Here is a 57,671-nt window from a genome sequence, read left to right on the forward strand (position 1 = left end):
GGACGCCCGCGCCGCACCCACATTACGGGAGGCCTGCGCCATGCGCCCCGAAGCGTCCATGCGGCCGGCCTGGTTCCTATCAGCGGTCTGCGAACGTCCCCGCTCCCGGCGACAACACCCCCCGGATCATCGACGACAGGGCAGGAAAGTCATACCGGAACCGGCGACCCGGCCCCGACCATTCGGGACCTACCAAACATGGTAATGGGGACGCAAAAACGAGACAACCAAGACCACATGACGAAACCAGCCATGAAACCAACCACAGTCGTACACCGGCCGTTCTCGACAAACCAGTCACGCGCCGACCGACTCCAGCGATGCCCGAGCACGCTTGTGGCCAGTTGTTGGCCACCTGACTTCACTGAAAACAATCTGATTGACGGGAGCCGGCCAGTCGTTGGCCTTCTGGCATCGCTATGTAGCTTGGTGGGCGGCTTGAGTGACGGGAACTGGGCAGCATGTGGCCGTCTGACTTCGCTGAGCAGCTTGATGGGCAGACTCGGTGATGGGAGCCGGGCAACATGTGGCCATACGGCTTCACTGAGCGGCTCGGGAGATGGGAGCCGGCCAGTACATGTCATGGCGACTTCACTGAGCAGGCCCTCAGTGAAGTCGCTGGACGAAAGCTGGCCGTCTGACTTCACTGAGCGTCCGACAGCGACGCCAGACGGGCACATGCTGGCCAGCTCGCGTCGCACGTGGCAGCCTCGCAGTCTGCGCAAGTAATTCGTTGACGAATTGACTACCCCTCAGTCCCGCTTCGCGGGCCAGCTCCCCTGACAAGGGGAGCCGATATTAAGCTAGCTCGTCCCGCAAGTACGGACGTGCCGCACGCGGCAGTCTGCTGGCTCCCCTTGTCAGGGGAGCTGTCGGCGTAGCCGACTGAGGGGTAGTCGTCAGAAGGCTAGCCGACCTGATTCTGTCTCTCCCCCCAGTCAGCTCCGCTGACAGCCCCCCTCGTCAGAGGGGGCCAGCAATCAGGGACGCGCTGCGCGCGACATCCTACTGGCTCGCCTGCCGGCTCGCACGTCGCCTACAAACAGCTCCGCTGGCTGCTTTACGGTGCTGTCCTGGCAGGGGAACTGAAATCAAGATCATGCAATCGAGCAATAAAAAAAACCGCACTGGCGCAGCAATATGCGCACAGTGCGGTTTGAAGAATATTCGCGATACTCGCGGTATCCGTTTGTTCGCTGTGTTCAGTCCAACGAATCCGGCGAATCGCTCAGGCGGCGATGACGTCGACGACCTTGCGGTCACGACGGATGCCGAACTTCACGGAGCCGTCAGCGAGGGCGAACAGCGTGTGGTCCTTGCCCATGCCGACGTTCTGGCCCGGGTGGAAGTTGGTGCCACGCTGGCGAACGATGATGTTGCCGGCCACGACAGCCTCGCCGCCGAACTTCTTCACGCCGAGGTACTGAGGCGACGAATCGCGACCGTTACGAGAGCTGGACGCACCCTTCTTATGTGCCATGATTCATGGTCCTTTCTATGACTCAGGCGATCGCCGTGATCTTGACGACGGTCAGCTTCTGACGGTGACCCTTGCGACGGGCGACACCGGTCTTGTTCTTGTACTTCATGATGTTGATCTTCGGGCCCTTGGCTTCGTCGTCAACGACTTCGCCCTTGACGGACACCTTGGCCAGATCAGCGGCAGCCAGCGTGACGTTGGCGCCATCAACAACGAGGGCAGCCGGGAATTCCACGGACTCGCCCTTCTTGGCGTTAAGACGATTCACGAGGATGGTATCGCCAACCTCGACCTTTTCCTGATGGCCACCGGCCTTCACAATCGCGTACATGATAGTTCCTTTTATGTTTTGGAAAGCTTCCTTGCCTAACACGCACCGAGCCTGCGGTCAGACACCGAGTTTCGAATCTACACCTACACGCGGACGAAATCAACCGATTTCTGCCCGCGTGTCAAGCGCGACACACCCTTGGGCCTGTCGCGCATATGAACCGAGGATGAAGAGCCGGAAAGGCTGCACGGTCTTTCGACTCCCCTCAGACGGCTTCGCCGCCAGCTCCCCTCAGCGAGGGGAGCCAGAAAAGGATGCCGGCGATTCCGAGCCCACCCCGACGAGAACACCCGAGGATGAAGAGCCGGAAGCTCACTCCTCGGCGCTGTTGGCGGCCACGGCTGCGGCTGCGATCTGCGCCAGCTTGGCCTTGACGTCTGCGCTGGAGCCTGCCGGCTCAGGCGCGGGTGCGGTGCCACGACCGTGCTTGTTGGTCTTGACGAACGGATCACCACCGCGAAGCGCGTACGGATCGTCATAATCAGCCGAGACGGTCGGCTGATCGTGCAGGATGAAGCCGCGGCCCTTGCAGGTCGGGCATTCCTCGGAGAAGGCCTCGACCAGACCCTGACCGATGCGCTTGCGCGTCATCTGCACCAGACCCAGCGAGGTGACCTCGGCCACCTGATGCTTGGTGCGGTCGCGGGCCAAGCATTCGATCAGTCGGCGCAGCACCAGATCGCGGTTGGCGGGCATGACCATGTCCACATAGTCAATCATCACCATGCCGCCGATGTCGCGCAGACGCAGCTGGCGAGCGATCTCCTCGGACGCCTCGAGGTTGCATCGGGTGACCGTCTCCTCCAGGGACTTGCCCCGGCCGATGAACCGGCCGGTGTTCACGTCGATCGTGGTCATGGCCTCGGTGCGGTCGATGACGATAGAACCGCCGGACGGCAGGTAGACCTGACGCTCCATGCCCTTCCTGAGCTGGGAGTCGATCTGCCACTTGTCGAACACGTCCTTGCCCTCGTGCTCGGCCGGGTCCCACTTCTCCAGCTTGTCCTTCAGGTCGGGGGCCATGGTGTCAAGGTATTCCTCGATCCGGTCATAGACCTTGTCACCTTCGACGATGAGCTTGTTGAAGTCGTCGTTGAAGATGTCACGCACCACGCGGATGGCCACATCCGGCTCGCCCTGCAGCAGCTTCGGGCGCTTGCCGTGCCAGAATTCCTCGCGCTTGGCGTTGATGCGCTCCCACTGGCGGGTCAGCGCCTCCAAATCCTTGGTGATGGCCTCTTCGGACGCGCCTTCGGCGGCGGTACGGATAATCACGCCCATATCCTTCGGCGCAATCTTGGAGACGATGTTCTTCAGCCTCGAACGCTCACGCTCCGAAAGCTTGCGGCTCACGCCGGTCATGCCGCCGGAAGGCACCAGGACCAGGAAGCGGCCGGCGAGGGTGACCTGAGAGGTCAGACGCGCACCCTTGTGACCGATCGGATCCTTGGTGACCTGCACGAGCACCGGATCGCCGGACTTGAACGCCAACTCGATGCGACGCGGCTGGCCCTCAAGACGGGCGGCATCCCAATTGACCTCACCGGCGTACAGCACGCCGTTGCGCGCCTGGCCGATGTCCACGAAGGCGGCCTCCATGCTCGGCAGCACGTTCTGCACGCGACCAAGGTAGATGTTGCCCACGGTCTGCACTTCCTGGATGTCGGACACATAATGCTCCACGAGCACGTTGTCCTCCACCACGGAAATCTGGGTGTGATGCTCGCGTTCGCGCACCACCATCAGACGATCCACGTTCTCGCGGCGTGCGAGGAAGTCCTGCTCCATGAGCTGGCTCTGGCGGCTGCGTTCGCGACGGTTGTCGCGACGGCGCTGCTTCTTGGCCTCCAAACGGGTGGAACCCTCGACATCCGTGATCTCGTCGATGTACTGCTGCTTGCGGGAGCGGCGGATGACCGGCTGCTCATCCTGCTGGTCCTCACCGGCCTCGACGTTTTTGCCGCCACGGCGGCGACGGCGACGACGCGTAAGGGTCTGTTCGCCATCATCCTCGCGCTCCGCGCGGGAGTCGCCGTGAGACACGGCATCGTCTCCGCTTTCGGAGCCCTCCACGCCCTCGGTCTCATCGGGCATCGCTTCGCTACGCGATCCACGGCGGCGACGACGACGGGAGCGGGTGCGCATGGAGTCGGACTCCTCGTCATCCTCTTCCTCGGTGATCGGCGCATAGGAGATATCATCCAGCTCGAGGTCCTCCTCGATCTGTTCGACTTCCGCGGCTGCGCGCCGTTCCTGCGCATTCAAACGACGGGAGCGACGGGAGCGTGGAGCCTCCTCATCAGTTGCCGTGTCGGCACCGGTATTGGCACCGGTGTTGGAACCGGTTTCGTCGTCGTCATCCTGCGCATCGGCCGCCGCATGACGACGGGCCCTGGCCGGACGCCGATCCTCAATCTCAACGCCATCATCGGCACGACGCGAACGGGAGCGGCGACGAGTGCGCGGCTCCTCCTCATCGTCGGCGTCGTCGGCATCAGCGTGATTGACGTAGCGGGTGACAGGCAATACCGGCTCCTGGAACAGCAGAGAGGTCATCGGCTTGCCTCGGCGCACGGTTTCGTGCCCCTCCGGCAAGGAGTCGACGGCATCCAGCAATCGCTCGTCGGGATCATCCGGCTGAGCGTGATTCACGCGGTCAGCACGATCCACTCGCCCCGCCCGCCCGGCATCATCGCGCCTGCGACCACGATCAGCGCGGCTATCGCGGTCTTCCCGGCCACGATCTTCATCGTCCCGCTCATCGGCATCATCGAAATCATAGCGGGAGGTTCGCGAGATGCGCGAACGGGCCGCCCGACGGGGAGCGTCGTCATCGTCATCGTCATACTCTGCAGAACGGCGACGGCGCGGCGAACGATCATCCTCGGCAGCATCAGCCCTGCGTGTGCGAGACCGGCGGCGCACCAGACGGCGGTCGTCATCGGACGCGGCGCTGCGGTCATCGGCGTTATCGGCATCACCAGCATCGGTCGCGTTCGCGCCGGCGGTGTTGTCGTCAGCAGAAAGCGCCGGCGCCTCGAACAGCGGCGCGGGATGCTCCTGCACCTGAAGTTCCAGTGATGCGCCGGCAGCACCGGTGCCGCGCACGACGCGGCGCCCGCCACGACGGCGGCGCGTCACAGGAGCGGGCGCAGGCGAAGACGCGGCGGCATCGGCGGATGCGCCAGCGGCTGCGCGATCCTGAGCATCTGCTCGGGAATCGGTATTGGATACGGTTGAATTATCAGTTTCGTCACCGACGAAACCCTCAGGGTTCACAGTGGGCACAATGCTCCTTGCGGCGCGCTGCATCACGACGCCATCCAGGCCTGTACGCTTCGCTCACACCACGCTCTCACCGTGGCCGCGCGAACATGCGCTTCGCGTAAAGGCAACTTCGTCTCAAGTCTGTCCTGCGAACGGCGGACACCGGCGCTTGCGTTGTCTCTTTCTCGAGAGCCGCAAGGGGATCGACGCCATTTCGCACGCTGATGGTCATGCAGAACCACCGTCTTTCAGTATGCCACATTTTCTGGCAGACGTGCATGCTTCGCGTGGCTCGCGTTGAATACGCGGTCAGACGAGTCGGTTCAGACGAGCCATCCGAGCAGCAGATCGGCGAGCGCCAGCAGATCGGACTCGGGGACCTGTTCGTCATGCTTATGCGCCAGCAGCGGGTCGCCGGCGCCGAGGTTCACCGCCGGGATGCCGAGAATCGCGAACCGTGCCACATCCGTCCAGCCGAGCTTGGCCAGCGGTTCGCGGCCGGTGCGCTCACGGACCAGACGCGCCAGGTCCTGAGCGAGCGGCGCGTTGAGGCCCGGGCGTGCGGACGGGGACTCGTCCTTCATCTCGATGCCATAACCCGCGAACACGCCGCCCGTGACCACGTGTTCGCCATTGCCGAGTTCGGCACCGGCGTCCGCGCCCATCATCAGCGCCTTGGCATCGGCCAGCGACTTATCCGGAGCGAAACGGTAGTTCACATGCACGCGGCATTCGTCCGGGATGACGTTCGTGCCCTTGCCTCCGGAGATGAGCGTGGCGTTGAGGCCCTCGCGGTAGTCGAGCCCATCCACGTTCACCGTGGCCGGCTCATAGTCGTTGAGCCGGTTCAGGATATCGGCGGCCTTGTGGATGGCGTTCTCCCCCATCCACGCGCGGGCGGAGTGCGCGGCGACGCCGTGCGTGATCACATCGAATCGGATGGTGCCGTTGCAGCCGCCCTCGATGCCGCAGCTGGTGGGTTCGCCGATGATGGCGAAATCGCCCTGAATCCAATCGGGATGCGCTTCGACCACCTTGCGCAGGCCGTTCTTCTCCGCGGCGACCTCCTCGTGGTCGTAGAAGACGTAGGTGAGATTGGTTTTCGGCGTGCTGCCCGAGCTGCTGCCGTCTAGGGTCGCGGCGAGGTAGAGCATCACGGCGTCGGATGCCTTCATATCGGTGGCCCCGCGACCCCAGAGCACACGCTCGTTCGGGTGGGCCTTGGCGATGTCCTCGCGGATCAGCGGATCGCCGGGCTCAAGCCAACGCGGCGGGAAGTTGTCGATGACCGGCACGGTGTCGATGTGGCCCGCGAGTATGACACGCTGCTGCGGTCCGGTGAAATCGGTGGAAGCGACGATGGTGTCGCCGTGACGGCGGACAGTCAGATACGGGAGCTGCCTCAGGAAGGCCTCGATCTCATCGGCGAGCGGGCCTTCATCGTCGGAAACCGAGTAGTTCCCCATGATTTGGGTCAACAGGCTGCTCAGTTGCTCGGCTTTGGATGCGGTACGGTTCAATTCAAGCGTCATGGCACCAGCCTACCGCGAGACCGGCTTGGGGATTCGGGATTGTCTCGCTTGATGCGGCGCGGCGCAGCTGAGATGCATGTTGGCACAGGCTTGCGTCCGCCATTCGGCCCGGAACGTGAGATTTGAGCGCCATATGCGCTCGACTGTGCCACACTTGGTGCGGTAGAGGAGGCTTCAGAACAATATGACCGGTTTGATCAGCGCCATGCAGGGTTTCTGCGTGATCGGCATCGTCATCTTCGTGGGCTATGTGGCGGCGCGCATGCGCATCGGAGGTCCAAGCGCGCAGATGGTGCTCAACCGGTTCTCGTTCTTCGTCTCCAGCCCATGCCTGATGTTCGCGATCCTGTCCAAGGAGCCGATCTTCGATATCTTCCATCCCTCGATCATCGTGGCGTTCCTGTCCGCCGTGCTCGTGGGCGTGGTGTTCCTTGTGCTCAATCAGCTGTTCTTCCATTTGAAGGCACCGGACGCCACCATTGGCGCGCTGAACTCCCTGTACCTGAATTCCAATAACATCGGCCTGCCGGTCGCCACGTACATTCTGGGCAACGGCGCGCTGGTGGCGCCGATCCTGGTGATGCAGCAGGCGCTGTTCACACCTATCGGCCTGACGGTGCTCGACGTGACCACCAAGGGCAAGGTCTCGGCCAAGGAGATTCTGAAGCAGCCGCTGCATCAGCCGCTGCTCATCGGTTCGCTGCTGGGCATCGTGGTCTCGGCGGTTTCGGCCAAACTGGGGTGGTTCCCGGTGCCGAACTTCATCTACGACCCCATCAACATGATCGGCGAATCCGCCGTGCCGATGATTCTCATGGCGTTCGGCATGTCGTTGCACGGCACCAAGCCGTTGCAGCAGAAGGGCGACCGGCCGGCCATCTTCACCGTGGCGGTGCTGAAGAACATCGTGATGCCGATCATCGCGTTCCTGCTCGCCTACTTCATGATGGGCTTCCGTGGTCCGGAACTGTACGCGTGCGTGGTGCTCGCCGCGCTGCCGACCGGCCAGAACGTGTACAACTACGCGGCTCGGTACAACGTGGGCCTCACATTCGCGCGCGACGGCATCCTGATGAGCACGATGACCAGCCCGGTGTTCATCGCGATCATTGCATTCCTGCTGAGCTGAGGAATCGCGATGAACCGCCGCGGCACAGCCGCTCCCCTCACCTACGGACAGTCCACCGGACTGTCCGCCTAACGGCTCGGCATCGCGATCATTGCATTCTGACACAGGCCAGTGATCCGTCTCCCCAATAATTGAGGGTTCGACTTCCGCCCCCGGTCAGCTTCGCTGACAGCCCGTCCTGCAATTAAGGACGTACTGCGTGCACGGCATGCTGCCTCGCCTGTCGGCTCGCACGCCGCCTACAAACAGCTCCGCTGTTTGCTTCACGGCAACGGTCCCACAGAGGGGGCCAATCATCACTCGAACAATTGCTGACGCGGGCGCTAGGCGGCGGTTCGTGCCAGCTCGTCGAGGCGCGCGGCGAAGCGGGGCCAGTCGGTCTTCATGGCGGTCAGGAGCTTGAGCGTCGGCACTTTGTCGATCGGCACCCAGCTGATCTCCTTGCTTTCGTCGTCATTGGGCCTCGGGTCAACGACGTGGCCCGGCTTCTCGAACGCGAACACGGTGGTGTACGCCCACGGGCCGTGGTCTTCGCGATAGGAGCCGACCACCTCGATGTCCTCCGGGGTGATGTTCGCCTCCTCGTAGCTCTCACGCAGCGCGCCCTCGATCGGCGACTCGCCGTCTGCCGTGGCACCGCCTGGGATACCCCAGGTGCCGCCTTCCGCGCTCCACGCGGCGCGATGCTGCATCACCACATGGGTCACCTCGCCGGTCGACGAATCGCGGCGGGCCAGCAGGATGCCCGAAGCGCCGTTGGTGCCCCAATGCTTGCGACCGCACGCGCAGTCCACCCAGCCGTCGCCGGGCTGGTGCACGTTCTCGATCGGGGGCAGATTGTCCTTGCCGGCCGCCGCGATGCCTGCCGCATCCGCGGATTCCGGGGCGATCTCGCCGCGCTGCACATTCCACAGATCGGTCCAGTCCACGCCCAGCTCCTTAACCAGCTTGCGCAGCAGTGGCAGGCTGATGCCGATGATGCCATGTGGGTCGCCCTCGACACCGTCGATGAACGCGCCGCCGAACCCCTCCAAAGTGAACGATCCAGCCACTTCCAGCGGCTCGCCGGTGGCGATGTACCGCTCGATGTCCTTATCGGAGTAATCGCCGAACTTTACTACGGCGTGACTGGCGCCGCGCGCCACGCGCCCGCTGGCAAAATCGATGACGCAGTGACCGGTCCACAGCTCGCCACTGGCACCACGCATCCGACGCAGACGCTCGCGCGCGACTTCGGGGCTGTGAGGCTTGCCATAGCATTCGCCGTCCATGAGGAACATCGAATCGCAACCGACGATGAGCGGTCCGATGCTCGACCGCGTCAGGCCCGGCTGCAGGGCCACGACGTTGGAGATCGGCTCGGTGACGGTCGGTATGTCCACGCCGGAGAAGTCGCGTGTGGTGGCGATGCGGTCCTTGGAGTAGTCGATGGGCGCGGCGGTTTCAGTGGCCGACTGGACGCTCTGGCCTGAACCGTCCTGCCTTTGGCCCTGCCCCTGCGTTTCTCGCTTTTCCGAACCTGCCGCCACCGCGGCGGCGGCATCCTCGGCCTGCACTTCCGGGGCGCGCAGCGGGTAGGCGATCACCCGCTCGCCGGTCGCGGCGGCGGCCGTGGCGGCCACGTCACGATATGCACGATGCACGGCCTGCGCCTTGGCTTCGGCAAGGATCATCACCCGCTGGTCCACGGTCAGCTCATCAACCGTGACGCCGGCGGCCTGTGCAGCGGTTTCGAGCGCGGCCGGCTCGTCCACATGCGAGACGCGGATGGTCGGGCAGATGCCGGCCGAATACAGCACATCGCGGCGCGGGCGGGACTTGGACGCCAAAATCAGCGGAATGGGAACAGACATACACCCTCCTGACGTAGGTTCACTACCAGCATTGTATGAATCGGCACGGGCATCCCGGAACCGGGCGGCGCCAAGACGTGCGCAACGCACAATCCGCATCGCGCACGACACGCCCGGGCCGGATTCGCCGCAACGATTCGCCGTCCGCGCACGTATATACCTGTGAACACAACGACAGGAGACCGGGGAGACGATGATGGGCTGGTTCACGGCGCGACGCGGCAGGACGAGGGGCGACGGCACATCCGCCGCAACGCCGTCCGCCAAGAACGCCGCAACCGAACGCCGACTCATCCGCGCAATCGTGCGGCACGGCTCGCGAACCGCAGCCGATCAATTGGTGCGCATGTATTTCGATGACGTGCTCGCCTTCGTCTGGCGCGTGACCGGGGACCGGGAACACGCGCTTGATCTGACCCAAGAGACGATGATTGCGGCGTTGCGCTCGCTCTCCGGATACGATCCGGACAAAGCATCGCTGCGCACATGGCTGTACGCCATCGCCTCGCACAAAGTAATAGACGCGAGGCGGGCGAATCGTGTCACCGTCACACCGCTGCCGATGGACGAGACGCTGGACGGCACCGGCAGCGCACGCAAAACCCACATCGACGGCAACCCATCGGAAGTCATCACGGTGGCGGGCGACGGGCCGAACCGCACCCGCGACCCGGCCGACATCCAGGCCGACGCCGATCTGCTTGCCCGCATCGATGCCTTTGTAGGACGGTTCGACGCCGGCACACAGGAGATCTTCCATTTGCATACGGCCGCAGGTCTACCGTTCCCGCAAATCGCAGCGGCCCGCGGCGAGCGCACCGAAGCCGTGAAGGCCCGCTATTACCGACTGATCCAAGCGATTCGAAAGGAGTTCGCCGATGAACGAACAAACCGATCGTGCCAATCGAACTGATCGTTCAATCCCGTCCGATCCAAACGGCCCTGTTGCCGGCAATGCCGAAGCGGCGATACCGGGTTCCGCCGTTTTCGTCGGCGTCCCGACAAGCATCTCCGTCAACGGACATGCCCGCGGGCGCTCCAAAGTGAGCACCGACAACAGCCTTGTCGACATGGAGTCGCGCATCATACGGGCGATGGCGGCACGTGCGGACGCACCACTCCCCGGCAATGTCGTACATAATCCGGGCGATGACGGCACCATCGCCCCCGATACCATACTCGCCAACGTCATCGTCGACTCGCCCACGCAGCGCGAGCAAGCGATTGCGGACTCGGTCGAAGCCGGCGTGCCGAAGCGTGTCACCCTGTGGTCCACGCTGGCCGAAGCGCGCGGTTCGCTACGGTTGCGCGACTTGTTCTTCGGCGCATGGGACTGCGTGGCCGTCGCCCTCGTGATGACCGCGACAGTCTGGCTGATTCCGCTGATACGACTATTCACCAACGCCGCATACGCGCTCGCCCATCCCGGCACCGTCTATGCGATGGCGTTTCTGACCGCGCCGTTCCTGTATGAGGCCACGCATCTGCTGGTGCGATTCAAGGAGCATGAAAACCATACCGACGATTTGCTGCGCACTATGCGCTGGTCGTTCACGCGGCTGTGCGCGCTGCGCATGCTGGTGATGGGGGCGGCTGCGGCCACGCTCATCGTGGGCTATGCAGCAGTCGTCAGTGTGCTGGGCGCGCAGGTGGGTCTTGCGAGCGGCGGTGCCGGAGGCGGCATCGGCAGTGGTGTCGGCGGAGCGCTCTCCTTCCCCGACGCTACCGGAATCGGACTCGGCAGCGGAGCGGCCAATGCTGGCATGGCCTGGAGTCCGGCCGGCCTGTCGGGCGTCATCCCGGACACATCGGCCGCCCGGTTCTCGCTGCTGACGCTGCTGGGCGTGGCCTTCAGCGCGCTGTTCGTGTTCGGCATCGCACAGCTCGTGGCAGACGTGCACGCCCGCTGGCCGTGGTCGATGATCGCGATACCTGCCCTCTGGGTAGCGCTGTGCGTGGCGCTGCTGGCCTGGCACGACGTACTGGCACCGCTGCTGGCCGGACTGCCGCCAATGGTCGCGCTCATCACCGCTGTGGCGACCGGTGTGGCATATTTCGCGGCAATGGGCCGATTCGTACGGCTCGCACCATCCGTCGCCGAAGCCGCATGATGCCGTAATCCGCTCCCTTCCATATCAGTTCATTCCATCCCACCCCGTTCCCACACCCCAACCCATTCCCATAGCCCATCCCGTTACCCGCCGATTCGCTAGTGTCCGTTTCGTAATTGGTTGAGTGGTGATGGCCCCCTCTGACGAGGGGGCTGGCAGCGAAGCTGACTGGGGGAGAGAAAAAGCTGAATCCCTCAATTATTTCTGACACAGACCACTAGTGTCCCGCGTCTCCTGAAAGGAATCGCAATGCTTACCGTTGACAACGTATCCAAGAAGCTCTCCGGCAAAACCATCCTGCACGACATCAATCTCGAGTTCGACCACGGCGTCTACGGCCTGCTTGCTCCGAACGGCGCGGGCAAGACCACGCTGATGAAGCTCATGACCACGTTGCTGTTCCCCGATTCCGGCTCGATTCGGCTGGACGGCGAAGACATCGTGACGCTCGGCGAGCGCTATCGCGGCCAAATCGGATATTTGCCGCAGGATTTCGGCTACTACCCCGGCTACACGCCTCGTCAGTTCCTGCGCTATATCGCCGCGTTGCAGGGCATGCCCAGGCATGGATTGGACGCGCGCATCGATGCGCTGCTGGACATGGTGGGCCTGTCCGAGGCCGCCAACAAGCGGATGCGCACGTTCTCGGGCGGCATGATCCAGCGCGTCGGCATCGCACAGGCGCTCGTACACGACCCGCGCATCCTGATTCTCGACGAGCCTACCGCCGGACTCGACCCCAAGGAGCGTGTGCGTTTCCGCAACATCATCCATTCGCTCGCCGCCGATCGTATCGTGATTCTCTCCACCCATATCGTCTCCGATTTGGAAACGATTGCAGGCCACATCGTGATGCTGCGCGACGGCACGGTGTACACGAATGCCTCGCCCGCCGACATCTGCTCGTCCATGGAGGGCAGGATCTACGAGGTGGCGGCGGGGACGCCCCTCGCCGAAGGCCAGCGGTTGCTTTCGGAGGTGCAGTACGGAGGCGAAACCAGACTGCGCATCTACTCGGAGGAACCCCTTTCCGGGGGTGCAAACGCGCCCGGCATCAACGCGACTTCGGCTGGTCTGTCTCCGACCGGGTTGGCCGCCGGTACAGCAATCGCCCCGGTCATGGTCGCCCCGAACCTCGAGGACGCCTTCCTCGTCATCTATGGAGGCTGACATGGCCACCCACCTGCAACCGCTACGATTCACCAGCGGCGAGCTTGTCAAGATTGCGCGGCTCCCGCTGGTATGGGCAGTCATCGTCCTGTGCGCGCTGGTGAATCTGCTGATGGCCACGGCGGCCACTCCCGCGAATACCGTCGCGCGATATAACTACGCGAGCGCCGTCGCCGTGGCCATCGGCGGCAAAGTCGGACCCGAGTTCGACCGGGCACTCACGCTGATCGGTCCGTCCGGCAGCGCTGCATCACCCCGCGACGCCGCACAATCCGACACGGAAACCGTCCGCGATGCCAAACCGACCAGCCCCGTCATCATCGCGCGGATTCCCAAGAATTCAACGATGACCGCAGACGAACTGCACCGGCAGCTGGCCGCGGTCACACGCGGCGCCACGAACACGCTCGCCGGCTACGACGCCACGGCCACGCGCGACGCGATGCTCGCGCAGGTCGCCGGCGACCCGGCCGCCACATGGCTGATGCAGCGCAAATACGATGCCTACGCCGCTCGCGTGGCCCATCTGGCGAACACCGGCGCGGCGTTGGACCTGGCGGCCGGCTCGGCCACCGACCCAACGTTGAACCATTGGACGAATATGACCGGCTACCTGTTCTTCGAGACGTGCACGTTGGCGGTGCTGCTCATGGCGTTGGCGCTCGGCTACGAGCGTACGGCGGGCACCGAGCAACTCATGATGGCCACGCGCGTCGGACGACGACTCGTCGCACCAAAAATCGCGGCGGGCCTGATCGCCTCGACAATCGCGTACCTGCTGCTCGTGGCGGCAATCGTCATACCGTATCTCATGGTGTTCGACGTGCGCGGCGTATGGAGCGCGAGTGTGGCGAGCCAGTTCAACACGGTGTTCGGACAGCGTCCGTTCGTCACATGGTGGGATCTGACCATCGGCCAGTACCTGTTCGTGCGACTGGCGCTGGGGCTGGCGATCACGCTGTGCTTCGCGCTGTTCACGGCGACTCTCGGGCTGCTGATGCGCAACACGTTCGCGGTGGCTGGATGCGTGGGCATCACCGTGATACTGGTCATCGGCATTATAGGCGCGGCACATGCGGCAGGACTGCCGTGGGGCGCGTGGATCGGCGGGTTCAACCCGGTGGGTGTGCTGCTGCTGCGCGAGCAATGGTTCACCGAACTTGGCTTGGACGCGCCCACCGCCTTCTGGGAGACCGGCGTGACCGCCTGCTCGCTCGTGTATCTCACGGCCGCATTGGCTGCGGCACGGCGTGCGTTCGACCACAGAGATCTGATTGCCTGAACCGCCATCATCGCCTACAGGACATCATCACCTACAAGGTCACATGCACAACACTCGCAATACTTGCAAAGGAGTCATCATGACACTGTTCGCCGCGGAAATGCGCAAAATCTGGCGCCCGATTCCAGTTTTGATGCTCATGGCCATGGGCGCGCTCTGGGCGTTCGTCGGCATCATGCCCGCCTATCAGGCCTTTACGGAAACCGAGCGCAGCGTGGGTTTCCTGCCGCTCAATCTGACCAGCGAGCGCCGGCTCGTCACACGCTACGGACCGCTCACCGACCAGTCCACCATCGACCGGATGAAGGCGGACATCCCACGTCTGGAGCAACAGGCCACACGCGACATCCAAGCGCATCCGGCCGAGGCGAAGACGCTCGGCATCACTGATTTCGCCGGCTACAAACACTGGTATAACGCAATCGCCGACCAGACGTTCTACCCTACCGATGCACCCAACACCATTCCGGAGGGGCGCACGGCGACCGGCGCGGACACTGCCGAGAGCGCCGCCATCAGAGAAGCCAGGAAGAAAACCGACCCAACCGCGACCATGACCGAGGCGGAGCAAGCGGCGATGTACGAGGCCGAGCGCACGCTGTCCAATGGTTCCGAAGCGCTGCAGGATCTGCATAACATCGCACTGCTGATGCAGCACTTCCCCATCACCCAGTCCGATGCACAACGCAATCTCGACAATTCGGTCGCGATGCTGCGCTCCACCGCACACACCGACCATCCGGTCACGCCGTTGCAGCAGCAGTTTGAGCGGGACTATCGAACGGCGGCGGCAAACGGCTGGGATGACACCGTTTCCGGTGGATGCGTGGCCACGGACGTCACCGGCAAGACCGTGACCAATGAGACCGGTGGCGAGGAGAACGCCCCGATGGACGGGGCCGACGCGACCGACACAACCGGCTCATCCGGCAGCACAGGCGACGCCCAGCTTGGCGAGGGCTGCGATTCGGCCGATGCCTCGCTGGGGTCATCGTCATATCGGGTTCCCGGCACGATGCCGTCATCGGTGACCGACCGACTGGCGCGCTACGCCGCGCATCCCGGACAATCCAGCTACATCGCGTACAACATCGTGGAGAACACATGGGCGTATGCCTTCGCGATTGCGGTCTTTATGGTGATCGCCTCCGCCGCGCTCACCATACCGGTGATGGTCCGCGATCGCGGACGGCGCATGACCCAGCTGCAGTGGGCGTCGCGTTCCGGACGGTCCGGACGGCGAGTGCGCGTGGTGGCCGTGGCGGCGAGTTCCCTGCTCGTCAGCGTGCTGACGTTGACGGCGTTCGGCCTGCCGCTAGCAGTGTTGTTACGCGATTTTCTTGGCACGCCGGTGCTGAATCTCAACACGAATGTCAGCATGGGCGGAGTCTCGTTCGAGATGCCCTTCGGTGTGCCGATCGTACCGTGGGCCTATTGGACGCTCGGACAGTATCTGGCAATCATCGGCGCAACCATCGTGGTGCTGGCCCTGGCCACGACGATGGCGGGCGCGTGGCTGTGCCGTTCGACGGGCTCCATCATCCGCATGCTGCTGATCATGGTGCCGCTGCTGGCGTTGGTACTGCTGCCGGCGCAATTCGTCTACTTCCAGAACATGTTCCTGATGGGCAACTGGCTGACGAACCGCCTGACCATGCCCGGATTGGAATTCTGGATGCCGTTGGCCGCGCTGACGCTGGCTGTGGCGGCGTGGGTGGTCTCCACGATTCGGCTTCGCCGCCGGGAGCTACTGCGTTAGATAGGTTTCCGACCGATTTCCGATCGAGCCGCGGAAGCTCGACAACTTCCGCATAACAGTTCTGGACATATACGTGTCGCCAACAGTGCAAGCGACAGGATTCTGGGCATATACCTACCAGTTATTCTGGGCATATACGTGTCATAAGCAAGGTTCTGGGCATATTCCTACCACGAAAACAGTCAAATTGGGAGCCTCGTGGTAGTCATATGCCCAGAACCCACTGAGAAGGTCGCTTCGTGGTAGGGATATGCCCAGAACCCACTGGGACGATCACTGTAGTGAGCTGAGTTTACTGATGCTGACGACGTTCAGTGCCATGCCGAGCGCACAATCAGAGGAAACACCAACAGACAATGCCGCAACTGGCTGTATGTTCGCGCCTGAACCATGGGCTCGCGAACTTACAGCCCTTTCTCGCATCCAAACAGGCTGTATGTTCGCAGCAGTGTCGTGCAGACGCGAACATACAGCCAGTTGCTCGACAACGACCATGCAAAATGTGCCTGCCGATGTGCCTACATCCGCCAAAACGGAACAGCAGGCACATCGGCAGGCACATTAGAAACGATCGAGATGCAATCTGGCCGCTATCGCCGCTCGATTTCGACGCCGGCGGTGTTGATGGGCAGGTGAAGCACACGCCAGTGGCCGGAGGCCAGCTGATTGACGGCCACCTGGTCGATGGCCTCGCGGGCGTCGCCGTAGTGCAGCACGAGCACGCACGGGCCGGCACCGGAGACGGCGGCGGCATAGCCTTTGGAGCGGAACAGCGCGATGAGTTCGGTGGACGGCGGCATGAGCGGCGCACGGTACGGCTGATGCAGACGGTCCTGCGTCGCGGTGAACAGCAGCGCGTTAGCCTGAGCGGCCGCGGCGGCGAATGCGGCGGCGCTCACCGGCGCGTTCGCGGCAGCTGCAGCAACACCGGCATCACCGCCGAGCGCATCGGCACCGCCTTGTGCCGCAGCCTGGGCGAGCACCACCGGGTTCATCGCAGCGGGCAGCAGTCCCACGCGGGAGACATTGTATACGGCGTCCTTGTGCGGCAGTTCCTTGGGCAGCGCCTGACGGGCCTTTTCGGTGGACAGCTCATAATCAGGCACGAACACGGCAGCTGTGATGGCCGGATCGACCGGATAGTTGACGGTGTGGAAGCTGCCGTGCAGCGGCTCGCCACCGGGGATGGCCACCGAGCCGACGCCTTCAGCCGTGGCGAAGTCCCACGAGACCGTCAGCCCGCCGAAGACGGCCGGCGCCACGTTGTCCGGATGGCCCTCGATCTGGGCGGCCATGTCGAAAATGGCCGGACGATTAAGGTCGCCGGGCTGCGCAAAGGCGGCCGCCGCCGCGATGCCGGCCACGATGGCCTCGGCGGAGGATCCCATGCCGCGCGCCTGCGGGATGTTGTTGGTGGCCTCAAGCGTGAAACCGAGCCGCCCCAGACCGAAGGTGGCGCAGGCTCGACGGAAGGTGGAGACCACCAAATGCGTCTCGTCGCGCGGCAGCGTGTCCTCGCCCTCGCCGTGGATGAACACATGGGCCACGCCGTCGGACGGGTCGGGGTTGAGCGTGAAGGTGAGCTCGTCGTGGTAGTCGAGCGCGAGGCCGACGGTGTCGAAGCCGGAGCCCAGATTGGCGGACGTGGCCGGCACGCGCACCTTGACCTGTGTGCAAATGGGATTCATATAGCTTCCTCTGTGATTGGCTCCCTCTGATGAGGGGGCTGTCTAGTGTGAACGCGGCTGAGGGAGAGACCACCCTACCATGCTTTTCTCTCCCTCAGTCGGCTTCGCCGCCAGCTCCCTCATCAGAGGGAGCCGTTGATGCGGATACTCCTCAAACCGATAAACCGCCAAGCCAACTCCCCCACCAGAGGAAGCCGTTGATGCGGGAGCCCCTCAAATCGATGCATCAGAGGGAGATGGCATTCATACCGATCAGTCCAGCACGCGCAGGATGGACGGCTCGCCGGTCACGAAGTCGAGGGCCTGCACGGCCTTGACGGTCGCGCGCAACGTGTCCTCGTCGGTCAGATGGGTCACCACGCGCAGCTGCTGGATTTCGCCGTCGTAGCCGGGGTCGGTCAGCGTGGGCTTCAGGTCCTGGTTCACGCCGTTGATGGAGACGCCGTTCTTGGCGAACTCGGTGGCGATGGCGGCCAGCACGCCCGGCTTGTCGTGGATGAGGAAGCGCACGGCGAAGGCTGCCTTGGAGGCGCTGACGGGGGCCTTGGGCAGGTTCTTGTACAGCGGAATGGACGGGCCGGTGCAGCCTGCGGCGATGTGACGGGCTTCGGTGACCACGTCGCCCACCACGGCGGAGGCGGTCGGCGCGCCGCCGGCGCCGCGGCCGTAGAACATGAGGTCGTCGGCGGCCTCGGCCTTGACGAAGATCGCGTTGAACGAGCCGTGCACAGAGGCGAGCGGATGAGACTCGGGCAGCAGCGCCGGGTAGACGCGGGCGGAGACGCCGGCCTCGCCGTTTTCGACGACCGCGAGCAGCTTGATGACCTTGCCTTCGGCGGTGGCAGCTGCGATGTCGTCGGCGGTGATCTTGGTGATGCCCTCGACGGACACGTCGTCGATGGTCACTGGCGTGTGGAAGCCGAGGGTGGCCATGATGGCGGCCTTGTTGGCGGCGTCGTAGCCCTCGATGTCGCCGGTCGGGTCGGCCTCGGCGTAGCCCTTGGCCTGCGCGTCCTTGAGCACATCCTCGAACTGGAGGCCCTTGGTGGTCATCTCATCGAGGATGTAGTTGGTGGTGCCGTTGACGATGCCGAGCATGCTGGTCACCTTGTCGCCCACGAGGGACTCGCGCAGCGGGCGCAGGAACGGGATCGCGCCGCCCACAGCCGCCTCAAAGTAGATGTCGACGCCCTTGGCCTCGGCGGCGGCGTAGATCTCCGGGCCGTACTTGGCCAGCAGCGCCTTGTTGGCGGTCACGACGGATGCGCCAGATTCGATGGCGGCGAGCACGAACTTGCGGGCCACGGTGGTGCCGCCGATGAGCTCGATGACGATGTCCGAGTTGGTGGCCACGCTCATGGTGTCCGTGGTGACAATGGACTGGTCGATCCACGGGAACTTCTCGGTTTCCTTGGGGTCCAGGCAGGCCACGCCGGTCAGTTCGATCGGGCGGCCGATGCGGGCGGAAAGCTCATCCTTCTGCTCGACGATCAGACGGGCGGTCTGCGAACCGACCGTGCCGGCACCCAACAGGCCTACGCGAATCGGGGTTCCATTCAGTTCTGCCACTTTACCATTCCTTCCAAATACAAGCTTGATTTCCCATTGTTATTGTACGGATTGATTCCTACAGCGACCGGGGACTGTCCATTCGTCCGCCGGCGTCATCAGCGGATGTCACTCGCTGACGTCGAGGTCCAGCAGGTCGTCGATCGTCTGACGGCGCAGCATCACATGCGCCCCGATCTCGCTGACAGCCACGACGGCCGGAATAAGCGCCTGGTTGTAGTTGCTCGCCATCGTGCGGCCGTAGGCGCCGGTGACCGGCACGGCAAGGATGTCGCCGCGCCGCAAATCGGCGGGCAGCCTCACCTCATGCACCACGATGTCGCCGGACTCGCAGTGCATGCCGCAGACGCGCGCAAGCATCGTCTCGGCAGAGCCCGCCCGGTTCGCCAGTCGCGCGGTGTAATCGGCGCCGTACAGGGCTGGGCGGATGTTGTCGGACATGCCGCCATCAACCGACACATACACGCGTTCGCTGATCGGGTTGCCTTCGGCATCCTTCGGCGCACGGTCGCCGTCGCCGCTCAGGTGCACATGCTTGATGGTGCCCACGCGGTACAGAGTCACGCCTGCGGGGGCGACGATATAACGCCCCGGCTCGAACGAAATCGCGGGAGCCGGCATGCCGAGCGCACGATTGGTCTCGCCCACAGCCTTGGCCAAGCGGCCCAGCTCCACGTCGATGTCCATCGAATCCTCGCCATCCGTGTAGGCTACGGAGTAACCGCCGCCGAGGTCGATCTCCGGCAGGGTGAACGCATCGGTGGCGTACAAGGTCTTGCGCAGCAGCATCATGCGCTTGCCGGCCTGGATGAACGCGTCCGCATCATGGATGTTGGAGCCGATGTGCGAGTGCGCGCCCACGAGCTCCAACACATCCTGATTGGCGAGGATGGTCTTCAGCACGGCGATGGCCGGACCGTCCGCGATGGCGGTCATCGCCTCGGCGAGCGCCTTGTCCTTGTCTGAAACCTGTTCGTGGCTCAAATCGTATGGGTAGCGAAGATTGTATTGCAGCTGACGTTCGCCCTTATGTCCAACTTCCACACCGCCGTCCGCAGCGCTTGCGGCACTGTCCGCAGCAGCAGCAGTCGCTTCGGCGAATCGCGCATTGGTTACTGCCGGAGTGACGTCCGCGAGATTCTTGAGCGCGGTATCCAGTACGGCGGCATTCGCATTGGCCGGCAGCAGCGGTACGCCGAACTTCTGGTCCTCGTGCGCTGTGGAGATGTATTCATGCCCGCCCGCGTGCACGCCGACGGTGACGCGCAGCATCACACGGGCGCGCTTGCCGAGACGACGCGCGATGGCCGCGATACGCTCGGGTTCCCCGGGCTCGTCAACGACGATCTTGGCGAAGCCCTGTTCGATGGCAAGCTCGATTTCGGCGTCGGACTTGTTGTTGCCGTGCAGCACCAGACGACGGCCGGGTGCACCGGCGGCGAGGGCGATGCGCATCTCCCCCATCGTGCAGGTGTCCACGTACATGCCGGCGTCGAGCACGAGCCGCACGATCTCCTTGGAGAGGAACGCCTTACCGGCGAAGCTCACGTGCGTGGTGGAGTTGTTGAATGCGGCGGCCGCGGCGCGCACAAAGTGCCGGGCGCGCTCATTGACCTCGTCGGTGTCGATGAGATAGAGCGGCGAGCCAAACTCGTCCAGCAGCGATTCGGCCGTACGGCCGTGGAATTCAATGGCTCCGGTGGCCGGGTCCACGGCCGAAGCGGCGGGCCAGATATGGGTGATAGGCATGGTGTCTCCTTGGATGTCCCTTGATGTCGTTCGACGTCTGCTGGCGCTTACAGGCGTCTGCAGAGGCGTATGGCCCTGATTGCAGCAGCGTTTTCAGACTGGTCTGGCTACCACTGTGCCACATCGGTGTGCACAGTGCCGCCGGATATTCCATTGTGCGGGTCGTGCGGCACCATCCGACCTGCAATGTGTGCGACTCGACGGCCCGAGCACGCGCGGTCCGCTGCTGCCCTCAGGTCTGCTTTTCATCAGGTCTGCCGTCCTCAGGCCCCGGCCGCTCAGCGGCCGATTATCCAGCGACTCTGAACCGTCAGCTGAAGAGTTCGTCGTGGGAGCCGGTGCGCTGGAAGATGGCGAGATCGTCGGTGGTGCACCAGATAAGCAGCCAGTCGCCGGCGTTGGCGATATGGCATTCGTTGGAGCCCTTCCACTCTCCGGACAGCGTGTGCATGTTGTGGCGGCGTTTCAGCTCCTCGATGGATTCGACGGTGTCGTCAAGGATGAGCCTGACCACCTGTCGCAAAGGAGCAGTATCAATCCGCTTTTTCCTCAGACGTTTGATATCCCTATTGAATCGAGGCGTGTATTCAGGTTCCAGCATAATCAAATTCCCAAACTGGCGAACATATCATCAGCCGTCTTGAAATCATGCGTCCGGCCGTTCTTGATGATCTCCTGCGTTTCGCGGATGGCTTCGCGGCTTTCCTCGTTCGGCTTCTCCGATTCAAAGGTCAGTGGAATGCTGCGGGTGCGGGCCATCTGCGTCCAGAATGCACGCGTAGCGGAGGCGAGGGTGAGCCCGTACTCCTCGGCCACTTCCGACGCCTGGGCGATCACCTGTTTGCTCGCCCTGATGGCCTTGGATTCCGTCGCATTCGGGGAAGTCGTCACTGCGGTCATGGCAATCCTCCTTAAATTCCAATGAACATACAGCCATATGTGCACAGTTGTGGCTAATATTACCACATCAGCACCACGGTAGTGCACAAACCGGTGAACGATGTGCAAGCAAACCGCAAACCGCAATCGGTAAACAGCAGCAGAAAAACATGAGGCAGCCCCATAATCGGGACTGCCTCATTCGTCATATACGTCGCGAGCGTCGCGAAATACAGCGATGGCCGAAGGCCATCACATCTTTTCCGGCGCAGAAACACCGAGCAGGTCGAGGCCAGCGGCGATCACGTCGCGGACGGCGTCGTTGAGCTTGAGACGGGCGGCGGCGCGCGCCGGCTCCGGGTTCTTGGCGATTTCGAGGGCCTTGCGGGCCTCCTCGTCGCCGCGGACCTCCGGGTCGGTCAACGGCATCGGCACCACGCGTTCCACGTTGTACCACTTGTGGTAGGCGGCGGCCAGATCCTCAAGGTAATGCGCCACGCGATGCGGGGCGCGCGCGTCGCCCGCCAAGGTCAGCAGCGCCGGCCACTGGGCGATCGCGGCGAGCACTTCGCCGTCCGCCTCGGTGTCCAGCAGGGACAGATCGGCACCGTCATACGAGATGCCGGCGGCCTCGGCGTTGCGGTCCACGTTGCAGGAGCGGGCGTGCGCGTACTGCACGTAGTAAACCGGGTTGTCGTTGGAATGGGAGGCCAGCAGGTTGAGGTCGATGTCCACCGGCGAGTTGTAGTCGGTGCGGGCCAGCGAGTAGCGGGATGCGTCCACGCCGATGGCCTCGACCAGGTCGTCGATGGTGACGACGTTGCCGGCGCGCTTCGACATGCGCACGGCCTTGCCGTCCTTGAGCACATTGACCAGCTGACCGATGAGGATCTGCATGTTCTCGCCCGGCTTGTCGCCGAAGGCCGCGCACATGGCCATCATGCGGCCGATGTAGCCGTGGTGGTCGGCGCCGAGCATGTAGATGGCGATGTCGGCCGGGGCGGACGGCTTGCCGTCGCGGTGGCGCTTGTTCCAGTAGTAGGCGATATCGGCGGCGAAGTATGCGAATTCGCCGTTGGACTTGATGATCACTCGGTCCTTGTCGTCACCGTGCTTGGTGGACTCGAACCAGGTGGCACCGTCCTTCTCGTAGATGTCGCCGCGTTCGCGCAGCTCTTCGATGGCACGCGTCACCTCGCCATCCTGATACAGGCTGTTCTCGTGGAACCAGACGTCGAAGTGCACGCGGAAGTCCTTCATGGACTTGCGGATCTCGTCGAACATCATCGGTACGGCGCGCTTGCGGAACTCCTCACGCAGCTCCGAATCGGATTCGCCGACCGGCTCGCCGTCGGCGTTGAGGCCTTGGTCCTCATGCTGGAGGGCGGTCAGGTCCACGCCGTCCGCCTTGGCCTCGTCCTGTACGCGGCGGGCGATCTCGTCGATATAGGCGCCCTTGTACCCATCGAACGGGGTTTCGGTCTGGTAGCCGGCCTCGCCGAGGTTGTTGGCGCGGGCCCATGCGGCCACCAGCGACTTGGCGAAGCGGTTGATCTGCTCACCGTGGTCGTTGAAGTAGTATTCGCGCACGACTTTGGCGCCGTTGGCTTCGAGCACGCGGGCCATCGAGTCGCCGGTGGCTGCCCAGCGGGTGCCGCCGATGTGGATCGGGCCGGTGGGGTTGGCGGAGACGAATTCGAGGTTCAGGGTCTTGCCGGCAAGGTGTTCGTTGCGACCGAACGTGGAGATGCCGCGTTCGTCCTTCACGGCGGCCAGCACCTGATCGACCACGGCGGCGGCCGAAGCGGAGTCAAGGGTGATGTTGATGAAGCCGGGGCCGGCCACTTCCACGGATTTGACGCCATCCGCCTCGGTGAGTTCGGCGGCGAACGGCTCAGCCAGGTCGCGCGGCTTCATACCGGCCTTCTTGGCCAGCTGCATGGCGATGTTGGAGGCCCAGTCGCCGTGCGCGCGATCCTTCGGGCGCATGACGGCGAGCTTGTCGACCGGCGGGATCAGATCGTCGGTCAGTTGGCCGGCTTTGCCCTCGGCAACCAGGTTGTGGGCAATCTTGGAAATCAGTTCACTTAAGGCTTCAGGACTCATTCTTCCAAGGATACCGGCCGCACCGACGTTTGCAGACTCCTCGCCTATGACTTCGCCTTCTCATTCGCGACCGGCCTGTGGCACTTGTGGCTGCGACTGCGGATTCGCATGGATCCCCATGGACTCCCACGCATCACATTGGAGCGGAATAGGACCGTGGACGCACATCCGTGGCGATACATACCGCCCGAACTCCGCCAACAACAACCATCGCTTTTCCGCAGGGACCCGCCGAACCCCTATACATACCGACCGTCGGTATGTATAGTGCGAGCCAGCACTCGACAATCACAAGGTTTCCCTCCCTAGACGCAAATGCCGGCAGCACCCCATCGGCGGAATTCGGGGAAATCGAAAGATTGGGGAAACGACGGAAGTCCTTCAGGAAGGAGGAGCACATGGCACGCAACGCGCATCCGGAGGTGACCGAGCGCCGCATCCTTGAAGCGGCGCGTGATCTGTTCGTCGAGAAGGGATACGAAAAGACCACTGTCCAGAACATCGTGGACCGGCTCGGCGACCTCTCCAAAGGAGCGATCTACCATCATTTCAAATCCAAGGAAGCGATTCTGGACCGGCTGAACAGCGCCGATTGGGATTACAGCCAGGGACTCCGCGACCAAATCATGGCCCGAGAAGACCTCACCGGACTCGACAAGCTGCGGGCATTGTTCACCCTCGCCGTCAGCAACACGGAGCACAACAAGCTCAATCAAGCAGCGCTGCCGATGCTCAACGACCCGGTCTGCCTGGCCAACAACATGCATTTCTGGACCGCCGATCTGCCGGAGCATTGGCTGCCCATAATCGAGCAGGGCGTTGCGGATGGTTCGATTCCCACCGAATACCCGCGCGAAGCCGCCGAACTCATCGCCCTGCTCACCAATTACTGGCTACTGCCCATGTTCTATCCTGCATCGTCCGCCTCACTGCGGCATCGCGTCCAGTGCATCGCCGCGATGATGAGCGCCATAGGCGTGCCGGTGTTCGACGACAAGCTGATCGAACAAACCACTGATTTCTACGCATCGTTCGACAGTGAATAATCATCTACCGTTGCGGCGGCGGCTTCGCTACGGCTGCAACCGTCGCAAGCGTTGCGACCAACCACCGATCCCAATCCCGCAGCCGTAACCGACCAATGCATTCGTCACACCAGCTGTATCCGCCACATATAGCCATAAGCCAACAAATCACCGACTCCACCCCATCCCACCGATGAGGAATCATCTCAGGCACCATAAGGAATCATTTATGGCATCGCAATCCTCGCAATCACCACAACCTCAGCAATCACCACAACCTCAACGATCACCGCTGCTCAGCCGCGACTTCATACTGCTCGTTGCCGGACAGGGCATCTCAGTGTTCGGCAACCTGATGCTGCGCTTCGCCATGTCGATGTGGGTGTTGGACGAAACCGGCTCGGCCACGGTGTTCGGATCGATCCTGGCGGTCTCCGTCGTGCCGATGATCGTTCTCTCTCCGTTCGGCGGCGTTCTGGCCGACCGCATGAACCGCCGTACCATCATGGTGGCGCTCGATGCGCTTTCCGGCGTATTGGTGCTGGCGAGCGCCCTGGTGTTCGCAGCCATCGGGTTCAACATCGCGGCCATCGCCGTGATGCAGGTGCTGCTCGCTGTGCTCGGCGCGTTCGAGACGCCCACCGTGCAGGCCGCGCTCCCCCAGATGTTCCGCCAACACGGTCAGGCCACCATGCGTCAGGCGATGGCCGTGGTCAATCAGGTGCAGCAAATCGGTTCGTTGCTGCCGAGCTTCCTCGGAGGCGTGTTGTATGCGATGTTCGGCATCCGTTTGATGATGATCATCACCATCGTGAGTTTCGCCGCGGCCGCCGCGCTCGAATGCCTCATCCGTCTCGCCGCGCCCGACCGCGGCGATGAGGCGCTGCCGACACCTATAGAGGATTTCAAGGCAGGCATCCGCTTCCTTGTCAAGGACCGGCCGAACGTGTTCCAGCTGCTGCTGTTCGCCGCAGCGCTGAACTTCCTCGTCATCGGATACTCTGCGGTCGGCTTCCCCTACACGATCCGCACGGTGCTCGGTTTCGACGCGACCGTCTATGGCGTGGCCGACGGACTGGTGGGCGTCGCCGGCGTGGCCGGCGCGTTTACCGCCGGGTTGTTCGCCGCCAAGCTCACGATGCGGCATTTCCCGCTGGCGTTGTTCCTGTTTTCGCTGACCGTGGTGCCTCAGGCAGTGGTATTCATGATTCCGGCGAGCGCATGGGCCAGATTGCTCGTGCTGGTGATCTTCACCTGCTGCACGATGATCGCCTGCTGCTTCACCAATCTCATCGCGATTCCGACGATCCAGATGAGCACGCCGGAATCCATGACCGGCAAGGTGATGGCCATGACCGCCGCCATTTCGATGTGCGCCCAACCACTTGGCCAGATGGCGTACGGATGGGCCTACGACCGCTTCCCGGTGGCTGCCGTGCTTGCCGCCACCGCTATCGGTTCAGCCGTACTCATCGTGCTGATGGTGCCGCTGTCCGGGAAATTCGGCGACTGACGCGGCCTGAGACTCGCTGCCTGAGACGCCCATCGACTATTTCGAATCAAAGCCGAACTGCCCGCCGGCACCGTCAGTCGAAGTCGGCGCCGAGGGCTGCGAGCTTGCCGCGGAAGTCGGCGTAGCCGCGGTCGATCAGGCTGATGCCCTGCACGTTGGAGGGGCCCTTGGCCGCGAGGGCCGCGATCAGGTGGCTGAAGCCGCCGCGCAGATCGGGCACGTCGATGTCGCGGCCGGTCAGCGGGGTGGGTCCGAAGATCACGGCGGAATGCTTGTAGTTGCGCTGCTGGAAACGGCAGGGCAGGGAACCCAAGCACTCGCGGTACAGCTGGATGGTCGCGCCCATCTGCACGAGCGGCTTGGTGAAACCGAACCGGTTCTCGTACACGGTCTCATGCACGATGCTCAGGCCGTTCGCCTGGGTCAGCGCCACGACCAGCGGCTGCTGCCAGTCGGTCATGAAGCCCGGATGCACGTCGGTCTCGATGGCCACGGGCTTCAGATCGCCGCCCGGATGCCAGAAACGGATGCCCGTGTCGGTCACGTCGAACTCGCCGCCGACCTTGCGGAACACGTTGAGGAAGGTCATCATCTCCGGCTGCGTGGCGCCCTTGACGAAGATGTCGCCATGCGTGGCGAGCGCGGCCGCGGCCCAGGAGGCCGCCTCGATGCGGTCGGTGAGCGACGTGTGCGTGAAGCCCTTGAGCTCCCTGACGCCCTCGATGCGGAACGTGCGGTCCACATCCACCGAGATCACCGCGCCCATCTTCTGCAGGACGGCCACCAGATCCATGATCTCCGGCTCGATGGCCGCGCCGGACAACTCGGTCTTGCCCTCGGCCAGCACGGCCGCCAGCAGCGTCTGCTCGGTGGCGCCCACGGACGGGTACGGCAGGTGGATCTTCGCGCCATGCAGGCCGTCCGGCGCGGTGATGTGGATGCCGTCCTCATGCTCCTTGTCCACCGTGGCGCCGAGCTTGCGCAGGGTCTCCAGATGGAAGTCGATCGGACGGCCCCCGATCGCGCAACCGCCGAGCGCCGGGATGAACGCCTCGCCCAGACGGTGCACCAACGGGCCCGAGAACAGGATCGGGATACGCGAGGAGCCGGACAGCGTGTCCACGTCCGCCACATCCGCCAACTGCACATGCGAGGCGTCGATGGTCACCACACCGTTCGCGCCGTCCACATCCACGCTCACGCCATGCAGCCGCAGCAGGTCCGAGACCACGTGCACGTCACGGATCTCGGGCACGTTCCTGAGCACCGACCTGCCCGGAGCGAGCAGCGCGGCCACCATGGCCTTGCTCACGAAGTTCTTCGCGCCACGGACCTTGATGGTACCGTTCAGCGGCTTGCCGCCCTCAACATGCAGCACATCATTCGTATTCTCAGCCACGCCATTCTCCTATATATACGGTCTGCGGTTCAAACGCTATCGTCCAGTTTGCCATAACCCATGTGCGCACTCGGTGAAATGCGCTTGGAGCCGAACGCCTCCGCGCCGCGGGTCCTTTGCACCGCTCCCACGATTCACGGAACCTTGCCGAGTGGTATCCCACCCGGCACCTACGCGGCTGCCACCCAGCAATCCTCCTGGCACCACACCCAATCATGTGCTAATAATGTGACCCAGCTCACATGTTCTGCCACACATTCTCCATCCCCCTACGATACGATTCAGTGCAGGGCAATAGACGCCTAGGCCACTAGCAAAGGAGCATTATGACCACCGTCGCCGTCATCGGCTGCACACACGCCGGCACGTTCGCCGCCACCTCGATCCTCGCCGAGCACCCGGATTGGACCGTCCACGTATTCGAGCGCAACGGCACCCTGTCCTTCCTGTCCTGCGGCATCGCACTATGGGTCGGCGATCACGTATCCGACCCGAAGAAGATGTTCTACTCCTCCCCCGAAGCGCTTGCTCAGGCGGGCGCGACCATGCACATGCGCACCGACGTGACCAGCGTGGACCCGGTGGGCAAGACACTTACCTATCGCTCGCTCGAAGGTGGGGATTCGGCGTCCGAGGAGACGCTCGCCTTCGACAAGCTGGTCGTGACCACCGGCTCGCGCCCGGTGATTCCGCCGATTCCGGGCATCGACAGCCCGCATGTGCTGCTGTGCAAGAACTGGGACCACGCCATCGCTATCAAGGAGAAGGCGAAGTCCGCCAAGTCGGCGGTGGTGATCGGCTCCGGGTACATCGGCGCGGAGATCGCCGAGCAGTTCAGCCTGACCGGCGTCACAACCACGCTGGTGGACGGCCTTGACCGCCCGCTGGCCAACAACTTCGACAAGACCATCACCGATCAGGTGGCCGCCGCGTTCGAGGAGCACGGCGTGACACTGGCGCTCGGCCAGAAGGTGGTGGAGTTCCGCGACAATGACGACGATACAGTCACCGTGGTCACCGAAAAGGGCGAATACACGGCCGAAATGGCGATTCTCGCCGTCGGCTTCCTGCCGAACACCGACCTGCTCAAGGGCAAGGTGGACATGCTGCCCAACGGCGCAATCATCGTGGACGACTACATGCAGGCCTCCGTGCCGGACGTGTACGCCGCCGGCGACTCGGCCACCGTGTTCTACAACCCGACCGGCAAGCACGACTACATTCCGCTGGCCACCAACGCTGTGCGCCAGGGCCTGCTGGTGGGCCGCAATATCGAGAAGCCGACCGTGAAATACATGGGCACGCAGGCCACCTCGGCCGTGCAGCTGTACGACCTCTCCCTGGCCGCTTCCGGCCTGACGCAGGCGGGTGCCGAGCGGCGCGGGCTCACCGTGCGTGAGACCTCGCTGGTCGACGACTACCGTCCGGACTTCATGCTCACCACCACGCCGGTCACCTCGATCCTGACCTGGGACCCCGAGACCCGCAGGGTTAAGGGCGGCCAGTTCTGTTCCAAGGCCGACATCTCCGGTGCCGCGAATGTGATCTCGATGGCGATCCAGGCCGGATTCACCATTGATCAGCTGGCCAACGTGGACTTCCTGTTCCAGCCGAACTTCGACAAGCCGGTCTACTACGTGGGTGCGGTCGCCATGAAGGCCGCCGCCGAAGCCTGAGCTGAGAGTCCGAACGCACTGGGACTGCCCTGAGACTGCGCTGGGACACCCCGTAATCCGTATCCGCAATCTCTCCGAATCGGCCCCTCGTCACTGCATAACTGCATTACGAGGGGCCGATTCCCGATATCCCGCAGCGATCACCGAGTTTCTTTAATCTTGCGCGCCAGCCCGGCATCCCACATGGCTCCGGTGGCGGACATGACGGAATCTGCACCGGCGGCCTTGTACGCCGCATAATCGGCCGGAGACACCACACCACCGACGCCGTTAATCGCAAAAGCAAGTCCCAAACGCTCGCGGATGGCGGCCAAACGCCTCACCATGGCGAGGCCGGTGCCGCGAATGGCGTTGCCGCACACGCCGGAACGGTCCCGCCCCGCGCCGGGCAGCGCCTGATTGCCATGCACGTCCACCAGACGGGCGGAAATCGTATTGATGGTGCTGAACCCCTGCACGGTGCCGCGCGCGGCCGTGGAGCGCACCATGAGTTCGAGGTCGTCGTCGCTGGGGATGTACGCCAGCTTGATCATCAGCGGCGTATCGCCGATCTCGTTCTTCACGGCTTCGGTGATACGTCCCACCAGCAGCGGGTCATGGCACAGCAGCCTGTTGTGCCCCTCGTTCGGACAGCTGGTGTTCATCACCATGAGCTTCGCGCCGGTCTCCTTGACCAAACGGGCCGTGGTGGCATGGTCGGCGATGTATTCCGCCTCGCTCATGCCCTCGACGCGCGAGCCCTGGAAGCTTGGCACCAAGACCTGCCCCGGCCCGGCTGCGGCAATGGCGGCACGCATGTCCGGCTGCCAATACTCCGGATCCTTGGACGGCACGCCAAAGCTGTTGGAGATGGACATCGGCAGCTCATAATTGGTGTCCGCCAGCACACCTTCGTCCAGCTCGGCGCTGCCGGGGGTCAGCGAGCCGTCCGCGGACTTGGGGTGCACGGCCAGCACGTTCGGGAATGGGTTGCAGCCCCATGCGCGCGAACGCACGGTCTTGTAGGTCGCCAGATCGAAGCCCATGCGGAAAGCGGCAGTGGTGTATTTGCTATTGAGCAGCGGCCCGGCGGGAATGCCGAACGCCAGGTTCACCGGCTGCCCCAGGAAGGTTTCGCCCTGCTGCTTCCCAGCAATCGGTTCGTCATCGACATCGGCCTTCAGCGCCTGCGCGAACGCGCCGAACGGGCCATACTCGTAGTTGTCTTCATACGTGCGATTCACGTCATAAAACGGCTCGAAATCACTCATATTCCAACGATAAGCCATGCCGCGAACGTCACATCACGCCGGCGAGTGACAGCGCCGCCTGCGCCACATTCGCCACGATGAACACAATGAACACGGGCGAAGTCCATCCGGCATACGTGTCAGGGATGCTGCGGTTCTGCAGCCGGTACTGTTTCAGTCCGCGCCCGTATGCCACGAGCGCCACCACCGCGCCGATCGCTCCGACCGCCGTCAACACGATCACATACACGCCGTATTGGCTGTCGTTGAGCTGCCCGGCGAACCAAGTGTCGATCAATCCGGAGAGCACCGCGTTGTTGAAGATGTGCAGCGCGATCGACCATATCAGCGAGTATTCCATCGCCACAAAGCCCAGAATCAAGCCAAACAGAAACGCGAATGTCCCCTGCACGAAGTCTCCGTGGAACAGGCCGAACGCCAGCGCAGAGGTCACGATGGCGAAGTTCCTGCCCAGCGGCTTCAGCTCCTTCATCAGCACGCCGCGGAACATCACCTCTTCGCAGATCGGCCCGAACAGGCCTATATAGAGCCACATGGTCACGGTGTTCGCGGACTGGTCGAGACTTTCCGACGTCGGCGAGGAGATCGCCGCGCCGAACGACGAGAGCACTAGCTGCACCAGACTGACTGCGCTTTGCGTGCCCATGCCGAGCAGCACGAAGATCAGGAACCATTGCGGCTGCATGCGCCCGCCACCATATTGGCTCGGCCGTCCGATCTGGTTCGGTTCGCCGTAGCTGTCCCTATGCGGACCGCCGAGCCAGAATTCCCGGGTGACGATGTCACGGTGACGCATGATGAGCAGGAACCCCATGGCGAAAACCAGCGAAGCGAGGCTGATAATGCCGTCGCCTTTGGTGGAGTCGCCTTCCACCATACTGGGTGTGATTACACCAAGCGCAATCATCGCGATGATGCTGCCTACGTACATCATGGCTTCATAGATGAATGTAAGGCCCATCGCGCGATTGACCACGCGCCTGCGCCACGTACGCCACGCCTGGCGCGGGTCGATGGCGATGACCGGCGGCTGCTGGGGCTGCGGGGGCTGGTATTGCGTGCGGTACGGCGGCTGCAGTTGGGGCTGCGGCTGCACGGGGTACGCCGGCTGAGGCTGCGCTGCGGAATACGGCTGATACTGTGCGGTTTGCGGCATGTGCCGCTGCGGCTGGGCAGGATACTGGTTCGGTTGTACGGGGTATGATTGCGGCTGCGGCTGCGCAACATATGCCGGCTGCTGCGGTTGGTACTGTGCAGAGTCATACGACTGTGACTGCGGTGCAGGTTGAGGCTGCAGCGATAGTTGCGGCTGCGGCACTGCATATGGCTGCGGCTGCATCGTCGACTGGTACGCCTGCTCCGGTGCAGATATCTGAACTTGAGGCTGCACGAGGTACGACGGAGAAGAGGGCTGCGGCTGTGGTACAGCATACGATTGCGGCTGCGCGGGGTACGGTTGCGGCGTCACCGGTTGCGATACCGGCCGGTACGCCGGCGTAGGCGTCTGGACTTGCGGCTGCACAGCACTAATCTGCGGTTGCGTATGCTGAGTCTGCGTATCCTGCTGAGGAGCCTCGTTCTGCCTGGGTTGCACCGGTTGCGTCGACGGTGACGGCTTCTGCAACGGATTCGGTTCGTTCATAGTCATACCGTTCAACCTAACCGCTGTTGCTGAATGATTTGTGACGATGTCCACAATTACCAATGAATGCGCCGGCGGGACTCCGCGGAGAACGAGCCATATCCGATACAGTGGATGACGACAGGGAGCACTAGTGCGCCCGCCGACGTAGGGGGACATGATGGACAATCATCAACAGGATCGCACCGCGCAAACCGACACGACGCCATCGGATGCAACACCAACCGATACAGTTCAAGCCGACGCGACGCAATCCGATATAGCCGAACCCGCCATGGCGCATATCGAGCCGGCACCTATGGGCGTCACCCCAGCCATCTCCTGTGCCGACGGCTGGCGGCCGCTGCCGCCGCGGGTGCGCACCGTGTGGCTCATCACCGAGGCGTTCCAGTGCGTGATCTGGCTGGCGGTATGCGGCGTGATTACGGCCATCTGCCTCGCGAACGGCTGGTGGGGGTTCTGGCAACGGCTCATCATCGGGGTCGCCGTCGTCTATGCGGTGCTGGAACTCGTATCACAGCCGTTGCAGACCAAATATATGTATGCCTTCACGCGCTTCCGTATCGGCGAGCGCGATCTGGCCACCCGCAAAGGCTGGCTGTTCCGCACCTCCACCACCACGCCATACACCCGCGTGCAGCACGTGGATACCAAACAGAACCCGGTCCAACGTCATTTCGGACTCACCACAGTGGTGGTGCACACCGCCGCCGACGAGCACGAAATAGCCGCGCTGGATACCGCCGAGGCCGAGCGTATCGTGGCGCTCATCACCGAACGTGTGGCCGCAGCAAAGGACGACCTGTGATGAGTGATTCCAGCAACGTCCGCGTCTCCCCGACAACCGATGACTCTCTGATGGCTGATGTCCCTCCAACTGCCGATGGTTCCGATAGCACCGCGAGCGACGCCACCGCCACGTCCTCCGGCACCGCCACGCCCTCTGGCACCAATCCAACGTCTGATTCCCGCCCCGGTCCCAGCGCCAATCCCGATTCCGGTACCGGCCCCGATAACCAACCCAGCTCCAATGCGGCATGGCGCATGCTGCATCCCGCCGCGCTGATCGTGGGACTGGCGGAAACCATCAAAGGCGTGGTGGGCCTGTTCCTCGGCCTGCTCATCATCATGAGGGAGCATCTGTCACCGCTGGTCATTGTGCTGATTATCATCGGCGTGACCTTGGTGGCGCTGTCCCAGCCCGCCGTCGCCTGGTTCACGACCAGATACCGGCTCGGGAACGATGCGCTGTCGTTCAAATCCGGCCTGTTCTTCCGCAAGAACCGCACCATCAGCTATGGTTCGATTCACGCCATCAACAGTGCGGCACCTGTGTATCTGCAGCCGTTCGACGTCGTGCGCCTCACCGTTTCGGCGGCCGGTGCCATGGATACGGACATTCGTTTGGACGCGGTGCCCGCCGCACTGCAGCTTGAACTGGAGCGGTTGCGGGCGGCCGCGCGAGAATCAAGCCCAGCGGCCCTGTCGGAAGCCTCGCCAGCGGCCTCGCCAACGGCTTCCACCGCCTCGCCGGAGGCAATCTCGGATTCCGGCTTAGTCACCGAACGCTACTCCACCGCCGCATCCGAGCCCACGCCAGCAATCACCATGCACAGGGACACCGCTGCCCCGGCATCATCGTGCAGAGCTTCTGTTCAGACAGCGTCCGCTCAATCCCCCGTGTTCCGTGCCTCGGTGAGGGACATCGTGCTCTATTCCGTCACGGACATCGGATTCATCGCCGCCGCATTCGTGGTGTACGGGTTCGTGCAGAACGTGCAGGATGTATTGCCCCGTAAGCTCATGCACGATGCCATGGATTCGTTCGATGCCGTGCTTGCCAGCGGGGTGACGGCGATCCTGCTATTGATCCTCGCCTGCGTGATACTGCTCATGCTGGTGAGCATCGTCACGTCGCTGCTGCGATTCTATGGGTTCGAGGTCTGGCGTCGCGGCGACGATCTGGTGGTGGTGCGCGGCCTGTTCACACGCCATACCACGACGATTCCGGTCAGCCGAATCCAGACGGTGGCGGTGCGGCAATCGCTGTTGCGCCGCCCTTTCCACCTGTGTTCGGTCGGGCTTGGACTGAGCTCCTCGGTGAACTCGGCCAACGAGGAAAGCGGCATTTCGGCGGCTCGTATCCTGCCGGTGATCAGCACCCGCCGCGTCTACGATGTATTGCGCGTGATGCTGCCGGAATGGGATGTACCACAGCTGCCGAGCGAGGCGCGCAGCATCCATAACCCAGGCAGCGCCCCGCTGCGGTATACCGGGCGCGATTTGCTCCGGTACTATCTCACCATGCCGATTGCCGCCGCTGTAGGCGCGACGGCACTGGTGTGGCTGGGTTCCGAAGCCGGGCCGTTCGTCGGCCTCGAACTCGGAGATAACCCGGGCCCAGGGCCTGAACTTGGCTGGCCTTGGTGGATCGCCGTTGTACCAGCGGCTGCAGGATTGTATTGGATTGCGACGCGATGGCTCAAGTCGCGCACGGAAGGGTACGCCATACTAACAGGCATGCCGATGAACCATAGGATCATGGTGACCGGCAGTATCAGATCGACTACGTATCTTATGGTGACGCGTCGTGCGCGTGTCCAATCAATCACACGATCCACCGCATTATGGCGCGAACAGCGCGGCATCGAACGTGTGCAGATGTCACTGTTCGTCATGAACGGCATCAATGCACTGCAGTTCATGTTCATGCATCGGCCGGACGCAGACGTTCTTGCCGGATGGCTTGAAGACCGGCATTGACGGTCAAGCCACCGATCATTCCGCGTTGGTCTATCGTTTGCGTTGCCTGGGGTCTATCGTTTGCGCTGCCTGGGCCGCTGCCGCTTCGACAACATGAAGAACAGTGCCGCCAACGCCAGCAATACTATAACCACCACCACAACGCTTGCGATATTCGTTCCTGTGGCCGCCAGCACTTGTTGCACAGGGACCTGAGCGCTTGTATCATCCGCCGCGTAGGCCGGCATCGCGCCAAACAGCACAACAACACTCACCAATACGGACAGCACCGCACCCAGCATTGTGATTGACCTACGTATCGGCTTCCTCACCCTGTACCCCCTGTTCCATGTGTCGCGCCAAGCATCATCGCCCGTCGCGCACAATTGCGTATAACAGATATCAAGTATAGGGGGGGGGAGGGGAAAAACACAATAAAGCCCCCAAGCGTGTTATTGCAAGGGGGGCATCATACAACGACTACGTAGGTTGAAGCGGGTTCAGACAGCAGACCTATCGAGGCAAAAACGCCTCGATCAGCCAACGGGCCTGGTCCGGCGATTAATGACTCGCCTTACGGCGAGACTCAGTATTGGCCGAGCCGCTGCCGCAGCTCGGCGCAGGCCCTGCTGAGAGCCCACCGGACTCCCAGCAGCCTGATCGCCAACAGCAATAACAGACTCGCTTACGCGAGACGCAAGCCTACCTTCGTTCGACTATCGTCTCGCTCAGGCCTCACCTACGGACAGTCCACCGGACTGTCCGCTTAACGGCTCGGCTCAGATAACGCCTCGATCAGCCAACGGCCCTGCCCAATTATCCTCTTCGGGCTCGCGGGCGGATTGGATTTGTTCTTCGGGCCAGTGCTTGGCGGGGATGGTCTTGGGCTTGAAGGGGAACTTCTCGGCGCGCATCTTCTCGTAGGCGGCGATGTCGTCCTCATGCTGCAGCGTCAGATCGATGTCGTCGTAGCCGTTCATCAGACGCCAGCGGGTGTAATCGTTCACCTCGAACGGGAGGGTCACGTCTCCGCAGGTCACGGTACAGGTCTCCAGCGAAACGGTCATTTCACGGCCGGGCTCCTCCTCGAGCAGCTTCCACAGCAGCTCGACGCTCTCCTGCGGCATGATAGCGGCCAGCACGCCGTTCTTGGCGGTGTTGCCGTAGAAGATGTCGGCGAAGCTCGGCGCGATCACCACACGGAACCCATAATCATGCAGCGCCCACACCGCGTGCTCACGGGAAGAGCCGATGCCGAATTCGGGACCGGCCACCAGGATCTGCCCTTTACCGGCGTACTCCGGCTTGTTGAGCACGAAGTTCGGATCGCGACGCCATGCGTAGAACAGCGCATCCTCGAAACCGGACTTGGTCACGCGCTTGAGGAACACGGCCGGAATGATCTGGTCGGTGTCCACATTGGAGCGGCGCAGCGGCACGCCCACACCGGTCAACGTAGTAAGTTTTTCCATAATTGTCCTTTCGGGGTCTCTGCCCCACCCGGCGCTGCCGGGAGCCCCCTTCGCAGAGGGGGCCAATACGTAATAGTTGATGAATCAGAGATCGGCGGGAGAGGAAATGGTACCGCGGATGGCAGTGGCGGCGGCTACGGCCGGAGAGGCCAGATGCGTGCGCGAACCCTTGCCCTGACGACCTTCGAAGTTGCGGTTCGACGTCGAAATCGAGCGTTCGTCCGGCACCAGCTTGTCCGGGTTCATGCCGAGGCACATCGAGCATCCAGCGTTGCGCCATTCGGCGCCGAAGTCCTTGAACACCTTGTCAAGGCCCTCTTTCTCCGCCTCAAGACGGACGCGGGAGGACGCCGGTACCACGAGTACGCGGTGGATGTTCTTCGCCTTGTGGTGGCCCTTCATGATCGCGGCGGCCTGACGCAGGTCGTCGATGCGGCCGTTCGTGCACGAACCGATGAACACGGTGTCCACGGCGATGTCCTTAATAGGCATGCCGGGCTTCAATCCCATGTACTTAATCGCGCGCTCGGCGGCGGAACGTTCGGTGGCGTCCGCGATCTTGGCGGGGTCCGGCACGTCGGCGGTGATCGGCAGACCCTGACCCGGGTTGGTGCCCCACGTCACATAGGGGCCGAGCTTGGTGGCGTCGATATCCACCACCTTGTCGAACACGGCGTCGTCATCGGTCTTGAGCGTCTTCCAATACGCCACGGCCTTGTCCCACATCTCGCCTTCGGGCGCGTGCGGACGGCCCTTCAGGTATTCGAACGTGGTCTCGTCGGGGGCGATCATGCCGGCGCGGGCACCAGCCTCGATGGACATGTTGCACACGGTCATGCGCTCATCCATCGTGAGGTCGCGAATCGCCTCGCCACGGTATTCGATTACGTAGCCCTGGCCGCCGCCGGTGCCGATCTTGGCGATGATGGCCAGGATGATGTCCTTGGCGGTGGCGTCGGCCGGCAGCTTGCCGTTGACGTTGATGGCCATGGTCTTGAACGGCTTCAGGCTCAAGGTCTGCGTCGCCATCACATGTTCCACCTCGGACGTGCCGATGCCGAATGCCAATGCACCGAACGCGCCATGGGTGGAGGTGTGCGAGTCACCGCACACGATGGTCATGCCCGGCTGGGTCAAGCCAAGGATCGGCGCGAACGCGTGCACGATGCCCTGATCGGCGTCGCCCAGCGGATGCAGTCGCACGCCGAATTCCTTGCAGTTCTTCTCCAACGTGCTCAACTGCAGGGCGCTCGTCTTGTCCGGATTCGGGCGATCGATGTCAACGGTCGGGGTGTTGTGATCCTCGGTGGCGATGAGCTGATCGACGTGACGCGGCTTACGGCCGGCCAGACGCAAGCCTTCAAACGCCTGCGGGCTGGTGACTTCGTGCATGAGCATCAAATCGATGTACAGCAGATCGGGAGCGCCGTCGCCGCCCTTGCGCACCAGATGATCGGCCCAGACCTTCTCGGCCAGTGTCGTTCCCATAGTGTTCCTCCAAAAAATTCCGCGCGAGGTATTGTATTCGCGCCTTGTTCGTGGTATAAGCCTATGTGGTCAGGTGAGGTGCGGCTTCACTCAGGCCGGATACTGAGATAGCGGTGCCTCGCGAACGGCGCTCCTTGCCGTCATATGGCGATCGCGCCATGACGTTGTGGCAATTTCGCGGCGTACAAGACACCGCGGTGATGCCTGCCACCGTCTATATGTCGACATATCCGACGCCATCTTGGCGTTGCGTCGGCGGCGACTCAGGCGATGACTTGATTGTGAGCGCGCACAACGATTCTCCATCAACGGGAGTCCGCTTCACCGGTGATCACCTCGTGAGACACTTCCCTGATTTGCCATTTCACAATGTGAGATGGCATAATCGCGTATATTATGACTGATTCCCAAGAAGAACCATTAGCAACCGACCCTGCCGTGACCGAAACACTTGACAACGCTCCGGCAGTCGCCACTCCATCCGCATCGGATGACGGAGAAATCCACTCCGGCGTCGGCGTACTTGACAAAACCGTGAAGATTCTCGACGCACTCGAATCTGGACCGTCCACGCTCGGCCAGCTCGTGGCCGCCACCGGATTGGCCCGCCCGACCGCGCATCGTCTGGCAATCGCGCTCGAACGCCATCGTTTTGTGCTGCGCGACCAGCATGGACGTTTCGTACTGGGTTCCCGTTTTGCCGAGCTCGCCGCAGCGGCCGGCGAGGATCGTCTGCTCACCGCGGCCGGCCCGATCTTGCAGACGCTGCTCGACCGCACCGGTGAATCCGCGCAGATCTACCGCCGTCAGGGCGATCAGCGCGTCTGCATCGCCGCAGTGGAACGCGTCTCCGGCCTGCGCGATTCGATCCCGGTGGGCGCCATGCTCTCGATGGAAGCCGGCTCCGCAGCCCAAATCCTGCTCGCGTGGGAGGATTCCGAACGCCTCCACCAGGGCCTGCGCCATGCCAAGTTCACCGCAACAAAGCTCGCCGCCGTGCGCAAGCGCGGATGGTCCGAATCGGTGAACGAACGCGAGGAGGGCGTGTGCTCCATCTCCGCCCCGATCCGCAACGCCTCCGGCCAGGTCATCGCCGCGATTTCCATCTCCGGGCCGACCGGACGCATGGGTGCCGCGCCGGGTCGCCGTTACGCCCCGCTGGTGATGGCCGCCGGCAAGTACCTCACCGAAGCGCTAGTCAAGGCAGTCCGATAGGCCACTAGTTGAACAGACCGGTCAGGCGGCTCCAGAGCGACGGCTTGCGTAGCAGATCGTCACCTTCGCCCTCGCCTGGAGCTGACTGGTTCAGCGCATAGGTGTACGCCTGCTTGGAGCTGGGCTTGCCTACCAGCTCCTCGAATTCCAGCAACTGCGTACGCGGCTCATAGGGGTGACGCGCATCGAATTCGATCAGTCTCGTGGCGCGTTTGCCGGGCGCCGGACCGTAAGTGTTGAATCCGCAGGTGGGTGTGGCGATCAACATCAGTCCCTGATAGTCGCCCACGAACCCATTGCGATGGTCATGGCCTGCGGCCACCGCGAAGTAGCCATCGTTCTGCTGCAGAATCGCGAACTCCCCCGACCGGTCAGGACAGGAGATACCCTCCCCCAGATACCCGCCGGGCTGGGTGCGCTGCTCGTCGAGGATGTAATAGGTATCGGCATGATCGCGATACCCCTGCATGGCGTATGCCGTGTTCGACGGCACCGGCTTGAGCACGTGGTAGTACTCCGGCAGCGGCATGTGCTGGAATACCATCGACCGCACCGGCGCATTCGCAGACGCGCCCTGCGCCGATGAAGCCGACCCGGCAGCCTCCTCGCCGCCGCCATCACTCAACAATGACGGCACCTGCCTCAGGAAGTCCAACGTCCGGACGGACGGTGCGCCAAAGCCACCGCCACGGGCATAATCACCGGAATTCACAATCACCAAACCCAACACATTGCGGGTATCGGATACATCTCGCACCGGCAGCGCCAAGGTACCGGGTTCACATGTATATATGGTCTGGTCAGGCAGCAACGTATCGGCCGCATTCACGCAGCCGGGGAACTCACGGTAGATCGCATCCAATTCCTCATTGTCGAGGCCGCATTGGAAATCATGATTGCCGTAGGTCACCACCCACGGTACCTTGCGCTCCTCGAGAGGCGCGACGAACTGTGCGATAGCGCCGCGCACCAGCGTGCGCGTCTTGTCCAACGCACTACGGCCGATGGGTTCCTTGCTCCAGCGCCGCTTCTTGAACGACCCCGCGAAGTCCGGGCCGAACCCGGCGATCTGGTTGCCCGAGAACACCACCAAATCAGGTCGTGTGGCGTCGACGCTCGCCGCCAGCAACGATACCGTGTCCTTGGCGATTTTCGCCCCATCCTGGATATCCGCCGCCTGCAGAACGCGGAATTTACCGGATGTATGGAACTGCAGTCTGCCCAGACGCGCGGAGATGGAAACCGGACGGCCATCATCGGCATCGGCCGGTTTGATACGAGGTTTGAAACCTTCAGGCGTTCGCTGTGTTTCCGTCATGCCTCCACTGTACACATGCACGCTCAATACCGGGTTCCCGTGGTTTCCCCGAGTCTCCCAGATTTCCCATTGCGCGAGAATAACCATCACTAACGGCCGCCCAGCGCGATACCGCCAACACACCGAGGAAGGGCCCCACCCCCGTACAAAACAGGCAAAGAAAAAGGCCCGCCGGAGCGGGCCTTTTCTACAAGTTCCACAGCATAGAGCAGAATCTCTGCACAACATCATCGTTGCAACGGTAAGTCTTTCCAATGCCCGTCCAACGTAACAGTCCTCGTGACCATACACTATTTGTGGGCTCTGCTCTGTTCTGTTTTCCTTGTACCTCATAATGTATTCGCGCATCACCGATGCCGCAAGCCGCGCATCGCGGATGTTCGATTTTTATCACAACTGTTCATTCGCACAGGCTCAACGCCGGTAAACGAATGGTTGAGTGCGGTTCGAACCCGTACAATGTTCGCTTTCGTTCCTTCCAGAGCCGCCGTCGGCGTGTCGCCCAACCGCCAACAATCGACCGACCACAATTAGCCGCCCAGCATCCATCCGGCGCCCGAGACTGCGACACCAATATGAACGGAGTCTGAACTCTCGCGAGTAACCCCCGTATACGGCCACGCCAAAGCATACGATATAAGCTATGGCACAAATATTTGACGCACCCTCAAAGGCAATTCTGCGAAGCCAAATCGCAGAGCACATTGCCGAGACTGACAAGAATGACCGCCGCGTCGATAAGGAAGGCGAAGCCCCGCTGCCCGAGGATCGCTTCTTCGACCGCGAACTGAGCTGGCTCAAGTTCAACCAGCGCGTGCTTGAGCTAGCAGAAGATGAAGATGTGCCGCTGCTCGAACGCGCCAACTTCTCCGCCATCTTCGCCTCGAACCTTGATGAGTTCTTCATGGTTCGCGTGGCCGGCCTGAAGCGCCGCATCGACTCCGGCATCGCAGTGCCGTCCGCAGCCGGCCTGAGCCCACGCCAGCTGCTGCGCGCCATCAGCGAAACCGCGCATCGCCTCCAGAACGAGCATGCGCACTACACCATCGACACGATCCTGCCCGAGCTGGAGAAGGAGCACATCGTCCTGCTGAGCTGGGACAAGCTCACCCCCTCCGAGCAGGAGCGCCTTTCCCGCTACTACCGCCAGCAGGTCTTCCCCGTGCTGACCCCGCTCGCGGTGGACCCCGCCCACCCGTTCCCCTACATCTCCGGCGGCTCCATCAACCTTGCCGTGATCGTGGAGAACCCGTCGTCCGGCAAGTCCCACTTCGCCCGCGTCAAGATCCCGGGCAACCTGCCGCGCCTCGTGCCGGTCGACGACATGACCGACGAGGAATCCAAGGATGAGCGCTACGGCTTCATCACCATGGAGAAGCTCATCGCCGCCCACCTCGAATCCCTGTTCCCGGGCATGATCATCAAGGAGGCCCGCTCCTTCCGCGTGACCCGCAACGAGGACATCGACGTGGAAGAGGATGACGCCGAGAACCTGCTGAACGCCATGGAGAAGGAACTGCTGCGCCGTCGCTTCGGACCGCCGATCCGCCTCGAGATCACCGACGACACCAGCCCGTTCCTCTCCCAGCTACTGGCCGACCAGCTCGGCGTGAGCCAGGACGAGGTGTACCGTCTGCCCAGCCCGCTGGATCTGACCGTGCTCTTCGAGCTCGGTGGCGTCGATCGCCCCGACCTGAAGAACCGTCCGTTCGTGCCGACCACGAACCGTCAGATTGCAGAAGTCGAGTCGTCCCGTGCGCAGGACATCTTCGCCGCCATCCGCGAGCGCGACATCCTGCTGCATCACCCTTACGACTCCTTCTCCACCTCTGTGCAGGCCTTTCTGGCACAGGCTGCTGCGGATCCTAAGGTCCTGGCTATCAAGCAGACGCTCTACCGGACCAGCTCCAACTCACCGATCATCGACGCACTGATCGACGCCGCACACGCCGGTAAGCAGGTGCTGGCCCTGGTCGAGATCAAGGCGCGCTTCGACGAGGACGCCAACATCGCGTGGGCCCGCAAGCTCGAACGCGCCGGCGTGCACGTGGTGTACGGCATCGTGGGCCTCAAGACCCACTGCAAGCTCATCGAGGTGGTGCGTCAGGAGGCCGACGGCCTGCGTCGCTACTGCCACGTGGGCACCGGTAACTACAACCCGAAGACCGCACGTATCTACACCGATTTCGGTCTGCTGACCTGTGATCCGGTGGTCGGTCAGGACCTGACCCGCCTGTTCAACCAGCTGTCCGGCTACGCGCCGAAGTCCAGCTTCCACCGTCTGCTGGTTGCCCCGCGCACCATCCGCACCGGTCTCATCCAGCGCATCCGCCGCGAGGAGGATGCCGCCCGCGCCGGCAAGGAGGCCTGGATCAAGATCAAGGTCAACTCCATCGTGGACGAGAAGACCATCGATGCTCTGTACCGCGCCTCTCAGGCCGGCGTGAAGATCGACATCGTCGAGCGCGGCATCTGCGCCCTGAAGCCCGGCGTTCCCGGCCTGTCCGAGAACATCCGCGTGCGTTCGATCCTCGGCCGCTTCCTTGAGCACTCCCGCATCTACGCCTTCTGCAACGCTGACGGCCCGCAGATCGGCGAAGGCCCGGCTTCCGGCCCCGAGGTATACATCGGCTCCGCCGATCTGATGCACCGCAACCTCGACCGTCGCGTGGAGGCTCTGGTGCGCATCACCGCCCCGGAGCAGATCGACGAGCTCATCAAGTACGTGGATCTGCAGATGGCCGACTCCACGGTCAGCTGGCACATGCAGCCGGACGGCACCTATGTGCTGCACACCAAGGACGACGAAGGCCGTCCGCTGGTGGACAGCCAGGAGTACCTGATCCGCAAGCACTCCCGCAGCCGCAGCGCGCACAGCTGATTGTGAACAATCGCGCACGCTGATACGGATGCAGACAGCGCGCTTGTGAACGCTCGCGCAAAACACTGGTACAGTGGATTGCGACACAGGTGATACGACGATGCCCGGTTCCCATACGATTGTGGGAACCGGGCATCGTCGTATCACCAGCACAAACTACGTAGCGGCAGCGGGTTTTGCCCTACAATGACCAGTGATGGGTAGCAACAGCATGAGGCATGTCGTAGAAGCCGCCGGTGGCATCATCTACCGGTGGAAGACCGCCGAGAACTCTGACAGAGCAACGAACAACACTCCAGAACACGCACAGGGGCGACCGGAGCCGCGGACGACCCACGACACCCGCGAAACCATAGACCCGCAAATCCTCTCAGACGCTTCGCACAACGTACTCGGTCATATCGAACTGTGCGTTGTGCACCGTCCGAAGTATGACGACTGGAGCTGGCCGAAAGGCAAGCTCGACCCGAACGAATCCCACCGCCACGCCGCCGTGCGCGAGATGGGCGAGGAAACCGGCCTGCCAGTGGCGCTTGGCCCGTATCTGGGCGATATCACCTATCCGCAGTCCGAAGAAGGATGCGTCCAGAGGCACACCAGGAATCTGTCCGGCACCGGCAAACATGTGATGTACTGGATGGCCAAGGTCATCAGCCCAGTGGATAATCTGCGACGCACGCACGCCTTCGGGCCGGTTCACCGTGCCGACGAGGGCGAAATCGACCAGATGCTCTGGCTGACGCCGGTCGAAGCGCGCAAACGCCTGACGCATTCCACGGATAAAGACATTCTGGCCTTGTTTGTCGACCGTGTGCAGGAGGGTGCGCTCGACTCCCAGCCGGTGATCATCGTGCGACACGGCAAGGCGGAGGCCCGCAAACTGTGGAAAGGCACGGACGCCAATCGCCCGATCACACCGCGTGGCGCGGCGGCTGCCTTCGCGCTGAACGCCGAGCTCGCCTGCTTCAATCCGATTCGCATCGCCACTTCGCCTTGGCTGCGCTGCCAGCAGACATTGGAGCATTTCGCGTGGGAGACCAAGAGCGACATGGTCAAACTGGACGAGATGACGGAAGATGCATTCGCCATCAATCCCGATGCCGCGTGGGAGTCCATGCTCAGCGAAATCGATTTCGCGCTTGAGCGCAAGCAAGGCACGGCGATCTGCATGCATCGCCCGGTCATCGGCGGCATGTTCGAGCATCTGCGCGAACTGTGCCGGCCGGCCGCGCTGGGCAGACGGCTCATCGCGAAATCACCGTACATGCCTACCGGCACCGCGATAGCATTGTTCGTGATCAGTACTCCGGATGGCCCGGTCATCATCGATATTCAGAAAGTGCAACCGCTTGTCTACTAGACCCGCATACCCCGATTCCTCGAACTCGTCCGCTGCCGCTGCCGCCGCTCACGCTTCGGCGCATGGCGGCTCCGGACTTGGCCCGGGCTTCGGGTCGTTGCGTGCAGCCGGTGCCGCATTCGGACCAGTGCGGATGGGTGCTTCGCGCCCCTCGCGCCCGGCACAGCTTGACCCGGCGGTGGCCGACGGGCTGGCGGGCGGCATGGATCCGCAGGCTATCAGCGAGATGAGCCATCTTTCCGCGGCGGCGCTACTCGACCGCGTGCGCCACAGCGAGGATCCGGAAGTCGTGCAACGCGTGCTGACATTGGTGGAGACCGTCGGCGTGGACGAGATCGCCGAACTGTGGAGCGACGCCGAGCCCGATTCACTGCCCGGCGTGCTGTGGCGTCTATACATGCTGCGCACGTGGATGCGCAGCAACCGCGATTCCATCGCCCGGCTCTGGCGGCTCGGCGAACCGGTGGCCACCACGGCTTCCGCCATCGCCGGCGTGGATCAGGCACCTACTGAGGATGACATCGTGCGATTGGCGGATTCGATTCTCTCCGGTGCATTTGTGGGCGATTTCGCCGTGGCGCTGGAGCGCGCGGCGGCGTTCACCGATGTGGTGGCGCTGGGCTTGCGCGTGGAGGCACGACGGCGTGTGCAGCGCGCGACCGCGAATGGCGGCAGCGCCCCCGAAGCCGAACAAGCCGCACGCGCTCAGGCGGCCAAACTCCTACACACCGGCGCAAACCTGATGAGTACCGCCCGCACGTTCGAGCACGGCGCACACCTCTGGCGTCGCGGCCGGCTGGAGTAGTGGCTCGCTTATCTCTCCCCTCCGACGAGGGACTTGGACCGCGGCTGGGGAAAGACCAGCCCTCTGGTGGGCTAAGCTTTGCAAGAAATGCTGGGAGCGCTTCTAAGCGAGGGCTTAATGACAGTCAAGGCGAGGGAAATGACCGAAAGCTCCGCAACAGAGCTCCCTCTGATGAGGGAGCTGTCACGGGCTTGGCCCGTGACTGAGGGAGAGACCCAATCCACCACTTCGGCATCAGCCATCAGCTGATATCCGCCTGTTCCGGCGTGCCCCAGTTCATCGCAAACTATACTGATACCCGCGTCGGGCCGTGCTTAAGCCCCGGGCTCCATTTTTTGCCGCCGCGAGCGGCCCTTGCGCCGACAGGCGCTTTCGCGGTTCGACGCCCCACACTTCTTTTCATGGCTTTTCTCGCTTAATGTACGCTGACGGACACTCAGCGTACATTAAGTGAGACGACATGGTGGATGCTTGCGTTGCACCTTGTGCCGCAGCTCTGCAAATAACGCGATATTGCGCTGGCGTGGCAGCATCCGCGACGACCTGCGATGATTCATCACCCGCACCGCAAACAAGAATGGCGGAATTCCAAGGATTCCCAACCCCCGCCGCACACACGCCACAGGCACAGGCACACGACACCCGTCCCGGAAGTACGAAAACGTCAGAATCCCACTTCAGGGACAAGAGAATCTGTCTCTGAAGCCCGAATACCGCATAATCGCGTTTCAGGGACACGAAAACCCGTCCCGGAAGCGCAATTCGACCCGTTTCGCCGTTCCGGGACAGAACCTCCCGCGCCACGTCAATCGCCGCCCAGAAAGAATGGCGGAATTCCAAGGATTTCCAGCTCATACCACATGCACATCATGGGTACAGGCACACAAAACCTGTCCCGGAAACTCAAATACGACGTAAACGCGTCTCAGGGACACGAGAATCCGTCCCTGGAGCCCGAAAACGGCTGAATCGCATTTCAGGGACACGGAAACCCGTCCCGGAAGCGTAATTCGACCCGTTTCGTCGTTCCGGGACAGATCCTCCCGCACCACGCCAAGCACCATTCAGAAGGAATGGCGGAATTCCAAGGATTTCCAGCTCATACCACACGCACATCATGGGTACAGGCACACAAAACCTGTCCCGGAAACTCAAATACGACGTAAACGCGTCTCAGGGACACGAGAATCTGTCTCTGTAGCCCGAAAACGGCAGAATCGTGATTCAAGGACACGAGAATCTGTCTCTGAAGCTTGAATACCGCATAATCGCGTTTCAGGGACACGAAAACCTGTCCCGGAAGCGTAATTCGACCCGTTTCGTCGTTCCGGGACAGATCCTCCCGCACCACATCAATCACCATTCAGAAAGAATGGCGGAATTCCAAGGATTTCCAACCCCCGCCACACACACGCCACAGGCACAGGCACACGAAAACCCGTCCCCGAAGCGCGAAAACGACGGAATCGCGTTTCCGGGACAAGAAAACCCGTCCCGGAAGCCCGAATATGGCTGAATCGCATTTCAAGGACATGAGAATCTGTCTCTGAAGCCATGTTCAAGGCTGTTTTCAAGTATCAGGACGAATCAGCCAGGCAATCGGCCGAGGATACGGATGATCCATGCAATCGATTCACCCGTTCGGCAGCAAGCCTACTGGTCCGTCTCACTAATAATTGGGGGTTCAATGCCGTCTCTCCCCCAGTCAGCTTCGCTGACAGCCCGTCCTGCAAGTATGGACGCGCTACGCGCGATGAGAGCTACATCACAAAACGGCTGTATTTCAGCGAATTCTCAGGATACATATACGACGTCGCCAGCATCGGCTTGTTATTTTCGATGTGGGGAATTCCAACGCGTCATCGAGGTTGTGGTATTCGATGCGCAGTGCATTACGCACACAACACCGAGACTCAATACCAGCACTTTCGCAGCAGTACGTAGCCAAAACGTCGCCGCCCGTCGGGCCTGCCGCACAAGCCGGCCCAATCGCCCGGGAAGCCGCGGAATAGGCCGACGAATCTCTGACGAAACGCTGTACAAGAAGACAACACATGAGGAGCAACCATGAAAACCGTGACGCGCGCCGCCATCGCCGTACTGGCCGGCCTGGCAATCATTGGCGACGCTTTTCTGCTGTTCATCAAGCCTCATCTCGCACAGCAGGCGGGAACCACAGGATCTGCCCTGGCCTCAAACGGCACGACATCCAGCGGAAACGGCAGCAGCGCCAACGCCCAATCTGAGTCCTCCACCGACTCCAACAGCGCAAACAGCACTGACTCAAACGATTCCACCAACTCAAACGATTCCACTGATTCCGCCGACTCCAGCAACACTGAATCCACAGACTCCAACACCCTGAAGGACGGCACCTACACCAGCGTGGCCAGTCCGAACGCCTATGGCGAGATCCAATTGCAGGTCACGGTCGCGGGCGGGAAAATCACCACTATCACCACGGTGAAAGCCCCGACCCATGGCCGCTCACAGTCCGTGAACGCCCAGGCGCTCCCGATGCTCACCGAACGCGCGATCAGCGCGCAAAGCGCGGATATCCAGTTCGTCTCCGGAGCGACCGAAACCTCCACTGCCTTCGTCAATTCGCTGCAGGACGCCATCAACCAGTCGCTGAACGCCGCCAAATAAGTTAGCGACCAATAGCCAACAACAGCCGGCAACAGCCAACAGCCCATACGGACAGCACCGATCATGACCACCATTCAGGCCCGAGTCATCCACGCGATGACCATCCCGTTCACCATCCAGCTGAGCGACAGCCGCGATGCCGCCTACCTCGCCACATGCATCGACGAGATCACGCCGCAGATCACCGCATACCTGCAGCACATCGACACCACGTTCTCCCCATTCCGCGCCGATTCGCAGGTTGCCGCAGCCCGACGAGGCGACTGGTCGGCCATGCTCGTCACAAGCAAAGCATCCTCGACAAAGTCCGGCGTCCACTATGCAGCGCCGCCGTACAACCGACACGCCGGCCAAGCTCAGACCCACTATTCTCAGTCCGAATCCCAGTCCGAATCACAATCCGAATCACAGTCCGAATTCGCGCAAATCTACGCGCTGGCCGAGCAGGCCAAGCAGCTCACCCGCGGTCATTTCAATCCGATGCACGCCGGCCAATACGACCCGACCGGCATCGTCAAAGGCTGGGCCATCGAACGAGCGCACGAGCGGTTTCTCATGCCGCTGATCACATCCGGACAATGCGACGCCGCCGCGCTGGGAGGCGGCGGAGACATCCAGACCGCAGTAGCCGACACCAGCGATTTCGTATGGCGCATCGGCGTGCAGGATCCCGCCAACCCCAACGCCACCCTGCGGACCATCACTCTGCGCAACGGCGCGGTCGCCACCTCCGGCACCAGCAAACGCGGCGAACACATCACCCGCAACGCGCACGACCTGGCACAGGCCACCATCGTCGACGACCATCTCGCGTTCGCGGACATGTGGGCCACCGCCGCCATCAGCGCCGGCGAGCGCACGTTCCGCGACATCATCGACCAGAATCCAGTCGCTCAGGCCAGTCTCCATGCGGTGCTGGTCCGCGCGGACGGCAGCATCACGCAGTTCGCGCCGGGCAAAACCGCACCCGACGTCATGCCACAAACAGGAGCATAATAGGCCACTGGAATCGTATGACCATGGAAATCGACAATCACAGCAACCAACCTTGCGGGCGGCGCGAATACAAACCAAACAAATACAAACCGGGCGAATACGAGCGGAGCGAATACAGCCGGGCTGTGCAGTGCTGCCCAGTACAACACACACGGCACAGCGACGCATAACACGGCGCCACGCGGTTTCGGCAGCACGACCAACGCGACTGGAACGCCCCCATCACGCGCACGGAAGCCGCACACGCCCCCACCGTTCACCAACCTGGCTCTCGCCGCCGCAGAGCCCGCACAAAAGCCCGCACAAGAGCCCACGTACGAGCCCATACAAAAGCTCACTTACCATAAGGATCAATCCATGAAACACATCTCCTCGCACATCGCCCTGGCTTGGGCGGTGGTGCTGTTCATCATCCCGCTGCCGTTTCTGGCGACGCTCGTCGCCGGCTTCCCCGCCCTGTACAGCAGTTCGATGTTCGGCGCGGAACTCGGCGTCATCGCCTATGTATGGATGCTCGCGGCCGTGTACCTCGCGTGTCGCCCGCGCTGGGTGGACCGAACGGTCGGCCTGCCGCATATGTATATGATTCACGGCGTGCTGGCGATTCTGGCCATCGTGCTGGCGTTCGTGCATCAGTCGCTGCTGCCCGGTGCCGGCGAACTCATCGGCCTGACGGGACATCTGGGACTGTACCTGTTCATGGCCGTGGCGGTGTGGTCGCTGGTGTTCATGGCCGGATGGCTGACTGCTCGCGTGCCGGTTCTGGCGCGGATCAAGCGCGCGCTGGAGCAGGTGTTCCGGCATGAGATGAGCGTCTGGCTGCATCGGTTGAATCTGGTGGCCATCGCGCTGATCGTGATCCATGTGCATGTGATTGACTACATCGCGTCCATCAAACCGTTCATTTTCCTGCTCGACGCGACGACGATCATCGTGTTTGCGTACTACATCTGGAGTTCGGTGAACCGTGAGGCGTTCGCGTTGCGTGGACGTGTGGTCTCCGTTCGGCCGCTGGCCGATCGCGTCACCGAGTTGACGGTGGCGATTGAGGATGCGAACGGCTCGCGCGGTGTTTCACGGCCGCGCAATGCCGCCGACGCGGGAAGCAACGCGCGCGGCACGGGCTTAGGCGGCGGCACAATCCGCTGGAATCCGGGCGATTTCGCATTCATCGCTTTCCCCGGCAAGCGCGGCATGGGCGAATTCCATCCGTTCTCGCTGACGAATTCGTATCCGGCACCGGGGGCCGTCTCGTTCGCTGTGGGCGCGGCCGCCTCGAACACCGCAGTAAGCACCACGTCGGCTGACGGTACCACCATTACGATGCCGCATCCGGATGCGCCGACCATGGCGTTCGCGATTCGCGCGGATGGTGACTTCACCGCCGGCATCGCCGCCTTGCGCCCTGGCGACGCGGTGCGCATCGTACCGCCGTATGGACGCTATGCCGAATTCATCGACGAGCACGACCGCCGCGCCACCACCAAGGCCGACCAGGCCGCCGTGCAGCAGGGGCGCACGGCCGGCGGCACCGGCACGCAGCAGCGCACGCCATTGGCGCTGATCGGCGGCGGCATCGGCATCACACCGCTGCTTGGCGTCCTCACCGCGTACGCGGACGGCGAACGGCAGGTCGATTTCCTCTACACCGTTCGGTCGGAGCGCGACTTCATCTATCGCGACCAGCTGGAACAGTTCGGCCGCACGACGCCGGCCACGCGCGTGCGACTGCAGGCCGGACGCGCTGATGAGGCCACGATCGCGCCGATGATTCGCCCAGGCGCCGTGTATCTGATCGCCGGTCCGCAGCCGATGATGGAGGCCGTGCGCGCAATCCTGTTCAAGCACGGGGTGGCCGCCGACGATATCTACTACGAGCCGTTCGCGATGTGATTCGGGTAGCAGACATAAACGACAGCGCTGGAATACACAAAATACCTGCAGTCCTGTTCCTCGGCAGAAGTCTGGAACAGGACTGCAGGTAAATCAGTGCTTATTACGAACCTGCAGGCGGTCGCGGAGTGTATCGCGTGGAAGCCTGCAGGTGATTTGTGCCTATATAGGACTCGTTTCTGCAGGTAAAACAGGTATATATACGAGGCACCAATTTACCTGCAGAGGACTATTCGCCGGGAATCAACTGGTGACCACTGGGACTCATCGGCCGAGATCAACGACGCACGCGGCGGGCGATGGCGAGCGCGGCACCGGCGGCGAGGAACAACACGGTGATGCCGGCGAAGACGCTGACGTCAGCACCGGTATCGGTCAGCTTGCCGTTCTTGTCGGAAGCGTTGTTCTTGCCGTTGTCCTTGCCGTTCTGCGGCTTGTTGACAGAACCGTTGTTGTTCTGATTGCCGCCGTTGTTGTTCTGGTTGTTGGAACCGTTGTTGTTATTACCGGCGTTGTTGTTCTGGTTATTGGAACCGTTGTTATTGTTACCGTTGTTACCACCGTTATCGCCACCGTTGTTGTTACCGTTGTCCGGCACTTCCTGCTTGACGACCTCGGCCTTCTGGCCTGGCTCGACATTCACCACGTTGCCGTTGGCATCGAGGGTGACCTTGGAGCTGAAGGCTGCGGCGAGGTTCAGACGCTGCCAGCCGTCGGAGGTGGAGTCGAGCGGGTAGCCGGACTGGATTTCGGTGCGGGCGAGCACCTCACGGCGCTGGTCGGCGGTCAGGGTCGGGAACACGGTGCGCAGCAGGCCCTCGGCACCGGCGGGCACGCGTGCTGGCTGGTCAGTGGCGGAGACTGGAGCGAAACCGTAGGTGAGACGCTGGGTGTACACGTCGACAGCGGACTTGACGTCGGTGACCGGCTCGGTGGCCACGGCGTCCGTGTTGAGGTTCTTGTAGCCGTTGGTCGTGGTGGCGTTCGTCTTGGCGATGATCTCATCCAAGGTGTTGCCGTATCCGGCTTCCTGTCCGCGCTTGGTCAGGTAGTCGCGCAGCTCCTGCTGGGCGGGTTTGACGACCTGCTCGAAGTACACGTCGTCGTTCAGACGGCCGGCGGCGGAGGCCTCACCGACGATGCGGCCACCGATGATGTCCAGCGGGTAGTGGACGCCGAGCACGATGCGGTTGTTGCCACCCTCGGCGGCACGGGCCGCGATCTGCGGGGCAAATTCCGGCATCATCGCGGCGAGCACCAGACCAGAGGTGTAGAACGCCATCGTGTGGCCGGAGGGGAAGGACTGCGAAGGGTTGTTCTTGTACTTGCCGCTGTCATCCAGCGAACCAGCGAGACCGGAGTAGCCGGCACCGTGAGGCAGGTTGCGGTAGGGATCCTGCCACGGGTTGTCCCAGTCGGCGGCGCGCTTGAGCGGCAGCTCGGCGGCCAGGCCCTTCATGTCGTTCTTGCCGTTCGCGCTGCGGTCGAACAGGTCACCGCCGGTGGTCCTGTTCAGCGAGGGGCGCGGATAGTTGAAGCTGTACTTGGCGCCGGTCACGGGAATGTAGCCGACCATGCCGTTGAGCAGGTCGTAGGTCTTCTGCAGGGCGCGGGTCTTGGTGGTCGGATCGACGACCATGCCATCCCAGAACCATTCGCCCATGATCGGACCGAAGGCATCCCAATAGGTTTCGCGGTTGTTCTGATCGCCGTCGATGAGCGCCTTCTGCAGCTGACTGTAATGGTCGTCGACCTTGGTGCCTGCGGCGTCATCATCTGCGGCCTTGTTGTTGATGGCCACGGTCAGATCATCGTTCTGCTTGAGAATCGAGGCACCGGCATCGGTGACATCGCCACGGAACACGGTGGTTTCGTCATTGTTCGGGTTGTCCACCGGAGTCCAGTAGTTGTTGAACTCCTTGAGCAGCACCTGAGGATCGGCCTTGGTACTGTCGGACGGGTAGGTGGCCGGCTGGTCGTCAGCCATCGCCGGCACTGCGGCCGCGAAGCTCGCGGCGAGCGTGGCGACGGCGGCGAGGCCGGCGATCGCGCGCTTGTACTGGGTGAATACGGACATTGTCCCTCCCTCAATCAATGTCAGTCTGCATCGATGCCCTTGCCTGTGGCATCATCAGACGCAAGCATTCGTCCTCGGCCTTGGCTGGCGACGATGCGAATGCTCTTATGCACAACGCTAGAAAGGCGACATGTCCCGAATGGACAAGAATCGCGAATGCCGGATGACCGGTAATTGAACAGCCGAAGTCGGCAATGTAGCCATAGGAACAGTCATGCCTCGTAACAGCCCGCTGAGCTTTCCCTGCCCTGCCTCCCCGACCTGCACGCCGCGAATTTCCGTTTCCCCGGCGGCAACGGGTAGTCTGGGAGCTATGGAATTGCATGTTTTGAATCATCCGCTGGTCGAGCACAAGCTCACCGTGCTGCGAGACAAGAACACCCCCTCCTCCACCTTCCGCGAGCTCGTCTCCGAGCTGGTCATGCTGGAAGCCTACGAAGCCACCCGCGACCTGAGCGTCGTATCCGTGCCGATCGAGACGCCGGTCGCCCCGATGACCGGCAAGAAGCTGGCCGAACCGCGCCCGATCATCGTACCGGTGCTGCGTGCGGGGCTCGGCATGCTCGACGGCATGACCCGTCTCATCCCCACCGCCGAAGTCGGATTCCTCGGCATGAAGCGCGACGAGGAGCATCCCACCCAGCAGATCACTTATGCGAACCGTCTGCCGGAAGACCTGTCCGGCCGTCAGTGCTTCCTCATCGACCCGATGCTTGCCACCGGCGGCACGCTGGTCGCCGCCACGCATTACCTGGCCGAGCGCGGTGCCAAGGACGTGACCGCCATCAACATCATCGCCGCCCCCGAAGGCATCAAGTACGTCGAGGAGCACATCGACCCGTCCATCGACTTCAAGGTCGTGGTGTGCGCGGTCGACGAAAGGCTCAACGAGAAGTGCTACATCGTGCCGGGTCTGGGCGACGCCGGCGATCGCCTGTACGGAGTGATCGACTGACCTACGTCGGCCGACAGCTCAGCGGGATGTGCCGGCCGACGCATCCCATCAATCCCGACAATGTCTCGTCGAACGTACATCAAGCGTCTTAGCGTACGTTTGCCGAGGTTTCAGCACCCCTTTTCTCACTAAACGTACGCTCACGGTCACTCAGCGTACGTTTAGTGAGATGGACAAGCATTATCCATCGTTGTTACGTGAGTAGTATGCAAATCGACATCATTGCGCCGGGCCGCGTGAAAGAACAGTATCTGCGCGACGCCATCGACGAGTATTCCAAACGACTTTCGCGGTACTGCAAACTCAGCATCATCGAAGTCGCGGACGAAAAGACGCCTGAGCATGCTTCGGAAGGCATCGAACGGCAGATCAAGGCCAAAGAAGGCGAACGCATCGCCAAGCACCTTCGTGACGGCGCGTTTCTCATCGCGCTGGCCATCGACGGCAAACAGCTCTCCAGCGAGGAATTCGCTGCCAAGATCGAGGATTGGGGACTGCACGGCGTCAGTCATATCCAGCTCGTGATCGGCGGATCAATCGGCCTTGACGACGCGATACTGCGCCGCGCGAACTTCAAACTCAGCTTCTCGAAGATGACGTTCCCGCATCAGCTCATGCGCGTGATCCTGCTCGAGCAGATCTACCGGGCATACAAGATCAACGCCGGCGAACCGTATCATAAGTAGCCAGCCAAGCATCTTCCTGGGCCGGACGCCCGCCCAAGCCGCCCGCCCGCCCAGGAAGATACCCACGGTGTAGGGATTACCCCATCGTGTAGGGAGTAGTTTTTACGATTCCGCGGAATTCCGCCATTCCGCATCCCTACATCATGGGAAAATCCCTACATGATGGGAAGTTCCCTACATGGTGGGAAGTTCCCTACATGATGGGCATATCCCGCCTACACCGCAGCACGGCGCTACCGTGCGTCGGGGACGAACGCCTCAAAGATGTGGCGGTCGAAGTACTGGTCGCACTGGGCCAGCTCGTCGCTGCTACGCACGGTCCAGGACACAGCCGTGGCACCCATCGCACGAGCCAGTCGCACCTGCGGCGAAGCGCCGCCGGTCCAGTCATAGGCCACGAAATCAGGACGCGACAGCCAATCGAACGCCAGCAGTCCGGCACCCCATTCCAGCGGGCCGTCCTTCTGCAGCTTCGCCGGCCAGCTCAACTGGCCGCGGCAGACCTCGGGGTGATGCTGCTTGTACCAGTTGACCGCGCCCGGATGGAAGGATTCGATGACGTACGGCCCGCGGTAGTCCTCAAGCAGCGCGTGCCCCTTCTCCATCAATTCCTCGGTGCGCGCATCCCAGGCGCTATTGTCGCTGAACTTGTATTCCACAATCAGCGGAGCACGGCCGGCCACCACCTTGAGTACGTCGGAGAACAGCGGCACGTGCTGATAGTAGCCTTCCGGCGCGGCGGACGGCGTGACCACGAGCGGCGGATTCGCATCGGCACCAGGCAGCGGCTTGGCCTTGAGATCGCCGGGCTTGGCACCGGGGAACAGCGGAATACGGGTGAGCTCGTCGTAGGTGAGATCCTCGACGCGACGCGGATCGCCGGCCACACGCAGCAAGTCGGCGTCATGCACCACGACCACCTGCCCGTCGAGCGTGAGCTGGAGGTCGAGTTCGATGCCGTAGCCGGCTTCGCAGGCGGCGGCGAACGCGGCCAACGAGTTCTCGGGGGCGATGGGGCCGGTGACCTCCGGACTGCCGTAGCCTGCCTTCATGGCCATGCGGCGGGCGAGCGCCACGTAATCGGCGTTTTCGGACATCGCCGTGTTGGTGGTGTCCGCCTGGGCGCTGATCGGGTCGTCGCCGGAGTACTCGGGCGCGTCGGCGGGGTTCACGAGGCCCGAGCCGGCGTCATGCAGGCCGCGGTGCGCATACCAGACCTCGGGGATGGACGGCACGAAGTTGCGGCGCTTGTCGTTGAACGAACGAGGGGCCACGGCCCATGCGGCGGCACCGGCGGCCGCAGCGCCGGCCAGTACCACATTTCTCAGCAATTTTGCAGACATTGGATTCCTTCCGTATCCTTCCGTTGCAGTGCTATCAGATTACCGCCCAACGGACGCCGGCATAGGCCAGTGTCCCATGAACGTCCCCATGAACAGCCCCATGAGCGTCTTGTGAAGGCGCACGAACGACTGGTTACACCGATAATGCGTCGGCGAGCCATGACGGGGTGAGGGGGTCACTCGGGTCAAGGGCCCTGTCGGGATGATCGGCGCGCAGAGGAGCCCAGCTGAAATCGGGAACCAACTCGGCAGCCGTGCAGGGCTCGGGGGTCGGACGGACGCGCAGCAACCAGGCGCAGTAGCCGATGATCTGTTCGGGGGCGATGCCACGCGCGCGCAGGGCACCCATGTCGAGCGAACGCTCGCGTTTGGCGAGACGACGGCCGGCCGCATTGTCAATCAGCGGCAAATGCGCGTACGCAGGATTCACCGGCGAGCGAAGACGGGAACCTACTCTGCCGGACGCACTACCGACGTGTGCGGCACAACCGGCATCAGCAAGCCGGGTGGCGTCGATGGTGATGGAATCCAGACGCGAGATTGGACATGCGGACGAGTCGCCCACCCCCATGCCCGGCGAGCATTCCGGCTGGAATCCGCCGGCGAGCAGGCATCTGCGGATCCACATCTGCAATGCCGTGGAGCGCAGCAGGTCACGCCCGCGCACGATGTCATCGACGCCCATGTCCAAGTCGTCCACGACCACGACAAGCTGGTAGCCGAACAGCCCATCCGCCCGGCGAATCACCGAATCTCCGACTTCGCGGGCCAGATCGTAGTCTTGCGGGCCGTATATGCGGTCATCGAACGACGCCGCTCCACCACGGATTCCTTCATGGACGGTTTCATGGACGGCGCTGGCATCGCCCCTGTCCGCGCAGTCACAGGAACCACCGATGGCATCTGAGGCAGCCGTCCACTCCCCCGCTTCGGGCATGGCGATGCGAATGGAATGCTGGTCTCCGTGCGCCAGTCGCGCCCGCACGGTTTCCGGGTGATCGTGGAGCAGTCGACGGCAGGTGCCGGGGTAGACCATGAAGCCGTCGCCCTCGTTCGGGGCAGAGGCGGCGCGGATGTCCGCGCGCGAGCAGAAGCAAGGGTAGACCACGCCATCCGCCTTGCGCAGGCAGTCCAGTGCGTATTCGTATCGTTTGGTGCGGCGCGACTGGTACATGGGCGAGGCCGCATTGTCCCAGTCGAGGCCGAGCCAGCGCAGGTCGTCCATCATCAGACGGTCGGCACCGGCGATCACACGCGGCTTGTCCACGTCCTCGATGCGCAGCAACATGCGCTCGCCGCGCGAACGGGCGGACAGCCAGGCGGCCAGCATGGCGTACACGTTGCCTATGTGCATGCGCCCCGATGGTGTCGGCGCGAATCG

At 62.7% G+C, this 57,671-nt stretch carries 40 protein-coding genes and 2 pseudogenes (1 of these 42 running past the window's edge); 20 read left to right on the forward strand and 22 right to left on the reverse strand.

Features of this window, described 5'->3' with window-relative positions:
• Window positions 1-1,228: 1,228 nt before the first annotated feature.
• From rpmA to dapE, 4 genes are all read right to left on the reverse strand, one after another.
• A complete protein-coding gene (gene rpmA, locus BREU_RS09435) occupies window positions 1,229-1,480 on the reverse strand; it encodes a 50S ribosomal protein L27 (protein WP_044089908.1) in 252 nt (83 codons plus the stop codon).
• 22 nt (window positions 1,481-1,502) lie between these two features.
• On the reverse strand, window positions 1,503-1,811 hold the full coding sequence (gene rplU, locus BREU_RS09440; RefSeq protein ID WP_044089906.1) for a 50S ribosomal protein L21: 309 nt from the start codon (window positions 1,809-1,811) through the stop codon (window positions 1,503-1,505).
• 312 nt (window positions 1,812-2,123) lie between these two features.
• A complete protein-coding gene (locus BREU_RS09445) occupies window positions 2,124-5,123 on the reverse strand; it encodes an Rne/Rng family ribonuclease (protein ID WP_044089905.1) in 3,000 nt (999 codons plus the stop codon).
• A gap of 278 nt (window positions 5,124-5,401) precedes the next feature.
• Entirely contained in the window at window positions 5,402-6,610 is a 1,209-nt protein-coding gene (gene dapE, locus BREU_RS09450; protein ID WP_044089904.1) for a succinyl-diaminopimelate desuccinylase, read from the reverse strand.
• 184 nt (window positions 6,611-6,794) lie between these two features.
• Between dapE and BREU_RS09455 the strand changes: the two genes are divergently transcribed.
• On the forward strand, window positions 6,795-7,739 hold the full coding sequence (locus BREU_RS09455; protein ID WP_044089903.1) for an AEC family transporter: 945 nt from the start codon (window positions 6,795-6,797) through the stop codon (window positions 7,737-7,739).
• 323 nt (window positions 7,740-8,062) lie between these two features.
• Here BREU_RS09455 and BREU_RS09460 read toward each other — a convergent pair.
• Window positions 8,063-9,172, reverse strand: a pseudogene (locus BREU_RS09460) (Maf family protein); the annotation flags it as partial.
• 122 nt (window positions 9,173-9,294) lie between these two features.
• Window positions 9,295-9,592, reverse strand: a pseudogene (locus BREU_RS12695) (Maf family protein); the annotation flags it as partial.
• A gap of 193 nt (window positions 9,593-9,785) precedes the next feature.
• On the opposite strand from BREU_RS12695, the gene BREU_RS09465 reads away from it, so the two are divergent.
• The 5 genes from BREU_RS09465 to BREU_RS09485 all read left to right on the forward strand — a co-directional run bounded on the left by BREU_RS09465 (window position 9,786) and on the right by BREU_RS09485 (window position 15,914).
• Window positions 9,786-10,505 (forward strand): RNA polymerase sigma factor, encoded by a 720-nt coding sequence (locus BREU_RS09465; protein WP_052382108.1) that lies wholly within the window; start codon window positions 9,786-9,788, stop codon window positions 10,503-10,505.
• Window positions 10,471-11,703, forward strand: coding sequence for a hypothetical protein (locus BREU_RS09470; RefSeq protein WP_044089901.1), 1,233 nt, complete (start codon window positions 10,471-10,473; stop codon window positions 11,701-11,703). The genes BREU_RS09465 and BREU_RS09470 overlap by 35 nt, the downstream gene beginning before the upstream one ends.
• A gap of 249 nt (window positions 11,704-11,952) precedes the next feature.
• The gene (locus tag BREU_RS09475; protein WP_081886669.1) at window positions 11,953-12,873 is read left to right on the forward strand and encodes an ABC transporter ATP-binding protein; all 921 of its coding nucleotides are present in this window, start codon (window positions 11,953-11,955) and stop codon (window positions 12,871-12,873) included.
• A 1-nt stretch (window position 12,874) separates the two neighbouring features.
• Complete coding sequence (locus BREU_RS09480) at window positions 12,875-14,155, forward strand: hypothetical protein (RefSeq protein ID WP_044089900.1); 1,281 nt, start codon at window positions 12,875-12,877, stop codon at window positions 14,153-14,155.
• 79 nt (window positions 14,156-14,234) lie between these two features.
• Window positions 14,235-15,914, forward strand: coding sequence for a hypothetical protein (locus tag BREU_RS09485; RefSeq protein ID WP_044089899.1), 1,680 nt, complete (start codon window positions 14,235-14,237; stop codon window positions 15,912-15,914).
• Window positions 15,915-16,504: 590 nt separating this feature from the next.
• Here BREU_RS09485 and BREU_RS09490 read toward each other — a convergent pair.
• The 6 genes from BREU_RS09490 to argS all read right to left on the reverse strand — a co-directional run bounded on the left by BREU_RS09490 (window position 16,505) and on the right by argS (window position 23,905).
• On the reverse strand, window positions 16,505-17,602 hold the full coding sequence (locus BREU_RS09490; protein ID WP_044089898.1) for a homoserine kinase: 1,098 nt from the start codon (window positions 17,600-17,602) through the stop codon (window positions 16,505-16,507).
• A gap of 252 nt (window positions 17,603-17,854) precedes the next feature.
• Complete coding sequence (locus BREU_RS09495) at window positions 17,855-19,171, reverse strand: homoserine dehydrogenase (protein WP_044089896.1); 1,317 nt, start codon at window positions 19,169-19,171, stop codon at window positions 17,855-17,857.
• 108 nt (window positions 19,172-19,279) lie between these two features.
• Window positions 19,280-20,920, reverse strand: coding sequence for a diaminopimelate decarboxylase family protein (locus BREU_RS09500; protein ID WP_044089895.1), 1,641 nt, complete (start codon window positions 20,918-20,920; stop codon window positions 19,280-19,282).
• A gap of 310 nt (window positions 20,921-21,230) precedes the next feature.
• A complete protein-coding gene (locus tag BREU_RS09505; protein ID WP_044089894.1) occupies window positions 21,231-21,521 on the reverse strand; it encodes a type II toxin-antitoxin system RelE/ParE family toxin in 291 nt (96 codons plus the stop codon).
• 2 nt (window positions 21,522-21,523) lie between these two features.
• The gene (locus BREU_RS09510; RefSeq protein ID WP_044089893.1) at window positions 21,524-21,820 is read right to left on the reverse strand and encodes a type II toxin-antitoxin system RelB/DinJ family antitoxin; all 297 of its coding nucleotides are present in this window, start codon (window positions 21,818-21,820) and stop codon (window positions 21,524-21,526) included.
• A 231-nt stretch (window positions 21,821-22,051) separates the two neighbouring features.
• Complete coding sequence (gene argS / locus BREU_RS09515; protein WP_044089890.1) at window positions 22,052-23,905, reverse strand: arginine--tRNA ligase; 1,854 nt, start codon at window positions 23,903-23,905, stop codon at window positions 22,052-22,054.
• A gap of 398 nt (window positions 23,906-24,303) precedes the next feature.
• Here argS and BREU_RS09520 point away from each other — a divergent pair, with 398 nt between their 5' ends.
• The gene (locus tag BREU_RS09520; protein ID WP_044089889.1) at window positions 24,304-24,951 is read left to right on the forward strand and encodes a TetR/AcrR family transcriptional regulator; all 648 of its coding nucleotides are present in this window, start codon (window positions 24,304-24,306) and stop codon (window positions 24,949-24,951) included.
• A 208-nt stretch (window positions 24,952-25,159) separates the two neighbouring features.
• Complete coding sequence (locus BREU_RS09525; RefSeq protein WP_044089888.1) at window positions 25,160-26,443, forward strand: MFS transporter; 1,284 nt, start codon at window positions 25,160-25,162, stop codon at window positions 26,441-26,443.
• 73 nt (window positions 26,444-26,516) lie between these two features.
• On the opposite strand, the gene murA is transcribed toward BREU_RS09525, so the two are convergent.
• Window positions 26,517-27,842, reverse strand: a complete 1,326-nt coding sequence (gene murA, locus BREU_RS09530) for a UDP-N-acetylglucosamine 1-carboxyvinyltransferase (RefSeq protein WP_044089887.1) — start codon at window positions 27,840-27,842, stop codon at window positions 26,517-26,519.
• A gap of 326 nt (window positions 27,843-28,168) precedes the next feature.
• Here murA and BREU_RS09535 point away from each other — a divergent pair, with 326 nt between their 5' ends.
• Window positions 28,169-29,518 (forward strand): NAD(P)/FAD-dependent oxidoreductase, encoded by a 1,350-nt coding sequence (locus BREU_RS09535; protein ID WP_044089886.1) that lies wholly within the window; start codon window positions 28,169-28,171, stop codon window positions 29,516-29,518.
• A gap of 140 nt (window positions 29,519-29,658) precedes the next feature.
• On the opposite strand, the gene BREU_RS09540 is transcribed toward BREU_RS09535, so the two are convergent.
• Together BREU_RS09540 and BREU_RS09545 are read right to left on the reverse strand one after the other, a co-directional pair.
• Window positions 29,659-30,768, reverse strand: coding sequence for a beta/alpha barrel domain-containing protein (locus tag BREU_RS09540; RefSeq protein ID WP_044089885.1), 1,110 nt, complete (start codon window positions 30,766-30,768; stop codon window positions 29,659-29,661).
• Window positions 30,769-30,796: 28 nt separating this feature from the next.
• Window positions 30,797-31,924: a CPBP family intramembrane glutamic endopeptidase gene (locus BREU_RS09545; RefSeq protein WP_081886684.1), complete on the reverse strand. Its 1,128-nt coding sequence runs from the start codon at window positions 31,922-31,924 to the stop codon at window positions 30,797-30,799.
• Between the two features lie 643 nt (window positions 31,925-32,567).
• On the opposite strand from BREU_RS09545, the gene BREU_RS11340 reads away from it, so the two are divergent.
• Window positions 32,568-33,218: a PH domain-containing protein gene (locus tag BREU_RS11340; protein WP_081886670.1), complete on the forward strand. Its 651-nt coding sequence runs from the start codon at window positions 32,568-32,570 to the stop codon at window positions 33,216-33,218.
• A complete protein-coding gene (locus BREU_RS09555; RefSeq protein WP_044089884.1) occupies window positions 33,218-35,173 on the forward strand; it encodes a PH domain-containing protein in 1,956 nt (651 codons plus the stop codon). Before BREU_RS11340 ends, BREU_RS09555 begins: the two co-directional genes overlap by 1 nt.
• Before the next feature lie 53 nt (window positions 35,174-35,226).
• Here the strand turns inward: BREU_RS09555 and BREU_RS09560 are convergent, their stop codons facing one another.
• The 3 genes from BREU_RS09560 to leuC form a co-directional block, all read right to left on the reverse strand.
• A complete protein-coding gene (locus BREU_RS09560; RefSeq protein ID WP_044089883.1) occupies window positions 35,227-35,454 on the reverse strand; it encodes an LPXTG cell wall anchor domain-containing protein in 228 nt (75 codons plus the stop codon).
• 477 nt (window positions 35,455-35,931) lie between these two features.
• Window positions 35,932-36,624, reverse strand: coding sequence for a 3-isopropylmalate dehydratase small subunit (gene leuD, locus BREU_RS09565; RefSeq protein ID WP_044089882.1), 693 nt, complete (start codon window positions 36,622-36,624; stop codon window positions 35,932-35,934).
• Between the two features lie 84 nt (window positions 36,625-36,708).
• The gene (gene leuC, locus BREU_RS09570; protein WP_044089880.1) at window positions 36,709-38,112 is read right to left on the reverse strand and encodes a 3-isopropylmalate dehydratase large subunit; all 1,404 of its coding nucleotides are present in this window, start codon (window positions 38,110-38,112) and stop codon (window positions 36,709-36,711) included.
• Between the two features lie 396 nt (window positions 38,113-38,508).
• On the opposite strand from leuC, the gene BREU_RS09575 reads away from it, so the two are divergent.
• On the forward strand, window positions 38,509-39,327 hold the full coding sequence (locus tag BREU_RS09575; RefSeq protein WP_044089879.1) for an IclR family transcriptional regulator: 819 nt from the start codon (window positions 38,509-38,511) through the stop codon (window positions 39,325-39,327).
• 4 nt (window positions 39,328-39,331) lie between these two features.
• On the opposite strand, the gene BREU_RS09580 is transcribed toward BREU_RS09575, so the two are convergent.
• Complete coding sequence (locus BREU_RS09580; RefSeq protein WP_044089878.1) at window positions 39,332-40,645, reverse strand: metallophosphoesterase; 1,314 nt, start codon at window positions 40,643-40,645, stop codon at window positions 39,332-39,334.
• Between the two features lie 643 nt (window positions 40,646-41,288).
• Here BREU_RS09580 and BREU_RS09585 point away from each other — a divergent pair.
• From BREU_RS09585 to BREU_RS09615, 6 genes are all read left to right on the forward strand, one after another.
• On the forward strand, window positions 41,289-43,526 hold the full coding sequence (locus tag BREU_RS09585; protein WP_044089877.1) for an RNA degradosome polyphosphate kinase: 2,238 nt from the start codon (window positions 41,289-41,291) through the stop codon (window positions 43,524-43,526).
• 196 nt (window positions 43,527-43,722) lie between these two features.
• Complete coding sequence (locus tag BREU_RS09590) at window positions 43,723-44,886, forward strand: NUDIX hydrolase (protein ID WP_140462965.1); 1,164 nt, start codon at window positions 43,723-43,725, stop codon at window positions 44,884-44,886.
• Window positions 44,876-45,691, forward strand: coding sequence for a hypothetical protein (locus tag BREU_RS09595; RefSeq protein WP_081886671.1), 816 nt, complete (start codon window positions 44,876-44,878; stop codon window positions 45,689-45,691). The genes BREU_RS09590 and BREU_RS09595 overlap by 11 nt, the downstream gene beginning before the upstream one ends.
• Before the next feature lie 2,067 nt (window positions 45,692-47,758).
• Entirely contained in the window at window positions 47,759-48,340 is a 582-nt protein-coding gene (locus BREU_RS09605) for an FMN-binding protein (RefSeq protein WP_052382110.1), read from the forward strand.
• Between the two features lie 63 nt (window positions 48,341-48,403).
• Entirely contained in the window at window positions 48,404-49,336 is a 933-nt protein-coding gene (locus BREU_RS09610; RefSeq protein ID WP_052382111.1) for an FAD:protein FMN transferase, read from the forward strand.
• A gap of 357 nt (window positions 49,337-49,693) precedes the next feature.
• The gene (locus BREU_RS09615; RefSeq protein ID WP_044089871.1) at window positions 49,694-51,229 is read left to right on the forward strand and encodes a hypothetical protein; all 1,536 of its coding nucleotides are present in this window, start codon (window positions 49,694-49,696) and stop codon (window positions 51,227-51,229) included.
• Between the two features lie 277 nt (window positions 51,230-51,506).
• Here the strand turns inward: BREU_RS09615 and BREU_RS09620 are convergent, their stop codons facing one another.
• Complete coding sequence (locus BREU_RS09620) at window positions 51,507-53,306, reverse strand: phosphatase PAP2 family protein (RefSeq protein WP_052382112.1); 1,800 nt, start codon at window positions 53,304-53,306, stop codon at window positions 51,507-51,509.
• A gap of 313 nt (window positions 53,307-53,619) precedes the next feature.
• Here BREU_RS09620 and upp point away from each other — a divergent pair, with 313 nt between their 5' ends.
• Together upp and rlmH are read left to right on the forward strand one after the other, a co-directional pair.
• Entirely contained in the window at window positions 53,620-54,261 is a 642-nt protein-coding gene (upp, locus tag BREU_RS09625; protein ID WP_044089870.1) for a uracil phosphoribosyltransferase, read from the forward strand.
• Window positions 54,262-54,467: 206 nt separating this feature from the next.
• A complete protein-coding gene (gene rlmH, locus BREU_RS09630) occupies window positions 54,468-54,947 on the forward strand; it encodes a 23S rRNA (pseudouridine(1915)-N(3))-methyltransferase RlmH (RefSeq protein ID WP_044089869.1) in 480 nt (159 codons plus the stop codon).
• A gap of 233 nt (window positions 54,948-55,180) precedes the next feature.
• On the opposite strand, the gene BREU_RS09635 is transcribed toward rlmH, so the two are convergent.
• Window positions 55,181-56,290: a glycerophosphodiester phosphodiesterase family protein gene (locus BREU_RS09635; RefSeq protein ID WP_044089868.1), complete on the reverse strand. Its 1,110-nt coding sequence runs from the start codon at window positions 56,288-56,290 to the stop codon at window positions 55,181-55,183.
• A 133-nt stretch (window positions 56,291-56,423) separates the two neighbouring features.
• A protein-coding gene (locus BREU_RS09640) for a glutamate--tRNA ligase family protein (protein WP_044089867.1) crosses the window boundary here: on the reverse strand, window positions 56,424-57,671 show its 3' portion. Its footprint extends 9 nt past the window's final position; only the last 1,248 of its 1,257 coding nucleotides appear in the window; its start codon lies off the right edge, out of view; its stop codon occupies window positions 56,424-56,426.

This window comes from Bifidobacterium reuteri DSM 23975 (genome assembly GCF_000741695.1).
GTDB lineage: Bacteria > Actinomycetota > Actinomycetes > Actinomycetales > Bifidobacteriaceae > Bifidobacterium > Bifidobacterium reuteri.

Excerpts from the sequence above, each read along its gene's own strand:
- BREU_RS09525 (WP_044089888.1), top strand. The coding sequence starts at position 25,160 with ATGGCATCGCAATCCTCGCAATCACCACAACCTCAGCAATCACCACAA.
- BREU_RS09500 (WP_044089895.1), bottom strand. The coding sequence starts at position 20,920 with ATGCCTATCACCCATATCTGGCCCGCCGCTTCGGCCGTGGACCCGGCC.
- BREU_RS09535 (WP_044089886.1), top strand. The coding sequence starts at position 28,169 with ATGACCACCGTCGCCGTCATCGGCTGCACACACGCCGGCACGTTCGCC.
- BREU_RS09590 (WP_140462965.1), top strand. The coding sequence starts at position 43,723 with ATGGGTAGCAACAGCATGAGGCATGTCGTAGAAGCCGCCGGTGGCATC.
- BREU_RS09475 (WP_081886669.1), top strand. The coding sequence starts at position 11,953 with ATGCTTACCGTTGACAACGTATCCAAGAAGCTCTCCGGCAAAACCATC.
- BREU_RS09635 (WP_044089868.1), bottom strand. The coding sequence starts at position 56,290 with ATGTCTGCAAAATTGCTGAGAAATGTGGTACTGGCCGGCGCTGCGGCC.
- BREU_RS09545 (WP_081886684.1), bottom strand. The coding sequence starts at position 31,924 with ATGCCGCAAACCGCACAGTATCAGCCGTATTCCGCAGCGCAGCCTCAG.
- BREU_RS09445 (WP_044089905.1), bottom strand. The coding sequence starts at position 5,123 with ATGCAGCGCGCCGCAAGGAGCATTGTGCCCACTGTGAACCCTGAGGGT.
- BREU_RS09605 (WP_052382110.1), top strand. The coding sequence starts at position 47,759 with ATGAAAACCGTGACGCGCGCCGCCATCGCCGTACTGGCCGGCCTGGCA.
- BREU_RS09615 (WP_044089871.1), top strand. The coding sequence starts at position 49,694 with ATGAAACACATCTCCTCGCACATCGCCCTGGCTTGGGCGGTGGTGCTG.
- rlmH (WP_044089869.1), top strand. The coding sequence starts at position 54,468 with ATGCAAATCGACATCATTGCGCCGGGCCGCGTGAAAGAACAGTATCTG.
- BREU_RS09580 (WP_044089878.1), bottom strand. The coding sequence starts at position 40,645 with ATGACGGAAACACAGCGAACGCCTGAAGGTTTCAAACCTCGTATCAAA.
- upp (WP_044089870.1), top strand. The coding sequence starts at position 53,620 with ATGGAATTGCATGTTTTGAATCATCCGCTGGTCGAGCACAAGCTCACC.
- BREU_RS09470 (WP_044089901.1), top strand. The coding sequence starts at position 10,471 with ATGAACGAACAAACCGATCGTGCCAATCGAACTGATCGTTCAATCCCG.
- BREU_RS11340 (WP_081886670.1), top strand. The coding sequence starts at position 32,568 with ATGATGGACAATCATCAACAGGATCGCACCGCGCAAACCGACACGACG.
- rpmA (WP_044089908.1), bottom strand. The coding sequence starts at position 1,480 with ATGGCACATAAGAAGGGTGCGTCCAGCTCTCGTAACGGTCGCGATTCG.
- BREU_RS09560 (WP_044089883.1), bottom strand. The coding sequence starts at position 35,454 with ATGCTGGGTGCGGTGCTGTCCGTATTGGTGAGTGTTGTTGTGCTGTTT.
- BREU_RS09510 (WP_044089893.1), bottom strand. The coding sequence starts at position 21,820 with ATGACCGCAGTGACGACTTCCCCGAATGCGACGGAATCCAAGGCCATC.
- BREU_RS09480 (WP_044089900.1), top strand. The coding sequence starts at position 12,875 with ATGGCCACCCACCTGCAACCGCTACGATTCACCAGCGGCGAGCTTGTC.
- BREU_RS09575 (WP_044089879.1), top strand. The coding sequence starts at position 38,509 with ATGACTGATTCCCAAGAAGAACCATTAGCAACCGACCCTGCCGTGACC.
- BREU_RS09505 (WP_044089894.1), bottom strand. The coding sequence starts at position 21,521 with ATGCTGGAACCTGAATACACGCCTCGATTCAATAGGGATATCAAACGT.
- BREU_RS09490 (WP_044089898.1), bottom strand. The coding sequence starts at position 17,602 with ATGAATCCCATTTGCACACAGGTCAAGGTGCGCGTGCCGGCCACGTCC.
- BREU_RS09610 (WP_052382111.1), top strand. The coding sequence starts at position 48,404 with ATGACCACCATTCAGGCCCGAGTCATCCACGCGATGACCATCCCGTTC.
- BREU_RS09540 (WP_044089885.1), bottom strand. The coding sequence starts at position 30,768 with ATGAGTGATTTCGAGCCGTTTTATGACGTGAATCGCACGTATGAAGAC.
- BREU_RS09465 (WP_052382108.1), top strand. The coding sequence starts at position 9,786 with ATGATGGGCTGGTTCACGGCGCGACGCGGCAGGACGAGGGGCGACGGC.
- argS (WP_044089890.1), bottom strand. The coding sequence starts at position 23,905 with ATGAGTCCTGAAGCCTTAAGTGAACTGATTTCCAAGATTGCCCACAAC.
- BREU_RS09555 (WP_044089884.1), top strand. The coding sequence starts at position 33,218 with ATGAGTGATTCCAGCAACGTCCGCGTCTCCCCGACAACCGATGACTCT.
- BREU_RS09620 (WP_052382112.1), bottom strand. The coding sequence starts at position 53,306 with ATGTCCGTATTCACCCAGTACAAGCGCGCGATCGCCGGCCTCGCCGCC.
- BREU_RS09455 (WP_044089903.1), top strand. The coding sequence starts at position 6,795 with ATGACCGGTTTGATCAGCGCCATGCAGGGTTTCTGCGTGATCGGCATC.
- dapE (WP_044089904.1), bottom strand. The coding sequence starts at position 6,610 with ATGACGCTTGAATTGAACCGTACCGCATCCAAAGCCGAGCAACTGAGC.
- BREU_RS09485 (WP_044089899.1), top strand. The coding sequence starts at position 14,235 with ATGACACTGTTCGCCGCGGAAATGCGCAAAATCTGGCGCCCGATTCCA.
- rplU (WP_044089906.1), bottom strand. The coding sequence starts at position 1,811 with ATGTACGCGATTGTGAAGGCCGGTGGCCATCAGGAAAAGGTCGAGGTT.
- leuC (WP_044089880.1), bottom strand. The coding sequence starts at position 38,112 with ATGGGAACGACACTGGCCGAGAAGGTCTGGGCCGATCATCTGGTGCGC.
- leuD (WP_044089882.1), bottom strand. The coding sequence starts at position 36,624 with ATGGAAAAACTTACTACGTTGACCGGTGTGGGCGTGCCGCTGCGCCGC.
- BREU_RS09520 (WP_044089889.1), top strand. The coding sequence starts at position 24,304 with ATGGCACGCAACGCGCATCCGGAGGTGACCGAGCGCCGCATCCTTGAA.
- BREU_RS09585 (WP_044089877.1), top strand. The coding sequence starts at position 41,289 with ATGGCACAAATATTTGACGCACCCTCAAAGGCAATTCTGCGAAGCCAA.